Origin of the sequence: Dryocola baronae (assembly GCF_051297175.1) — a bacterium.
Classification (GTDB): domain Bacteria; phylum Pseudomonadota; class Gammaproteobacteria; order Enterobacterales; family Enterobacteriaceae; genus Dryocola.
Genome location: NZ_JBINNY010000001.1, coordinates 1,664,570 through 1,722,240 on the forward strand (window position 1 = coordinate 1,664,570; position 57,671 = coordinate 1,722,240).

At 58.7% G+C, this 57,671-nt stretch carries 48 protein-coding genes and 1 riboswitch (2 of these 49 running past the window's edge); of the genes, 28 read left to right on the forward strand and 20 right to left on the reverse strand.

Annotated features, from left to right (window positions below; translation table 11 throughout):
* Positions 1-372 carry the 5' portion of a glutathione S-transferase family protein gene (locus tag ACSPHG_RS07785; RefSeq protein ID WP_435952915.1) on the reverse strand. It extends 255 nt beyond the left edge of the window, so the window shows 372 of its 627 coding nt (coding positions 1-372); its start codon is at positions 370-372; its stop codon lies beyond the left edge, outside the window.
* Positions 373-622: 250 nt separating this feature from the next.
* On the opposite strand from ACSPHG_RS07785, the gene dacC reads away from it, so the two are divergent.
* Positions 623-1,831 carry a serine-type D-Ala-D-Ala carboxypeptidase gene (gene dacC, locus ACSPHG_RS07790; protein WP_435952916.1) on the forward strand — a complete coding sequence of 403 codons (1,209 nt, stop codon included), beginning with the start codon at positions 623-625 and terminating at the stop codon, positions 1,829-1,831.
* On the opposite strand, the gene deoR is transcribed toward dacC, so the two are convergent.
* From deoR to ACSPHG_RS07805, 3 genes are all read right to left on the reverse strand, one after another.
* Positions 1,832-2,596, reverse strand: a complete 765-nt coding sequence (deoR, locus tag ACSPHG_RS07795; protein WP_435955969.1) for a DNA-binding transcriptional repressor DeoR — start codon at positions 2,594-2,596, stop codon at positions 1,832-1,834. It abuts the gene before it with no gap.
* Between the two features lie 103 nt (positions 2,597-2,699).
* The gene (gene ybjG / locus ACSPHG_RS07800) at positions 2,700-3,308 is read right to left on the reverse strand and encodes an undecaprenyl-diphosphate phosphatase (protein ID WP_435952917.1); all 609 of its coding nucleotides are present in this window, start codon (positions 3,306-3,308) and stop codon (positions 2,700-2,702) included.
* A complete protein-coding gene (locus tag ACSPHG_RS07805; protein ID WP_435952918.1) occupies positions 3,305-4,045 on the reverse strand; it encodes a phosphatase PAP2 family protein in 741 nt (246 codons plus the stop codon). Before ACSPHG_RS07805 ends, ybjG begins: the two co-directional genes overlap by 4 nt.
* A gap of 181 nt (positions 4,046-4,226) precedes the next feature.
* Between ACSPHG_RS07805 and ACSPHG_RS07810 the strand changes: the two genes are divergently transcribed.
* Positions 4,227-5,444: an MFS transporter gene (locus ACSPHG_RS07810; RefSeq protein ID WP_435952919.1), complete on the forward strand. Its 1,218-nt coding sequence runs from the start codon at positions 4,227-4,229 to the stop codon at positions 5,442-5,444.
* Positions 5,445-5,581: 137 nt separating this feature from the next.
* Here ACSPHG_RS07810 and metG read toward each other — a convergent pair whose 3' ends face one another.
* Positions 5,582-7,615: a methionine--tRNA ligase gene (gene metG / locus ACSPHG_RS07815; RefSeq protein WP_435952920.1), complete on the reverse strand. Its 2,034-nt coding sequence runs from the start codon at positions 7,613-7,615 to the stop codon at positions 5,582-5,584.
* A 161-nt stretch (positions 7,616-7,776) separates the two neighbouring features.
* Here metG and apbC point away from each other — a divergent pair, with 161 nt between their 5' ends.
* On the forward strand, positions 7,777-8,889 hold the full coding sequence (apbC, locus tag ACSPHG_RS07820) for an iron-sulfur cluster carrier protein ApbC (protein ID WP_435952921.1): 1,113 nt from the start codon (positions 7,777-7,779) through the stop codon (positions 8,887-8,889).
* Between the two features lie 126 nt (positions 8,890-9,015).
* Here the strand turns inward: apbC and ACSPHG_RS07825 are convergent, their stop codons facing one another.
* Positions 9,016-9,438 carry a GNAT family N-acetyltransferase gene (locus ACSPHG_RS07825; protein ID WP_435952922.1) on the reverse strand — a complete coding sequence of 141 codons (423 nt, stop codon included), beginning with the start codon at positions 9,436-9,438 and terminating at the stop codon, positions 9,016-9,018.
* A gap of 163 nt (positions 9,439-9,601) precedes the next feature.
* Between ACSPHG_RS07825 and ACSPHG_RS07830 the strand changes: the two genes are divergently transcribed.
* Entirely contained in the window at positions 9,602-10,069 is a 468-nt protein-coding gene (locus tag ACSPHG_RS07830) for a YehS family protein (protein WP_435952923.1), read from the forward strand.
* Positions 10,070-10,277: 208 nt separating this feature from the next.
* On the opposite strand, the gene ACSPHG_RS07835 is transcribed toward ACSPHG_RS07830, so the two are convergent.
* Both ACSPHG_RS07835 and ACSPHG_RS07840 read right to left on the reverse strand, forming a co-directional pair.
* Positions 10,278-11,246, reverse strand: a complete 969-nt coding sequence (locus ACSPHG_RS07835) for an XdhC family protein (RefSeq protein WP_435955970.1) — start codon at positions 11,244-11,246, stop codon at positions 10,278-10,280.
* Positions 11,233-11,823 (reverse strand): nucleotidyltransferase family protein, encoded by a 591-nt coding sequence (locus ACSPHG_RS07840; protein ID WP_435952924.1) that lies wholly within the window; start codon positions 11,821-11,823, stop codon positions 11,233-11,235. Before ACSPHG_RS07840 ends, ACSPHG_RS07835 begins: the two co-directional genes overlap by 14 nt.
* 200 nt (positions 11,824-12,023) lie before the next feature.
* Here ACSPHG_RS07840 and ACSPHG_RS07845 point away from each other — a divergent pair, with 200 nt between their 5' ends.
* Genes ACSPHG_RS07845 through ACSPHG_RS07855 form a run of 3 tightly spaced genes read left to right on the forward strand, consistent with a single transcriptional unit; the run spans position 12,024 to position 16,605 of the window.
* Positions 12,024-14,813, forward strand: a complete 2,790-nt coding sequence (locus ACSPHG_RS07845) for a xanthine dehydrogenase family protein molybdopterin-binding subunit (RefSeq protein ID WP_435952925.1) — start codon at positions 12,024-12,026, stop codon at positions 14,811-14,813.
* Positions 14,810-15,364 carry a (2Fe-2S)-binding protein gene (locus tag ACSPHG_RS07850; protein ID WP_435952926.1) on the forward strand — a complete coding sequence of 185 codons (555 nt, stop codon included), beginning with the start codon at positions 14,810-14,812 and terminating at the stop codon, positions 15,362-15,364. The genes ACSPHG_RS07845 and ACSPHG_RS07850 overlap by 4 nt, the downstream gene beginning before the upstream one ends.
* The gene (locus ACSPHG_RS07855; RefSeq protein WP_435952927.1) at positions 15,361-16,605 is read left to right on the forward strand and encodes a c-type cytochrome; all 1,245 of its coding nucleotides are present in this window, start codon (positions 15,361-15,363) and stop codon (positions 16,603-16,605) included. Before ACSPHG_RS07850 ends, ACSPHG_RS07855 begins: the two co-directional genes overlap by 4 nt.
* Before the next feature lie 97 nt (positions 16,606-16,702).
* Here ACSPHG_RS07855 and ACSPHG_RS07860 read toward each other — a convergent pair whose 3' ends face one another.
* Both ACSPHG_RS07860 and ACSPHG_RS07865 read right to left on the reverse strand, forming a co-directional pair.
* On the reverse strand, positions 16,703-17,185 hold the full coding sequence (locus tag ACSPHG_RS07860) for a hypothetical protein (RefSeq protein WP_435952928.1): 483 nt from the start codon (positions 17,183-17,185) through the stop codon (positions 16,703-16,705).
* Between the two features lie 247 nt (positions 17,186-17,432).
* The gene (locus tag ACSPHG_RS07865; protein ID WP_435952929.1) at positions 17,433-19,850 is read right to left on the reverse strand and encodes a DUF3772 domain-containing protein; all 2,418 of its coding nucleotides are present in this window, start codon (positions 19,848-19,850) and stop codon (positions 17,433-17,435) included.
* Positions 19,851-20,398: 548 nt separating this feature from the next.
* Here ACSPHG_RS07865 and ACSPHG_RS07870 point away from each other — a divergent pair.
* Both ACSPHG_RS07870 and ACSPHG_RS07875 read left to right on the forward strand, forming a co-directional pair.
* On the forward strand, positions 20,399-21,352 hold the full coding sequence (locus tag ACSPHG_RS07870) for a LysR substrate-binding domain-containing protein (RefSeq protein ID WP_435952930.1): 954 nt from the start codon (positions 20,399-20,401) through the stop codon (positions 21,350-21,352).
* A gap of 13 nt (positions 21,353-21,365) precedes the next feature.
* Complete coding sequence (locus ACSPHG_RS07875) at positions 21,366-21,650, forward strand: hypothetical protein (RefSeq protein ID WP_435952931.1); 285 nt, start codon at positions 21,366-21,368, stop codon at positions 21,648-21,650.
* 247 nt (positions 21,651-21,897) lie between these two features.
* On the opposite strand, the gene ACSPHG_RS07880 is transcribed toward ACSPHG_RS07875, so the two are convergent.
* Positions 21,898-22,392, reverse strand: coding sequence for a YrhA family protein (locus tag ACSPHG_RS07880; RefSeq protein WP_435952932.1), 495 nt, complete (start codon positions 22,390-22,392; stop codon positions 21,898-21,900).
* Between the two features lie 16 nt (positions 22,393-22,408).
* Positions 22,409-23,554: an HNH endonuclease signature motif containing protein gene (locus ACSPHG_RS07885; protein ID WP_435952933.1), complete on the reverse strand. Its 1,146-nt coding sequence runs from the start codon at positions 23,552-23,554 to the stop codon at positions 22,409-22,411.
* Between the two features lie 156 nt (positions 23,555-23,710).
* Positions 23,711-23,807: riboswitch (TPP riboswitch) on the forward strand.
* 32 nt (positions 23,808-23,839) lie between these two features.
* On the opposite strand from ACSPHG_RS07885, the gene thiM reads away from it, so the two are divergent.
* The 17 genes from thiM to ACSPHG_RS07970 all read left to right on the forward strand — a co-directional run bounded on the left by thiM (position 23,840) and on the right by ACSPHG_RS07970 (position 42,378).
* Complete coding sequence (gene thiM / locus ACSPHG_RS07890) at positions 23,840-24,631, forward strand: hydroxyethylthiazole kinase (RefSeq protein ID WP_435952934.1); 792 nt, start codon at positions 23,840-23,842, stop codon at positions 24,629-24,631.
* 5 nt (positions 24,632-24,636) lie between these two features.
* Positions 24,637-25,437: a bifunctional hydroxymethylpyrimidine kinase/phosphomethylpyrimidine kinase gene (gene thiD / locus ACSPHG_RS07895; RefSeq protein ID WP_435955971.1), complete on the forward strand. Its 801-nt coding sequence runs from the start codon at positions 24,637-24,639 to the stop codon at positions 25,435-25,437.
* A gap of 437 nt (positions 25,438-25,874) precedes the next feature.
* The gene (locus tag ACSPHG_RS07900) at positions 25,875-26,765 is read left to right on the forward strand and encodes a hypothetical protein (protein ID WP_435952935.1); all 891 of its coding nucleotides are present in this window, start codon (positions 25,875-25,877) and stop codon (positions 26,763-26,765) included.
* 264 nt (positions 26,766-27,029) lie between these two features.
* Complete coding sequence (fbaB, locus tag ACSPHG_RS07905; protein ID WP_435952936.1) at positions 27,030-28,082, forward strand: class I fructose-bisphosphate aldolase; 1,053 nt, start codon at positions 27,030-27,032, stop codon at positions 28,080-28,082.
* Between the two features lie 342 nt (positions 28,083-28,424).
* The gene (locus ACSPHG_RS07910) at positions 28,425-29,579 is read left to right on the forward strand and encodes a mandelate racemase family protein (protein ID WP_435952937.1); all 1,155 of its coding nucleotides are present in this window, start codon (positions 28,425-28,427) and stop codon (positions 29,577-29,579) included.
* A 68-nt stretch (positions 29,580-29,647) separates the two neighbouring features.
* On the forward strand, positions 29,648-31,270 hold the full coding sequence (locus tag ACSPHG_RS07915; protein ID WP_435952938.1) for an ABC transporter substrate-binding protein: 1,623 nt from the start codon (positions 29,648-29,650) through the stop codon (positions 31,268-31,270).
* Positions 31,267-32,304 (forward strand): ABC transporter permease, encoded by a 1,038-nt coding sequence (locus tag ACSPHG_RS07920; protein WP_435952939.1) that lies wholly within the window; start codon positions 31,267-31,269, stop codon positions 32,302-32,304. The genes ACSPHG_RS07915 and ACSPHG_RS07920 overlap by 4 nt, the downstream gene beginning before the upstream one ends.
* Entirely contained in the window at positions 32,301-33,206 is a 906-nt protein-coding gene (locus tag ACSPHG_RS07925) for an ABC transporter permease (protein ID WP_435952940.1), read from the forward strand. Before ACSPHG_RS07920 ends, ACSPHG_RS07925 begins: the two co-directional genes overlap by 4 nt.
* Positions 33,178-34,044, forward strand: a complete 867-nt coding sequence (locus ACSPHG_RS07930; protein ID WP_435952941.1) for an ABC transporter ATP-binding protein — start codon at positions 33,178-33,180, stop codon at positions 34,042-34,044. Before ACSPHG_RS07925 ends, ACSPHG_RS07930 begins: the two co-directional genes overlap by 29 nt.
* 16 nt (positions 34,045-34,060) lie before the next feature.
* Positions 34,061-34,834 carry an ABC transporter ATP-binding protein gene (locus ACSPHG_RS07935; RefSeq protein WP_435955972.1) on the forward strand — a complete coding sequence of 258 codons (774 nt, stop codon included), beginning with the start codon at positions 34,061-34,063 and terminating at the stop codon, positions 34,832-34,834.
* A 385-nt stretch (positions 34,835-35,219) separates the two neighbouring features.
* Positions 35,220-35,756: a fimbrial protein gene (locus tag ACSPHG_RS07940; protein WP_435952942.1), complete on the forward strand. Its 537-nt coding sequence runs from the start codon at positions 35,220-35,222 to the stop codon at positions 35,754-35,756.
* Positions 35,757-35,800: 44 nt separating this feature from the next.
* Entirely contained in the window at positions 35,801-36,505 is a 705-nt protein-coding gene (locus ACSPHG_RS07945) for a fimbrial biogenesis chaperone (RefSeq protein ID WP_435952943.1), read from the forward strand.
* A gap of 24 nt (positions 36,506-36,529) precedes the next feature.
* Entirely contained in the window at positions 36,530-39,043 is a 2,514-nt protein-coding gene (locus ACSPHG_RS07950) for a fimbria/pilus outer membrane usher protein (RefSeq protein ID WP_435952944.1), read from the forward strand.
* Positions 39,044-39,061: 18 nt separating this feature from the next.
* Positions 39,062-40,399: a fimbrial protein gene (locus ACSPHG_RS07955; RefSeq protein ID WP_435952945.1), complete on the forward strand. Its 1,338-nt coding sequence runs from the start codon at positions 39,062-39,064 to the stop codon at positions 40,397-40,399.
* Positions 40,371-41,072, forward strand: a complete 702-nt coding sequence (locus ACSPHG_RS07960) for a fimbrial biogenesis chaperone (RefSeq protein WP_435952946.1) — start codon at positions 40,371-40,373, stop codon at positions 41,070-41,072. Before ACSPHG_RS07955 ends, ACSPHG_RS07960 begins: the two co-directional genes overlap by 29 nt.
* Before the next feature lie 54 nt (positions 41,073-41,126).
* A complete protein-coding gene (locus tag ACSPHG_RS07965) occupies positions 41,127-41,921 on the forward strand; it encodes a winged helix-turn-helix domain-containing protein (protein WP_435952947.1) in 795 nt (264 codons plus the stop codon).
* Entirely contained in the window at positions 41,905-42,378 is a 474-nt protein-coding gene (locus ACSPHG_RS07970) for a YqeJ family protein (protein WP_435952948.1), read from the forward strand. Before ACSPHG_RS07965 ends, ACSPHG_RS07970 begins: the two co-directional genes overlap by 17 nt.
* Here the strand turns inward: ACSPHG_RS07970 and yegS are convergent, their stop codons facing one another.
* The 8 genes from yegS to ACSPHG_RS08010 all read right to left on the reverse strand — a co-directional run bounded on the left by yegS (position 42,379) and on the right by ACSPHG_RS08010 (position 56,908).
* Complete coding sequence (gene yegS / locus ACSPHG_RS07975) at positions 42,379-43,278, reverse strand: lipid kinase YegS (RefSeq protein ID WP_435952949.1); 900 nt, start codon at positions 43,276-43,278, stop codon at positions 42,379-42,381. It abuts the gene before it with no gap.
* A 251-nt stretch (positions 43,279-43,529) separates the two neighbouring features.
* Positions 43,530-44,891, reverse strand: coding sequence for a prephenate-dependent tRNA uridine(34) hydroxylase TrhP (gene trhP, locus ACSPHG_RS07980; RefSeq protein WP_435952950.1), 1,362 nt, complete (start codon positions 44,889-44,891; stop codon positions 43,530-43,532).
* A 567-nt stretch (positions 44,892-45,458) separates the two neighbouring features.
* Complete coding sequence (baeR, locus tag ACSPHG_RS07985; RefSeq protein ID WP_435952951.1) at positions 45,459-46,181, reverse strand: envelope stress response regulator BaeR; 723 nt, start codon at positions 46,179-46,181, stop codon at positions 45,459-45,461.
* Entirely contained in the window at positions 46,178-47,575 is a 1,398-nt protein-coding gene (baeS, locus tag ACSPHG_RS07990; protein ID WP_435952952.1) for an envelope stress sensor histidine kinase BaeS, read from the reverse strand. Before baeS ends, baeR begins: the two co-directional genes overlap by 4 nt.
* Entirely contained in the window at positions 47,572-48,987 is a 1,416-nt protein-coding gene (locus ACSPHG_RS07995) for an MFS transporter (protein WP_435952953.1), read from the reverse strand. The genes baeS and ACSPHG_RS07995 overlap by 4 nt, the downstream gene beginning before the upstream one ends.
* Before the next feature lie 477 nt (positions 48,988-49,464).
* Positions 49,465-52,539: a multidrug efflux RND transporter permease subunit MdtC gene (gene mdtC / locus ACSPHG_RS08000; protein WP_435952954.1), complete on the reverse strand. Its 3,075-nt coding sequence runs from the start codon at positions 52,537-52,539 to the stop codon at positions 49,465-49,467.
* Positions 52,536-55,661, reverse strand: coding sequence for an MdtB/MuxB family multidrug efflux RND transporter permease subunit (locus ACSPHG_RS08005; RefSeq protein ID WP_435952955.1), 3,126 nt, complete (start codon positions 55,659-55,661; stop codon positions 52,536-52,538). Before ACSPHG_RS08005 ends, mdtC begins: the two co-directional genes overlap by 4 nt.
* Positions 55,661-56,908, reverse strand: a complete 1,248-nt coding sequence (locus ACSPHG_RS08010) for an MdtA/MuxA family multidrug efflux RND transporter periplasmic adaptor subunit (RefSeq protein ID WP_435952956.1) — start codon at positions 56,906-56,908, stop codon at positions 55,661-55,663. Before ACSPHG_RS08010 ends, ACSPHG_RS08005 begins: the two co-directional genes overlap by 1 nt.
* A 232-nt stretch (positions 56,909-57,140) precedes the next feature.
* On the opposite strand from ACSPHG_RS08010, the gene ACSPHG_RS08015 reads away from it, so the two are divergent.
* Both ACSPHG_RS08015 and ACSPHG_RS08020 read left to right on the forward strand, forming a co-directional pair.
* On the forward strand, positions 57,141-57,503 hold the full coding sequence (locus ACSPHG_RS08015; protein WP_435952957.1) for a type II toxin-antitoxin system RelE/ParE family toxin: 363 nt from the start codon (positions 57,141-57,143) through the stop codon (positions 57,501-57,503).
* Positions 57,490-57,671: the 5' portion of a helix-turn-helix domain-containing protein gene (locus tag ACSPHG_RS08020; RefSeq protein ID WP_435952958.1), read on the forward strand. The gene runs 124 nt beyond the window's last position; 182 of the gene's 306 nt are visible here — the first part of the coding sequence; its start codon is at positions 57,490-57,492; its stop codon lies off the right edge, out of view. Before ACSPHG_RS08015 ends, ACSPHG_RS08020 begins: the two co-directional genes overlap by 14 nt.

A 57,671-nucleotide genomic window follows, 5' to 3' on the forward strand; every position in this document is an offset into this window, starting at 1 on the left:
CTGTTCCGGCGGCGTACGTATCAGGCTTGCAAACACGCCGCGATAGGGCGCCGCAAGCGTGGTCGCCACCCAGTCCATCCATTTTTCACCCTTTGCGCGCGTGGCGGGATCGTCCTGCCAGAGCGAATCCTTGCCGTACTGCGCTGCCAGGTAACGCACGATGGTATTGGATTCCCACAGCGTCAGGCTGGCGGCATCGTCATGCAGGCACGGCACCAGCGCGTTAGGGTTCATCGCCAGATACTCCGCGTCGTGCGTCATGCCAAACTTCCCGCCGGCGGGAATAGAGTTGTACGCCACGCCCAGCTCTTCCAGACACCAAAGCACCTTCTTCACATTCGTTGAATTATCTCTGCCCCAAACGGTGATCATAATTACTCCTGATTGATGGATGAACTTCGCATTCAGCAAATCTATACCCAAGAAAACACCATATCACCTCAACAGGGCAGAAAAAAATAAGCGGGACTGCGGCAAGTGCGCAAAATATCGAATAAACTTAACAAACTTTACCTACACCATATTTCTTTAAGCGGGTTCGCACGCTAGGTTACTTACAACTTGAAATGCTAAGTGACGGCGCGCGTCGTGACTTTTTTTGAATGGATACTTGGGTGGTTTTATGAAGAGTTTACAAATCCCAGCGTCGTTACGAGCCATGCTTGCAGGGACGACATTAATGTTGCTGGCGGTACCTGCGGTTGGCGCCGAACAGACAACGGCCGATGCCCCACAGATTGACGCAAGAGCATGGATATTAATGGATTATGCCAGCGGTAAGGTGCTGGCCGAAGGCAACGCCGACGAGAAGCTCGACCCGGCAAGCCTGACCAAACTTATGACCAGCTACGTGGTGGGCCAGGCGCTAAAAGCCGGTAAAATTCACCTCACGGATATGGTTACCGTCGGTAAAGACGCCTGGGCGACCGGCAACCCGGTGCTGCGCGGCTCCTCGCTGATGTTCTTAAAGCCGGGCGATATGGTATCGGTTGAAGATCTGAACAAAGGCGTGATTATCCAGTCAGGCAACGACGCCAGCATCGCCATCGCCGACTACGTGGCGGGCAGCCAGGATTCATTCGTCAGCCTGATGAATAACTACGCGCAGAAGCTCAACCTCACCAGCACTACCTTCAAAACGGTTCACGGCCTGGACGCGCCGGGGCAGTTCAGCACCGCGCGCGACATGGCGCTGCTGGGCAAGGCGTTGATTCACGACGTGCCCGACGAATACGCCATTCATAAAGAAAAAGAGTTCACCTTCAACAACATCAAGCAGCCGAACCGTAACCGCCTGCTGTGGAGCTCTAACCTGAACGTGGACGGCATGAAAACCGGCACCACGGCGGGCGCGGGCTACAACCTGGTCGCTTCGGCAACGCAGGGCGATATGCGCCTGATTTCCGTGGTGCTGGGCACCAAAACCGACCGCATCCGCTTTAACGAAAGTGAAAAGCTGCTGACCTGGGGCTTCCGCTTCTTTGAAACCGTCACGCCGATTAAGCCAGACGCCACCTTCGTGACGCAGCGCGTGTGGTTTGGTGATGACCGGGAAGTGAAGCTTGGGGCGGGCGAAGGCGGCTCGGTAACCATTCCGCGCGGGCAGCTGAAAAACCTGAAGGCCAGCTTTACGCTGACCGAACCGCAGCTTACCGCGCCGCTGAAAAAGGGCCAGGTTGTCGGCAGCATCGACTTCCAGCTTAACGGAAAATCCATCGAGCAGCGTCCGCTGATGGTGATGGAAGCCGTGGAGGAGGGCGGGTTCTTCAGCCGCATGTGGGACTTCGTAATGATGAAATTCCACGGCTGGTTCGGCAGCTGGTTCTCTTAATTACCAGACCAGTTTGATATCAACCGCCGCGGCGTGTTCGACGAACTCCGCGGCGGGCTTTTCATTGCTGATAATGCTGTCAAAAGACGCCAGCGGCCCCATGCAGGCCGGGCGTACCTTGCCAAACTTGCTATTATCCACCACCAGCACGCACAGCTGCGACATCGAAAGCGCCCAGTGTTTCACCGGCAGCTCGTCCAGATTAAAACAGGTTGCGCCGTGGCGCGTGTGCAGGCCCGCCGCCGAGAAAAAGGCGATATCCGGACAAAGGTTGCTCAGGCACTCCTGAAAATTAATCGGCTTGAAGATGGCGTTGCTGGCGTGGAACTCGCCGCCGCTGAGAATAACGCGGCAGTTGGGCTTGTCCTGTAGCGCCAGAAAGGTGTTCAGGGAATAGCAGACGCCGGTGAACGCCAGCTCGTCGTCCAGCGCTTCAATGATGTACGGCGTGGTGGTGCCGCAGTCGAAAAATACCGTCTGATGCGGGCGAATCATTGCCGCCGCGAGGCGCGCCGCCTGACGCTTTTCCTCTACCTGACGGGTCTTCTGGTCGCTTAACAGATAATGGCTGGCGGACGAGCTGCGCGGTTCAAGCACTACGTAGCCGCCCAGCAGCACTACCGCTCCCGGCTCGCTGTTCAGATCGCGGCGAATGGTCATTTCCGACACGCCCAGCAGAGCGGCGGCATCCTTAAGATGAATTTTATCGCTGCGTTTAAGCGCCTGAATCAGGCGATTGATGCGTTCGTCGCGCCGGGTTTCCATAATATCCATGTTGAGTCGAGACTCGCACCAGTTCCCTCTCCCGGGGGAGAGGGTCAGGGTGAGGGCGGAAATAAGTTAATGCATCTTACCTGCGACAAAAAACTTAGTCACGCACCCATCCCTTGCGAATCAGCGGCGCGAAGCAGAAGCGGTGCGCCTGGTGCAGACGCCGGTAAATCTGCGCCCCCCAGACGTTCCACACCATCTGCGCCAGCAGGCAGGCGCAGAGGCCAACCAGCAGCCCGCCGAGCATATCCATCGGCCAGTGGACGCCAAGGTAAACGCGTGACCAGGCGATGGCACAGGCGACGGCGAACAGCACCAGGCCTGACCACAGGCGGTGCCAGAACAAAAACGCCAGCGCGAAGGTGAAGATAACCGTACCGTGGTCGCTCGGGTAGGAGTCGTCAGGCGCGTGATGCAGGAAGTTGTAGCCGATTCCCTCAACGAACGGGCGGTCGTGCGGGAATGCGTGGCCGATAATCCACGACAGGCACATGCTGATAACCAGCGCGAAGGCGGTTTTGACCACCACCTCGCGCTGGGCGGTCATTTGCTTGCGCCCGCCCCACAGCCAGAGAATGGCTATCAGCAGCGGTACGATGTTAATCAGGTCTTTGGCGATGAAAATAGCCAGCCTGATAGCCCACTCGGGCGAGGCCGGGGTCGCGTTAATCAGCAAAAAGAGCGTCTGATTGAGTTGTTCCATCATAGTGATTTTGGTTCCTTAACAAGCCACGTGGAAACGATGCCGTACCCCACGATTTGCGTAAGCCATACCCACCAACCTGCCCACAGGTTGTGGCTGAAAAAGTGTGCGCCGCGCATCACCTGGCCGTAGCCCATGATAAGCCCGAGGGCGGCACCGGCCGCGAGGCAGCAACAGGCAAGCGTCGGGCGCTCGCGATAAAACAGAAAGAACAGCGCCATCACGGCAAAGCCGCTCGAGGCGTGGCCGCCGGGGAAACAGCCCCCGGGGCCGCTGCCGTCCGGCACCTGGCCAAACAGCGGGTAGGAAATCGCTTTACCGCCGTATTCCATAAGGTCCCACGGACACGAATGGTGGCTGGTGGCTTTGAGCACGCCCACCGTCAATGCGCCCAACCCAAACAGCACCGCTACGGTTATCAGGCGTGGCTGGCGGCGGATCAGGCCATAAATCAGGGCGACAGCGCCGCCCGCGATGACGATATCCTTCAGGATTCGGTGATTCACCAAATCCAGCAGGTGGTTTTTCTGCAGCGGGAAGCTATGGCTTGCGGCGTTATACCAATAGCCGGTAATCAGGCGGTCCAGCCCTTCATCGCGCGACAGCCAGGTAAACACCACGGCAAGCAGGGCCAGCCAGCAGAACTGGTAAAGGTAAAAGCGCGTCGGCAGGCGGTAAAGCAGTTTTGTCTTATTTACCAGATCATTACCTGAGAGGAGGACTTTATCTTGAGCGACCATAGCGACATTTATCAGGAAGAAAGTCGTAGCATACGGAGCCGATCTTAAGGAAACCTTAAACGACGCGCAGGTTGTGCGAGTTCCCTTAACGTCATCCATAATTCACTATCATGCGCCGGGGCAATTTATTACACTGCGCGTGATTTTCTTTTCGTTAAGTCATTATCCTTTCGAGTAACTAATGCAAAATAAAAAACTGGGTCGCCAGGCGCTGCTTTTCCCGCTGTGTCTGGTGCTCTATGAATTTTCTACCTACATCGGCAACGACATGATCCAGCCCGGCATGCTGGAAGTGGTTAAACAGTACAACGCGGGCATCGAATGGGTGCCGACCTCGATGACCGCCTATCTCGCGGGCGGGATGTTTTTACAGTGGCTGCTTGGGCCGCTGTCCGACCGTATTGGCCGCCGTCCGGTGATGCTGACCGGCGTGGTGTGGTTTATCGTTACCTGCCTCGCTACGCTGCTGGCGCAAAACATCGAACAGTTCACCTTCCTGCGCTTCCTGCAGGGCATCAGCCTGTGCTTTATCGGCGCGGTGGGCTACGCGGCGATTCAGGAATCCTTCGAGGAGGCGGTGTGTATCAAAATCACCGCGCTGATGGCGAACGTGGCGCTGATTGCCCCGCTGCTCGGGCCGCTGGTCGGCGCTGCCTGGGTGCATTACGCGCCGTGGGAAACGATGTTTATCCTGTTTGCCGTGCTGGCAGCGTTTTCCTTCTTCGGCCTGCACCGAGCGATGCCGGAAACCGCGACGCGCCTTGGCGAAAAGCTGTCGCTTAAAGATCTCGGCCATGACTACAAGCTGGTGCTGAAAAACGTCCGCTTCGTGGCGGGGTCGCTGGCGATCGGCTTCGTTAGCCTGCCGCTGCTGGCGTGGATCGCGCAGTCGCCGGTCATTATCATCAGCGGCGAGCAGCTCAGTACCTATGAATACGGCCTGCTGCAGGTGCCGATCTTCGGCGCGCTGATCGCCGGTAACCTGGTGCTGGCGCGCTTAACCACGCGTCGCAGCATTCGCTCGCTGATTATTATGGGCGGCTGGTGGATCGTGCCGGGGCTGGTTGTGGCGGCGGTGGCGACGGTTGCTTCATCGCACGCCTATCTTTGGATGACGGCCGGGCTTAGCCTGTACGCCTTCGGGATCGGCCTTGCCAACGCCGGGCTGGTGCGCCTGACGCTGTTTGCAAGCGAGATGAGCAAAGGTACGGTTTCCGCGGCGATGGGCATGCTGCAAATGCTGATCTTTACCGTCGGGATTGAGATCAGCAAGCACGCCTATCTGCACGGCGGCAGCGGGCTGTTCAGCCTGTTTAACCTGCTGGGCGGGGTGCTGTGGCTGGGGCTGATGTTTGTATTCTTGCGCGATAAGCGCGTGGGGAATCAGACGGACGCCTGAGTTTTGTGGATGACGGCCGGTGGATGGCGCTAACGCTTATCCACCCTACAATTCAGAGCCACGTAGATCGGATAAGCGTTAGCGCCATCCGACATTCATGATAAAAAAATACCCCGGCTTGCCGGGGTATTTTGCTCTTACTTAACCGCCATTCCCGGCTGCGCGCCGCTGTCCGGGCTTAACAGGAAGATATCTTTCCCGCCAGGGCCTGCCGCCATCACCATCCCTTCGGAGATGCCAAAGCGCATTTTGCGCGGGGCCAGGTTCGCCACCATCACCGTCAGACGGCCTTCCAGCTTCTGCGGGTCCGGGTAGGCTGAACGGATGCCGGAGAAGACGTTGCGCTTCTCGCCGCCGAGATCCAGCGTCAGGCGCAGCAGCTTGTCAGAACCCTCAACGAATTCCGCTTTCTCAATCAGCGCGATGCGCAGATCGACCTTGGCGAAATCATCAAAGGCGATGGTTTCCGCAATCGGGTCGTCGGCCAGCGGGCCGGTCACCGGTGCGCTTGCCGCCTTCACTTCTTCTTTCGATGCTTCCACCAGCGCGTCAACCTGCTTCATTTCGATGCGGTTATACAGCGCCTTAAAGTTGTTCACCTTATGGTTCAGCAGCGGCGTGTTGATGCTGTCCCAGCTCAGTTCGCAGTTCAGGAAGGCTTCAGCACGTTCGGCAAGCGTTGGCAGCACCGGCTTGAGCCAGGTCATCAGCACGCGGAACATGTTGATGCCCATGGTGCAGATGCTTTGCAGGTCGGCGTCGCGGCCTTCCTGTTTTGCCACCACCCACGGAGCCTGCTCGTCAACGTAGCGGTTTGCCACGTCGGCCAGCGCCATGATTTCGCGTACCGCACGGCCAAACTCACGGCTGTCCCACGCTTCGCCAATGCTTGCCGCCGCGTCGGTGAAGGTTTTGTACAGCGCCGGGTCGGCGATTTCAGCGGACAGCTGGCCGTCGAAGCGCTTGGCGATAAAGCCCGCGTTACGGGAGGCGAGGTTAACCACCTTGTTCACGATGTCGCTGTTCACGCGCTGCACGAAGTCTTCCAGGTTCAGGTCGATATCGTCGATGCGCGAGGAGAGTTTTGCGGTGTAGTAATAGCGCAGGCTGTCGGCGTCAAAGTGGTTCAGCCAGGTGCTGGCCTTAATGAAGGTGCCGCGCGATTTGGACATCTTCGCGCCGTTGACCGTCACGTAGCCGTGAACGAACAGGTTGGTCGGCTTGCGGAAGTTGCTGCCTTCGAGCATCGCCGGCCAGAACAGGCTGTGGAAGTAAACGATATCTTTGCCGATGAAGTGGTACAGCTCGGCGGTGGAATCTTTCTTCCAGTATTCGTCGAAGCTTTCGGTATCGCCGCGCTTGTCGCACAGGTTTTTGAACGAACCCATGTAGCCGATTGGCGCGTCCAGCCAGACGTAGAAGTATTTGCCCGGCGCGTTCGGAATTTCGAAGCCGAAGTACGGCGCGTCGCGGGAGATATCCCACTGCTGCAGGCCGTGTTCGAACCATTCCTGCATTTTGTTCGCCACCTGCTCCTGCAGCGCGCCGGAGCGGGTCCAGGCCTGCAGCATTTCGCTAAAGGACGGCAAATCAAAGAAGAAGTGTTCGGAATCACGCATTTCAGGCGTCGCGCCGGAGACCACGGATTTCGGATCGATAAGCTCGGTTGGGCTGTAGGTTGCGCCGCAAACTTCACAGTTATCGCCGTACTGGTCCGGGGATTTACATTTCGGGCAGGTGCCTTTAACGAAGCGGTCCGGCAGGAACATGCCTTTTTCCGGATCGTAAAGCTGGGAAATCGTGCGGTTTTTAATAAAACCGTTTTCTTTCAGGCGGCCGTAAATCAGCTCCGACAGCTCGCGGTTTTCGTCGCTGTGCGTGGAGTGATAGTTGTCATAGCTGATGTTAAAGCCAGCAAAATCAGTCTGATGCTCCTGGCTCATTTCGCCAATCATCTGCTCAGGGGTAATGCCTAACTGCTGGGCTTTCAGCATGATAGGAGTGCCGTGGGCGTCGTCCGCGCAGATGAAGTTGACCGTGTTGCCGCGCATTCGTTGGTAACGGACCCAGACGTCAGCCTGAATGTGCTCCAGCATGTGACCGAGGTGGATTGAACCGTTAGCGTACGGAAGTGCGCACGTTACCAATATTTTTTTCGCGACATGAGCCATAGTAGGAATTGCATCTTCTATAGAGAAAAGGGCTTTGATGTTAACCGAAAGCCCGCCCTGCGGTAAACCACACAAGGTGCACAAGGAAATTTTATCCGCCCAGGCGGCATCTGGTATGCTTAACAAACTGCAATGTACGATAAAAAACATAAGGAGTCGGGATGAGCTCTCTATCCCAGGCAAGTAAGTCCCCGGAGCAGCTGCGCGCGATGGTCGCCGGGACGCTGGCCAATTTTCAACACCCAACTTTGAAGCACAATCTCACCACGCTTAAAGCCCTGCACCACGTCGCCATGCTGGACGACACGCTGCACGTTGAGCTGCTGATGCCGTTCGTCTGGAAAAGCGGATTCGAAGCGCTGCAGGAACAGTGCAGCTCGGACCTGCTGCGCATTACCGGCGCGAAGGCCGTCGACTGGAAGCTCAGCCAGAACATCGCCACCCTAAAACGCGTCAAAAACCACCCCGGCATTAACGGCGTGAAGAACATTATCGCCGTCAGCTCCGGGAAAGGCGGGGTAGGGAAGTCAAGCACCGCGGTGAACCTGGCGCTGGCGCTGGCCGCCGAAGGGGCGAAGGTCGGTATTCTCGATGCGGATATCTATGGCCCGTCGATCCCAACCATGCTGGGCGCCGAGCACGAACGCCCAACCTCGCCGGACGGCACGCACATGACGCCAATCTCCGCGCATGGCCTCGCCACCAACTCTATCGGCTATCTGGTGACCGACGAAAACGCCATGGTGTGGCGCGGCCCGATGGCCAGCAAGGCGCTGATGCAGATGCTGCAGGAAACCATGTGGCCTGACTTAGATTACCTGGTGCTGGACATGCCGCCGGGCACCGGTGACATCCAGCTGACGCTTGCGCAGAATATCCCGGTCACGGGCGCGGTAGTGGTCACCACGCCGCAGGACATCGCGCTTATCGACGCCCGCAAAGGCATCGTAATGTTCGAAAAGGTCGACGTGCCGGTGCTGGGTATCGTTGAGAACATGAGCATGCACATCTGCAGCAACTGCGGGCACCACGAGCCTATCTTCGGCACCGGCGGCGCGCAGAAGCTGGCGGATCAGTACCACATCGCGCTGCTCGGCCAGATGCCGCTGCACATTTCGCTGCGTGAAGACTTGGATGCCGGAACGCCGACCGTGGTTAGCCGCCCGGACAGCGAGTTTACCGCCATCTACCGCCAGCTCGCCGGGCGCGTGGCGGCACAGCTTTACTGGCAGGGTGAAGTGATTCCTGCGGATATTGCTTTTAGAGCGGTTTGATGGTTGCAAGGGCGACTTTTTGTTTATGCGGGTCGCCCTGACCCTCACCCTCTCCCCCAAGTGGGCATCCTCGGCGTTCTCCTTCTCCTGGGGGAGAGGGCCGGGATGAGGGCGTACCGTGCTGAATCAAACCACAAAATGCATCAAAAAATACTCCCCGTCCGGCCCGTCGCCCCGCGCTTCAATCTTCCAGCCGTGCCGCTGGTAAAACGCCACCGCACGTTCGTTCTTCACCAGGCATTTCAACGCCCCGGTGCTGCTGAACGCCGACTGAACCTTCTCTAACAGCGCCTGCCCGACGCCGCGCCCGGCGTGCTCCGGCGCGACAAACAGGTTGTGCAGGAAGTTATCATTAACCCACACGGACGCAAACCCGAGCCGGTGCCCGTCGTCTTCCGCCACCCAGATTTGTTCGTCTTTGGTTGCCTCATCAAAATCTTCCAGCCGCCAGTCGCTGCCGTCCAGCCACGGCCAGGCCTCGCGTCGGGCATGCAGATACAGGGTTCTTAAAAAGGGACGGTCGCTTTCGGTCCACGGACGAATTAACACAGCATATTCCTTCCAGTTTTAGCAAAATCGCATAGCATTTTAGGCGGGCAGGTCTAAGCGTCAGCGATGTTTTTTCAGTGCCGTCTTCATTACAAATCCTGTGCACGGCCCAAGAACGCTATATACTGCCCGCTTTTCGAAAGTTGAACGAGAGATCGACACCATGATGAATAACGACGTATTACGCAGCGTGCGCTACATGCTGAACCTGAACAACGATGACATGGTGAAAATTTTCGCCCTGACGGATACCGCGGTTACCCCAGAGCAAATCGTCACCTGGACGAAGAAAGAAGACGAAGAGAACTTCAAGCTCTGCCCGGATATCCTGATGGCAAACTTCTTAAACGGTCTGATTTACTTCAAGCGCGGCAAAGACGAAGACCGCCCTGCGCCAAAAATCGAACGTAAGATGACCAACAACATCATCCTGAAAAAGCTGCGTATTGCGTTTGATTTGAAAAGCGACGACGTGCTGGAAATCCTGACCGCGCAAGAGTTCCGCATCTCCATGCCGGAAATCACCGCCATGATGCGCGCGCCGGAAAACAAAAACTTCCGCGAGTGCGGCGACCAGTTCCTGCGCTATTTCCTGCGTGGCCTTACCGCGCGTTTGCAGAAGAAGCCATAGTTTCGCATCGGTGATTGCGGTGGATGGCGCTGCGCTTATCCACCCTACAGACATCCACCGTGGCATGCCCACGCAGTCATATTTTGCGGTGGATGGCGCTGCGCTTATCCACCCTACAAACATTCACCACACCAAACCAACAGTGTCATATTCTCGTAGGTCGGATAAGCGCAGCGCCATCCGACGTCCCGGCCCGGCGATAAAAAATCTATCCCCGCGCCTCGTTTTTTCGCTTAACGATATCCGCCATCACCGCCAGCGCAATCTCCGCTGGCGTTTTGCTGCCTAACGGCAGGCCAATCGGCGCCTGGATTCTTTTTAGCTGCGCGGGGCTTAGCTCCGCGATATTCTCCAGCCGCTCGAGCCGCCGCGCGCTGTTTCTGTGCGACCCCATCACGCCGATATAAAACGCCGGGGTATTCACCGCCTCCATCATCGTCAAATCGTCCATGCGCGGATCGTGGGTGAGGGCGACGATGGCGGTGTTGGCGTGGCACGAGCGCTGCTCGAGATAGTTGGCCGGGAACTGCTTGAGAAGCGTGACCCCTGGCCTGAGCTGCTGGGCGAAATTCTCTAACGCTTCGGGACGGTTCTCGCAAACAACGACCTCAAAGCCCAGCGTATGGGCGAAGTCCGCGCAGTAAAGCGCAACGCTTGAAAGCCCGGCAATCAGCAGGCGCGGCGCGGCGGCGACGTGCAGCGTCACGCTATTACCGCTGATATCGACCTGGGTAATATCCGCAAAATCCGTCACCTCCAGGTGGCGGCACGGCTGCCCGATCTCCAGACGTTTCTGTAGCGCAAAATGCCCGTTCAGCGCTTCGGCCATTTTTTGCAGATAGCGGATGCTCTGTTCGCCCGCGGGAAGGTGTTCCACCAGAATATCCAGCACGCCGCCGCACGGCAGCGCAATGCCCGGCTCGAGGCCGCCTTCGCCGTAGCGCACGATCTGGCTTGCCGCGCGGTATTCGCCGTTGCCAATGCGCGCGATAAAATCATCTTCAACGCAGCCGCCTGAAAGCGAGCCGCAGAAAAGCCGATCGTCCACCGCCGCCATCAGCGCGCCCGGCGAGCGGGGCGATGAACCGTAGGTTTTCAGAACCGTACACAGCCAGACCGGCCGCGTCTCCAGCCAGCTCAACGCCTGGCGAATCACGCTGATATCAAGATGCTGCATAGTCGTCATTACTCTCTGAAAATAGCTGCGACGGGAGGTCGATATCCCGCAGCAACGCTGAATTATCGAAATCGATGAAGCGCACCGGCTGCCCGCGCAGCAGCTCGCGCGCGCCGCTGTCGCCGGTTAACGCGACAAGCTTATCGCGCCAGGCCGATGAAAAGCCGACCGGATGGCCGGGCTGCCCGTCCACGCGCGGGCGCACGATGGAATGCTGCGCAAGGGCATCGGCAATTTGCACGAACGCGCAGGCGGGGACAAAGGGCATATCCGCCAGATGCAGCAGCCAGCCGTTCCACCGGGAGGTTGCCGCCACGCCTGCGGCAAGCGTATCGCCCAGACCCGGGCTTGCCACAGGCGTAAAGCTCACGCCCCGTGCCGCGCAGGCGTGCTGAACCTGCTGGTTTTCCGGGCGCGTCACCACGTGTACCGCTAGGCCCGACGCCAGCGCGTGGCCCAGCGTTTGCTCAAACACGCTGCCGCCCGCAAGCGTGGCGTTGAGCTTGTGCCCGACTCCGCCCGCCCGGGTAAATCGTTCCCCCAGGCCCGCGGCGGCGATAAGAATCCCCGGCTTCATCTCTGCTTCCCCACTTCCCGTTTGCTCACCGACAAGGCATTTTAAAAATTTGATCGTTTAATGTTTTTTTATTGAAAATGAGATGTTAATAGTCCCATGATTTAACTTAAAAGCATATACTTATAATAACTACGGAGATGCTTTGTCCTGGCAGCTTTAGCGGTACAAAAAAGACAATTATAGTTTTATAGGGAAGTTTTATGAGCAAGTTTAACCCATCGCGACGCCGCTTCATCCGGGGTGCCGTGGTAGCAGGGGTGTCGGTTTATCTGGCCCCGCTTTACAGCCGCGCCTACGCCGCACTTTTCGAAGAAAAAATCCTCCTTGCCCCCAACTGGGACGCCGAAAAAAAACGTATACGCTTTCGCATCGACGGGCGCTCGAAGGTCATGGGGCATAAGGTTTTTGCCCGCGATATTCGCGCCGTGGATATGCCGCACTGGCCGCAAAAGCAGGCCCACGCTTTTATTCTGCGCACCACCAAAGCGGATCGCCCGTATAGCGGCATCGATCTCTCCCTGCTGGGCGACGATCTACAGCCCGACCGCGTGGTCACCGCTGAAGATTTAGCGCGCGACGGCCTGGCCTTCCCGGCGTTCTACGGCGACGACATGCTGCTGCCGGCTGGCAAAACCCCGGCCTATCTCGGGCAGGCGGTGGCAATCCTGATTTATCACGACTTTGCGCGGTTCCGCTTTGCTAAAGACAGGCTCAAATTCAAAGACGGCGTGGTGAAATACGGCGCTGAAACCGGCCCGCTCGAGCGCGACCCGTGGGGCACGTTCCGCTTTGTGCGCGTCGGCGGCGCCACCTCGCAGGACGACGACCTCTTCTCCAGCCTGAAAGACATGCCGATCTTCCCGACGGCGATGAAAAAGCACCTGCCGGTCTGGCCGGAAGGCCGCGAAGGCGGCAAGCTGGATCAGGAAGGGATGTACTACGCCGGGCAGATTGCGCAAGAGCTGAAAACCCCGCCGCAGGACTGGCTGGTGCTGTCACGCCGCTACACCACGCAGTCCATCGATACCGCCGCGCTCGAGCCGGATAACGCCAACGGCTGGTTCGACGAGGCGACGCAAACGCTGCATCTGGTGGTGCCGACGCAGTCCCCGCAGGAGGTGGCCGACGAGCTGCCGCGCATGCTGGCAAAACGCACCCAGCCGGTCAAACAGCTGATCCTGCACCCGTGCTACACCGTGGGCTACGGCTCAAAAGACCACTACAACTTCCCTTATTACGGCGCGGTGGCGGCGATGTACGGCGACGGGCACCCGGTGCGCCTCGCCAACGATCGCTACGAGCAGTTCCAAAGCTCGCTCAAACGCCACGCCTTCGACATGAACTACACCATCGCGGTCGATAAGCAGACCGGCATGATGCAGTCCTTCTTCGGCGAAATGACCGCCAACGGCGGCGGGCGCAGCAACTTCACGCCGTCGGTCTCGATGGTGGGGGCAACCGCCGCGCAGTCTATTTACTACTTCCCGAAAAGCGACCTGTCGGCGGTGGGCGTTGCCTCCCGCGCCATCGACGCCGGTTCCGCACGCGGCTACGGTACGCTGCAAAGCATGGCCGCTACCGAAATGATGGTCGATGAAATCGCCGCCGAGCTTGGCATCGACCCGATTGAATTCCGCCTGCGCAACGCGCTGAAGTCCGGCATGAAAAACACCCAGGGCGCGATCCCCGCGGGGGCGATTCGCGTCGATGAAGTGCTGGCGAAAGCGGCGAAGCATGACATCTGGCGCAAGCGCGCCGAGCGCAAAGCGGAGTTCGAAAGCCAAAACCCCGGCAAACGCTACGGCGTGGGCTTCGGCTGCGTGCAGAAAGACTTTGGCACCGGCGCGGAAACCTCTTTTGCCCGCGTGGAATTTAGCGAAGACGGGCGTATTTCGCTCTACCACAGCGGCGCGGAAATGGGCACCGGCATGTCCACGTCGCAGTCCGTACTCTGCGCGCAGTGGCTGGGCAAACCGGCGGACGAGGCGCACTTCTCGGTGACCGACTGGACGGTGCTGCCCGTTGTCACCAGCGGCGATCCGTACATTATGTCCCAGGAAGAACAGGACAAACTCGCCGCCGATCCCGCCTGGACGCCGTCCTACTGCTCGCCTTCCAGCGCCAGCAACTCGGCATATTACTTCTCCCACAGCACGCGTGAAGCGGCTCGCGTGGTGTTCGAACACGGCCTGTGGCCCGCCGCGATGGCCATCTGGACGACGGGTATCGGCGGCGGTCAGGCGGCCCCGCTGGTGGTGCGCATTGAAGACGCGCGCTGGGTTGAGGGCGGCCTGACCGCCGCGGGCATGGAAATTTTAAGCTTCGAGCGGCTGGCGAAAAAGGCCTTTGAGCTGGGCCTGACGACCGGCGCTGCGGTACACGTTTTCAACCGCTGGCAGTGGGCGGAAGCGGACTTCACCCTCGGTAAGCAAAGCAGGCGCCTGCCGGTTGACGGCCTTGCGGTGCGTAACGGCAAGGGCGACTTTACGACGCTCGCCCGCGAACACGTCTACTACCCGCCAACCCAGCGCAACAACGCCTCGGTAACCTACTACAGCGCCGTCGGCACGCTGGTGGAAGTGGCGGTCAGCCTTGCTACCGGCGAGGTCGAGCTGCTCAACCACCATTCGATTATGGAGTGCGGCAATCTGATCGTGCCGGAGCTGGTTTCCGGGCAGCTGCAGGGCGGCCTGGCGATGGGCATCGGCCACGCTTTACACGAGTATCTCCCGTTGTACGAGGACGGGCCAGGTGACGGAACGTGGAACTTCAACCGTTATCACCTGCCGCGCGCCAGCGACGTGGCGGTCTGGAAACAGACCGGCGACGTCCTGCCCGCGCTTTCGGAAACCGACCCGCCAAAAGGCATGGCTGAAGTGGTGATGATCCCGGTGGTTGCCGCCATCGTCAACGCCATAGCCGACGCCACCGGCCACCGTTTCCGCGATTTGCCCGTCCGTGCTGAAAATATTCGTGAGGTATTACCATGAGCATCAAAACCAGGCCGTTAACCCTGACCATCAACGACAAGCAGTACGGCCCCATCGACGTGCCGGAAGGCCTGATGATGATCGATTTCCTGCACGAGTACGTCTACCTGACCGGCTCGCGACTGGGCTGCGGACAGGGCATCTGCCACGCCTGCGTGGCGATTGTCGATAACCCAAGCGGCACCAGCGAAGAGGTTCGCACCTGCATCACCGGGGCGCATTTCTTCAACGGCAAGAAAGTGCGCACCGTGGAAGGCCACGCCAGGGTGGACGAGCAGGGCGAGGTCGTGGAGCTTTCCCCGATCCAGCAGGCGTTTCTCGACCACTACAGCTTCCAGTGCGGCTACTGCACGCCGGGCTTCGTCAACGCCTCGACCATTTTCGTCGAAAAGCTCAAGCGCGAGCCTATCGCCCGTGAAGAGCTGGAAGGCGCAATCGCTGCGGCACTGGAAAACCACATCTGCCGCTGCACCGGCTACGTTCGCTACTATGAAGCGGTGCGCGACGTGGTGCTGAAAACGCCGGGCCTGCTGAAGGAGACGGCGCAATGAACAAAAAGCGAATCGCGCTCATCGTCGTGGTGATTGCGCTGATTATTCTGGCGGTGCTGTACTGGCGCGAATACCGCACGTGGGACGGCCCGGTGCAAAAGGTAACGGCCAGCAAAGAGCAAATCGAACGCGGCAGCTATCTCACCAAAGTGGCAGACTGCGCGGCGTGCCACACGGCGTCCGGCGGCGCTCCGCTGGCGGGCGGCTATCCGCTTGAATCACCCTTCGGCACCATTTACGGCAGCAACCTGACGCCAAGCGCGGACTACGGCATCGGCCGCTGGACGAAGGAGCAGTTCTACACGGCGCTGACGGAAGGCGTCACGCCGAGCGGGCGGCACCTCTATCCGGCGATGCCGTACACCTCGTACAAAGGGATTTCCCGTCAGGATTCGGATGATATCTACGCCTACCTGATGACACGCCCGGCGGTGGACGTGAAAACCCCGGATAACGAAATGGCCTTCCCGTTCAACCAGCGCGTGGCGCTGATCGGCTGGAATATCCTGTTCTATAACAAAGATCCGCTTCCGGCGATTTCCAGCGGGGATTCCGCCGACTGGCATCGCGGGCGCTATCTGGCCGACGTGCTGGGGCACTGCGGCGAATGCCACACGCCGCGCGGCCTGCTGGGGCAAATGCAGCTCGACAAAGCGATGCAGGGCGGCGAGCTGGGGCGCTTTATGGCCCCGGACATCACGCCAAAAGCGCTGGCCGAGCGCGGCTGGAACCCGCAGGACGTGAAGCAGTTCCTCACTACGGGCATTGCGCCGCAGGGCAGCGCGTTTAGCGAAATGCACATGGTGGTGGATCTCAGCACCCGGCACCTGACGCCCGCAGATCGGAAAGCGATGGCGACCTACCTGATGGGCGAAACGCCGCCTCAGGCGGTGGCGGTGAAGTTAGGGCAGGGCAACGATAACGGGCGCATGACCTATGTTGACCAGTGCGCCGGCTGCCACGCCCGGGAAGGCGAGGGCAAGCCGCACGTCGCGGTGTCGATGCTCAACAACGCCACGCTGCGCCAGCCGGACGCCAAAAACCTGATCGTTTCGGTGATGGACGGGCTACCGGCGCAGAACTTCCCGAACGGCGAAAGCATGCAGAGCATGCCGGGCTTCGGCGAGCGGCTGGATGACCAGCAGATCGCCGAGCTGGTGAACTACCTGCGTGTGACCTGGGGCGGATTGCCGGGCGATGTGACCGCCGAGCAGGTGAAGGCTTTGCGGCCGAAGAAGTAGCGGAATGCGGCGGGTGGCGCTTGCGCTTATCCGCTTTACGCGGGAGAAACGTAGGTCGGGTAAGGCGTAGCCGCCACCCGACATTTATCCTTTCTATTTATTCAAACGTCACCGACGAAACGTAATCCGCGCGGTACTGAATCTTCACGCGCTTGCCGTCGCGGGTGTATTCGGTGTACGGATAAACCTCTTTCCAGCCTTCCGCCAGCAGCTTCTTCTCAACGCCGCTGGTGTTCAGCCCCTTCAAATCTGCCTTGGTCAGCGCTTTCTTCTCGCTGGAGTAGGCGGCCGGCTGCAACGCGCCGTGGGCGTGTTTCTTCGCCCATTCGGCGGAAATCAGGCTGTCGCCACGGCTGAAGCTCAGGGTATACCCCGCGCCTTTCCACTCGGCAAAATCAGGGTTGTTGACGGTGCGGGTGGCCTTTTTGCCGTTGATGGTCACTTCGTTGTTCTTGACGACGACCTTCACCGGATCGCCCGCGCCCTGCCAGCTGCCGTTGGACAGATCCAGCGCCATGGCAACCGGGGATAACGCCAGGCTGCCCAGCAGGGCCGCGATAACCGTATTCAATTTGCTCATCATTAACTCTCTTAAGAAATAATTTATTTCACAATATTAACCATAGGCGAATGTGTGAAATGGAACCGTTGCGAGGCGAGATAATGCGACCGGGCAGGGGCGATGATGTTGATTTAAATCAAACCGCTGAATGAGATAAAGCTTAGTTATTCTTTGTGGTTATGCTTTTGTCGGGGAGGGGTTTCTTACGACTTTTTAGCGCTTGCATATGAAAGGCCGCAAACCCGGCGGGCTGCGGCCTTAGCGGTTATTCCTCGGTCAGCGCCTTGTGCGGCTGCTCGAGGATCATGGTTTGCGTCTGGCTCAGGCTGATGCCCGCCTCGCGCAGCATCTTGAGGATTTCATAAAGCAGATCGCTGCGCGTCGCGCTGACCATGCGCGGGCTGTTTACATAGCCGGTCACGCTCAGCACGATCCCCGTCGGCCCCAGCTCCTTAAAGCTCACCGACGGCGCGGGGGCTTCAAGAATGGATTCATGCAGGTTATAGGCCTGGAGAAGAAGATTGCGCACCTGCTCCGGGTCGATGTCCAGCGGGAAGGTCAGCGCGATGGTCGCCACGCCCTGCGCGTTGCCCATGGTGGCGTTGCGCACGTTCTGCGAGATGAGCTGCGAGTTCGGCACGATAACCGTGGATTTGTCGCTAAGCTGGATTTCCGTCGCGCGCACGTTGATGCGGCGAATATCGCCCTCCACGCCGCTGATGCTCACCAGATCGCCCACCTTCACCGGGCGCTCGGTCAGCAGAATCAGGCCGGAGATAAAGTTCTTCACAATTTCCTGCAGGCCAAAACCGATGCCCACCGACAGGGCGCTGACGATCCACGCCAGCTTGTTCCATTCGATGCCGAGCATGGAGAGCGTCAGCATGATGATCAGCACGTAGCCGACGTTGGTAAACAGCGTCACCAGCGAGGCGCGCAGGCCGCGGTCCATCATGGTTTTTGGCAGGAAGTCGTTATCCAGCCAGCGGCGCGTGGAGCGCAGCACGTACCAGCCAATCACCAGGCAAAGCACGGCGTTCAGCGCGTGGGCCGGGATGATGTTCATCCCCTCAAGCCCCTTGCCGCCCCAGATATCGGCGATTTTGCCAAGCAGTTCCAGCGGTGTGGTGGTGCCAAAGGTACCGTTAAGCAGCGCCACGGCGGCCAGCAGCAGCAGGGAAGTCTTGCCCAGCGCGGAGAACAGCGTTGCCGCAAGCGAGAGGTGGCGGTCGTTTACGCTTAGCGTGCTTTTAAGGATTTTGCCGCTGTGCGTGCTCGGCGAAAACACGCTTTCGCACAGGTCAACCACGAAGTGAATCAGCAGGTACAGGCTGCTGACCACCAGGCCAATCCACAGCAGTTCGAAGGTCACGAAACGCGCCAGCGGGATGTAGCCAATCAGCAGCGCAATCAGGATCACGAACGCCGTCAGGCTTATCACCAGATGAATCAGGCCCGCCATCGTCGAACGCGCTTCGGTCTGTTCGCCCTCGGCGCGCATTTTGCGGCGCATCCTGTTCACGCGAACCGGCGCAATAATGCAGTTCAGCGCCACCAGCAGCGCGGACAGCCCGTTGCCGAACAGGGTGGCGGCAATACTGGTGCCAACCAGCGCGTTAAGCTGCTCGATAATCCCGAAGATAAAAATGGAGGTGGCGAGCAGCACCGGGAACGACGCCAGGGTTTTCGCCAGCGGATCGGCAATGCCCGGCAGACGCCACGAAGGGTGGCTGTTCGACAGCAGCGCGATGCCCAGACCGGCAATCACCGCCGAGAAATAGGTCAGTTCGACAAGCTGGCCGGCAAACTCGTTAATCAGCGGCGAGGTGTCGGGCAGCCGCGTGAAGATATAGCAAATAATCTGCATGCTGATGCCGAGCGTAAGCGTGGTGCTCAGCGTCGTAAAGCAGGCGAGGAAGCTGCGGCGAAAGCGGCCCTGCGGCAGCCAGCGCGGCAGGATCCAGTTAATCGGCCTGTCTAACGCTTTACGGCCAAACAGGCCAATGGCGAGCGCCAGCAGCAGGTAAAAACCGCTGCCGAAACGCCACTCTTCATCCCAGGCCTGGTTCCAGCCATCGCTCACCTGGCTGCCAAATTCGTCGAAGCGCGTGGCGTCTTTATCGCTTGGGTTAATCAGCGGCGACCAGAACTTCTCGCCCAGGATGCTGCCGGTATTCAGCGCAATCTGCGTTTTCAGCGCGTCGCGGCGCAGGCCGGATATCTGCGCCGAGAGGTTTTGCGCCCCGACGGCGATGGCTTTGGTTTGTTCAATCTGCGTGGTGAGCAGGGTTTTGCTGCTGTTCAGCTGCTTGCGCTGGCTGACGACCTGCGGGGTTTCGGTCAGCGTACCGGCCGCGGGGGCCGGGCCAAGCACGTCAAGCTGGGCCTGCACTTGGGTTAGCTGCGGGGCGAGGGCGACGGCCAGCTTATCGGCATCGCTCACTAATTTCTGCGCATCGTCATTGAGGCTGGTGAACTGCTTATCGGCCTTCGCGGTGGACACGCGCTGTTTGAGCGAGTCCAGGCGCTTTTGCAGCGCGGGCAGCTCGGCGCTGGCGTTCACTTTCACCGGCTGTTCTGCACCCGTTTGCCCGGGGGCGTCGTCCGCAAGCGTAAGAAAAGGTGTGAACATCAGGCAGGACAGCAGGGCCAGCAGCAGCGGCAGTCTTAACATTTTTTGCATAAAAGGAGATACCCGGGAATTCCAAAAAGTAACAACGCAATCCAACCGGCTAAGGATACCTTTTATTCACGGGAAAAATAGTGCTGTTTGTCTGAAGCATGTGGGGTTATCGGTCAGCTTGGCCTGGCTGAACTCTTGCCCTTCTGAAGGGCCGGGGCCGATGGTGCGTTATGCCGTTGATGTTAACTATCGGGATATTTAATGAGGTTTTTGATTAGCCTAATTTTTTATGCGGCGTTTGGACAGCGCTATTTAACTCAATAACCTTTTAAGCTATTGCTACATAACCCTGGAACCTGATAATTGCCGCATGCAATTTATTGATTATTCAGGATAAAAAATACTAATGGTTTTCTGGTGCTCTATATCTCTCGCATTTTGAAATAAAGTCACGCTGGCTTCGGCTGTCCGTATGCAATGAATATATGTATTCTGGCGTTCTATTTTAGAAAGCCATAAATACCTGAATGAGCGGCTACAATATTAATTGTGCCGTTTAAGTAAATTACTGTAACAAACCTCAATTATGGCCAGACTGGAGTAGTGACATGAAGAGTAAGCCCGTTTCGACCGCTGATTTTGACCTCAGACTGCTCGACACGTTTAACGAGGTTTATAAATACAGCAGCGTATCGAAAGCGGCGAAGGCGCTTCACTGCTCGCCGTCCTTCGTAAGCCAGACGATGCAAAAGCTGCGGGTGTTTTTTTCCGATCCGCTTTTCGTGCGCAACGGTATGAAGCTAAAACCAACCACCATGGCGCGGACAATCCATTTGCAGCTTTCGCAGCAGTACGGCGACGTGCTCTCAACGCTTGAATCGTTGGTCAATGCGACGAGCAAAAACCTGCTGGTGGTGCACTGTTCCTCCTATTTTGCCATCCGCATCGTTCCCCTCATCGTGGAATGGGCGCAAACGCACGCGCCGGAATGTAAAATAGTGCACCGGGATTTTTTATACGAGGAAGAAACCTCGGAAGATCTGCTCCTGCTGCGTGATGTCGATCTGGTGTTTGATATGTTGCCTTCTTTTAACCGCTCGCTGTGCACGGTGCCCGTGGCTAAAGAGGAAATCGTGATGATTTGCCGGGAAGGGCACCCGCGTCTGGGCAGCCACATTAGCGCGGAAGAGGCAAAGCACGAGCAGTTTGCCACTTTGACCACCGGCAGCATGGGGTCGGATTTACAGCTTGAGCAGAACACGGTGGAAAGCCACTTCGGCGAACGTAGCGTGCGCTATACCAGTTTTTCACTGTCCAGCATTACCGCCGTGGTTGCCCGCACCGATATGCTGGGCATTATTCCCGCCTGGCTGTATGAACAAAGCCGGGCTATTTACCCGATCCGCAAGCTCAATATCGACTTTAGCTTCAATGCTATTCCGTTTTACATGATGTACAGCAAAGTCGCCTTGCAGAACGATATTTTTTCGGAGCTCGTCACCTGGCTTGAAAAGGACTTTTCAACGCAGAGCCAATTGGCTAAAAGCAATTTTCAACTTTGAGAAGAGTCGCACTATGAAATTTTTAAATGATAAAAATGAGTACATTACGTGGATGATTGAAGAAGTCTTTATGACAACACGTAAAGAGCTGGAAGAAGAAACGTCATTTTTAGACTGGCAGGAAGATGTCCTGCCGGAAATAGAAAAAAACTGCCCGGAATTTTTCCCCTGCGTGGCATATTTGAAATATCAGCCAGAAAAAATGCTGCGGCGCAGTGATATAAGCTGTATTAGCACCCAGCAGATTCAGGAATGGGCGGCTTTAATTAAATCAGATTCAGCACCGGTTAATCATTGACGATAAAATTTTATTGCCTGCAAACGTCATATCGATCGCGCACCTTTTATCAATACTCAGCGCGATCCTTCCAGTGCCGCTGCAGGTCTTGCTTTACCGTCATCATCTCCTTATTCTTTATTATTTTGGGCTTGGGACTCGGGGTGCCCTTCTTTGTGAAGGCTGAGAAATACCCGTACCACCTGATCTGGAGAATGCCAGCGTAGCCTGTAAAATCATATCAGAAACAATTATTTAACCTTCCATGTTATGCTACAGTATCAAGTATGTCTGATAAGAAATCGGTGAAGTTAGAAAATGATCCAAAGATATTATCTGTTCCTATATTATCTCGAATTTCAAATAAGTTAGTTTTGGTATCATAAGTAAATAAAGAAATGCTATTTTCTCCAATGACTAAGCGTTCTGCCAAATCTGGATCTATATAATCATCATTATTTCTGTAAAATTCGTTTACTATAAATAAATTTTTAATTAATGGTTCTGGTACAGATAAACTGTATAATGTAAGCCCATCGTATTCGAATCCATCCATTTTTTCCAATAATAAAACATAATCAGGTTGGTTTACAAATAATATGCAAAGTTCATTAGCTAGATCTTCCAGAATAGGGGATGTATCAGTTGCTGGCTTTCTTTTGGTTATACTATCAATAAATGTGTCTTTGAGTGGTTCTTGAATGGGGTATTCCCATTTTGTCATTTCATTTTTCAAGTTATCCAGCATGTTATAAATGTTCATTTTTATTTAATCCTGTTTATTTAAGTGGATAAATTGTACCAGAAGGAATAGCCCATGGTGTAACCTTGCTTTCACCAGGTATCATACCTTTAGTTGCCGATCTTTGCATGTTAGTAAATACCTTGTGATATGGTTCTTTTTCGATTAACACTAGATTATCAAAGGTGTTTGTACCACCATCATCTAATGGTAATTTGTGGTGTACATCCCAACCATCTGGAGATTTTCCATTTTTCATCCTCAATAGTTGTGAAGGATTGAATGTGTTTGTTGCTTCAGGGGTGTCAGCTATATCAGTAAGAAATTTTTTCCTGGCGGTGCTATCAAATTCTTTTCTTAGAATTGCCGCATCTGTTGGGTTTCTTTTAACATAGTTAATGTCTTGTATCGTGATTCCGTTAACTATTTTTGATTCACCCCTTAACTTGCCTAAATAGCTATTAATTTCAGCGTAAGCATCTGAGTTTGGCCTTTTAACCATTAAAATAGAAGCCGCTGCAATAGCTGTACCTGCTGTTTTTTCATTTAATACTTGGTCATAACCATGAATAGCCTCACCGCCTAATTGCTCTGCTGTTTTTCTAAAGCCTTCAATGTTGCCATTATAAACACCGCCAGCGGCTAATAAGCGTCCTGCTGCTTTGCTATTAATAGTTTTAGCTGCTTGAGCATGTTGTATAGGCGCATCTGATGGTTGAAACTTCTGTGTCGGTGCTGGTTTTCTTCCCTGATGGCTATCTAAGCATTTTCGGTAAGCATCTCTAACTTCCATTTCAAACCATGAATGCCAGTGATCCATAAAGCAATCGTAGACAAGCTCGCCTTTATCATCAAAATAGAATGGATGCTTAAAGTAATCCCATTGCTCAGATTCATCTATTCCAATAAACCAACCGGTATCTACATTATGTTGTGTATGATCATAAGCACCGTCATACATGCCATTACTCTTACGGTCATACTTAGCTGAAAAGGGATTGATAAAACCGCTTTTCCTCTTTGGCATTTGTTGAAGGCTAAAGTGAGAGTAGTTGGCAGAATCAAGATCGTAGTAAACCCTTGCTCTTTCGAATGCTACCTCTGGCCTTAGTATGTATTGGAAATCTCTGGGGTTAAGTTCTCTTGCAGCATCCCATATCATGATTAATCTGAAATCGTGCATGTGAATCCCTCACAATATAAAGGGTTATGTTAATACCGATCTTTATAACCACCGTAATAAATATTGTGATAAATCGAAAAATATTGCTCCTGGGGCTTAGCCCCGGTTACACTAAATATCTACAAAATGTATATATTTAACTGATTGTTTTGTATGTGAAATGACTCGGGGTGCCCTTCTTTGTGAAGGCTGAGAAATACCCGTACCACCTGATCTGGATAATGCCAGCGTAGGGAAGTCAGATGCCTGTCCGCATCCCTTCTTCACGCCGGACAGGAGACCGCCATGCTGCAACCTGACCTGCTACCCGGCCATCGCGCCGCTGCCGTTTTAACCGTACTACGCCAGTCAACGCCTTTAGTCCACTGCATGACGAACGACGTGGTGCAAAGCTTCACCGCCAACGTCCTGCTCGCCATCGGTGCCGCGCCCGCAATGGTGATTGAGCCTGAAGAGGCCGCGCAGTTTGCCCCCGCCGCCGGCGCGCTGTTGATTAATATCGGCACGCTGACCGCCGAACGCAGCCGCGCCATGCTCGCCGCTATTCATGCCGCAAATGAATCTGCCACGCCCTGGACGCTCGATCCCGTCGCCGTCGGCGGGCTTAGCTTCCGCACGGCTTTCGCCCGTGAAATCCTCTCCCTGCGTCCCGCCGCCGTTCGCGGCAACGCTTCAGAAATCCTCGCGCTGGCGGGCGTCAGCGCCGGTGGGAGAGGGGTCGACAGCACCGACGATGCGCAGAGCGCCTTGCCCGCGGCCCGGCAGCTTGCGCTTCAAACCGGAGCCGTGGTGGCCGTCACCGGCGAGCAGGATTATGTGACCGACGGAGCGGGCGCGTGGGCCGTTGCGGGCGGGGGTAAACTCATGACGCGGGTGGTCGGCACGGGCTGCGCGCTGTCCGCCGTCGTTGCCGCCTGCCTTTCGCTGCCGGGGAACCGGCTGGATAACGTGGCCGCCGCCTGTCAATTTATGAAGCTGGCGGGCGGCCAGGCCATTGCCGCAGGCTCCGGTCCCGGCAGCTTTATCCCGGCGTTCCTCGACGCGCTTTATCATCTGAACGAGGAGGCGCTGGCATGAAGGGCATGAACCGAATCAATGCGCTAACCATCGCGGGCACCGACCCAAGCGGCGGCGCGGGTATCCAGGCGGACTTAAAAACGTTTTCGGCGCTCGGCGCGTACGGCACCAGCGTGATCACCGCTCTGGTGGCGCAAAACACGCGCGGCGTGCAGTCGGTTTACCGCATCGAACCGGATTTTGTCGCGGCGCAGCTCAACTCGGTGCTCGGCGACGTGCGCATCGATACCGTTAAGATCGGTATGCTGGCCGAGGCTGATATCGTGGAGGCGGTTGCCGAACGTCTGGCGTTTTATCAGGTTCACAGCGTTGTTCTGGACACGGTGATGCTGGCGAAAAGCGGCGATCCGCTGCTTGCCCCCTCGGCGGTGGACAGCCTGCGTAAACGCCTGCTGCCGCAGGTGGCGCTGATCACGCCCAACCTGCCGGAAGCCGCCGCGCTGCTCGACGCGCCCCACGCCCGCAATGAAAGAGAAATGAAGGAGCAGGGCGACGCGCTGCTGGGCATGGGCTGTAGCGCGGTGCTGATGAAGGGCGGCCATTTGGACGACGCCGAAAGCCCGGACTGGCTGTTCACCCGCGACGGCGCGGTGCGCTTTACCGCTCCCCGCGTGCAAACCCGGCACACCCACGGTACCGGCTGCACCCTTTCCGCCGCGCTCGCAGCGCTTTACCCCCGCAACGACGGCTGGCCGCAAACGATCGAGGCGGCAAAAAAATGGCTGTCAAAAGCGCTCGAGCAGGCGGACTCGCTTGAGGTGGGCCACGGCATCGGCCCGGTGCATCATTTTCACGAATGGTGGTAGGAAAAACCGTCCCATAACCCGTTATGGGACGGAAAATCATGCCCGCGTGGTAGTGACAATGGTGAAATATTCGGCTGCAAAGCGCGGCTGATAACCAAACTTAAGCAAATTATCAGCACATTCCTCCGAGTCAGCCTTCTGTTTGATATTGTAGTTGTGGTTCAATATTGGTTTAGTGGGGGTGAATGATAAATACAAGTAGTTACTTAGCGAAACCATCCCTGCGCGGCAATATTAAATATATCATCTACAAATATATCTCATAATCTCGCCATCTTGAAAGTATTGATATTTTTCCATGTGCCTGGTTACCCCGGTACGTATTTTTCTCGTGCTTGAGTGTTTGTATTTTAAATCTACCCTTTATCCAGCGCTCGGCGTAAAAATGTCCCGGCGTAGGCATAATAAAAATACTCTCACTTGTCAGGAATAATGAAATGACTATTACTCAGCAACAGCAATCTCTTTCAGCCTTTAATGAGTGGCTGGAAAATGATAAAAAAGTTTCACTGACCGGCCCGGCGCTGAAGGCCCACGCGCTATTTGAAGTTAAGACCTCCGGCGACAGCAGCGTCTCCGGGCAGAATACCATCGCAACCGGCAACGACGCGGCGAAACAGGCGGCGGTAGGGCAGGACCTGGACAAAGCCATCAAGGATCAGAACAAAAATGAAATCGTGGATATCCTTGCCAGAAACCCCGGAAACGCGGTGACCAGTATTCTTGGCCTTGCGCAGAGCCGCACCGACTGGAACCCGCTCGACCCGGACAACGCTAAGAATTCGAAGGGGTTTACCGACTTTGTGGCGTCTATTTTAAAAGTTCCTTTCTTTACCACCACCCAGTCGGAAACGAAAACCGTCCATTACGAAGAGGAGAATTATAATTCTCTGATCGATAAGGTTGTCGATCTTTATGACGGCGTGACGGATCAAAATAAAGAAAAAATTAAGCTCAGCATCTCTAATTTAATCAAGGCCTGCACCAGCCGGGTAAATACGCAAAATACGGATACGCTGTTCGTACAGAATACTCTCCAGGCCGCGAACGGGAATATCGTTGTGCAGCTGCAGCAAACCTATATGTATATGGAGCTGGACCACAACACGGGCAAAGGCGCGCCGAAGGATAAATATAAAACGCAAATCGACGTCAAAGTGCTGGAGCTGACCTTCTCGTCGGCGCTATGGACGCGCGATGCGGCAGAGAAGCTCGCAGATAAATTTGTGCAAAGCTGGGACGACTGGCTAAACGGGACGACGACGCCGGATTCGGCCAAACAGAGCAGGCTGAAATTCTGCTTTGGCAACGGTGCCGCCGCCGCGTAAAAGCGCGGAACGCGCCGCTGAGGCTCCTGTTCTTATCGGTAAACCCGAATCGGCACGCTTGCCGATTCGGGTTTTGTCTTTCCCCCATCACATGAAAATACAGCCGCTGGACGCTTCGCGTTACAACGTTATTGGGCCAAAAGTGCGGGCCGGGTGGCGAAGAGAGCGACTCGGGACCAGGCTTAGGTCTGCCCGTCTTTTGGTGGGCCAGGACTTTTTATTGCTCGGCGGGCAGGGTGCTCGCCGACATAACGGGAGCGAATTATGACCGATATTGCGCAGCTGCTTGGCAAAGACGCCGACGGCCTATTACAGCATCGTTGTATGACTATTCCGGCAGACCAGCTCTACCTGCCCGGCTCGGACTACGTGGACCGCGTGATGGTGGACAACAATCGCCCGCCTGCGGTACTGCGAAATATGCAGACGCTTTATAACACCGGACGTCTGGCGGGCACCGGCTACCTTTCTATTTTACCGGTCGACCAGGGCGTTGAGCACTCCGCCGGGGCGTCGTTCGCCGCCAACCCACTCTATTTCGATCCGAAGAACATCGTGGAGCTGGCGATCGAGGCGGGCTGTAACTGCGTGGCCTCAACCTACGGCGTGCTGGCCTCCGTGTCCCGCCGCTACGCGCACCGCATTCCCTTCCTCGTTAAGCTCAACCACAACGAAACGCTCAGCTACCCGAACACCTTCGACCAGACGCTGTACGCAAGCGTGGAGCAGGCGTTCAATATGGGCGCGGTGGCGGTGGGTGCTACGATTTACTTCGGGTCGCCGGAGTCGCGCCGCCAGATTGAGGAGATCTCCAGCGCCTTTGAGCGCGCGCACGAGCTGGGCCTGGTGACCGTGCTGTGGGCGTACCTGCGTAACCCGGACTTCAAAAAAGACGGCGTGGACTATCACGTCAGCGCCGACCTCACCGGCCAGGCGAACCATCTGGCCGCCACCATCGGCGCGGACATCGTGAAGCAGAAAATGGCCGAGAATAACGGCGGCTTCAAGGCGGTCAACTTCGGCTACACCGACTACCGCGTATACACCAAGCTGACCAGCGACAGCCCGATCGACCTGGTGCGCTACCAGCTGGCGAACTGCTATATGGGCCGCGCGGGGCTGATTAACTCGGGCGGCGCGGCGGGCGGTGAAACCGACCTTACCGACGCGGTGCGCACGGCGGTTATCAACAAACGCGCGGGCGGCATGGGGCTGATCCTCGGCCGTAAGGCGTTTAAGAAATCGATGGCAGACGGGGTGAAACTCATCAACGCGGTTCAGGATGTTTATCTCGACAGCAAGGTGACGATTGCCTGATTTTTGTCGCTAATCATAGGGTGGATGGCGCCTGCGCTTATCCACCCCACAAAACGCTGAAACCGCCGCTCAACCTCTCCCCATTTTTCCACCCCTTCTATGTCACAATTCCATAACATTTTGTGAAAAGCGTCACGCCACCCTGGGCATATGTCCAAAAAATCGCCCGTCGATAGGCACCTTTGAACGAGGAAAAGGTGATTCTTTGCGCATAAAGTTGTCCATGAAACGCTGTTTTATTTTACAGCCCTGAACAATACTCCTTCCGAAGCCGTTCCGTTTTTGCAGTAGAAGTGGCACTGATTTATCCCGAATTCGTCGTCAAAAAGGACACCCACGATTGTGAAAATTGCATCCGTAAATGTGACTGTATTTACCTACCCCACGCGCCGCGTCTCCGACAGCGCCGGGCATTCTCATCCGGGCGCGGAGAGCCTGGCGAAAATGGTCATGCTGACCATCACCACCGACGAGGGCGACAGCGGCTACGCCTTCGCGCCGCCGGAAGTGGGGCGCCCGCACGTGGTAAACGCGTTTTTCAGCAAGGTGCTGGTCGGGCAGGACCCGTTTAACCGCGAGCGCATCTGGCAGGATCTGGTGCACTGGCAGCGCGGCAGCGCGCACCAGCTCACCGAACGCGCGCTGTCGTTTGTCGAACAGGCGCTGTGGGATTTGATTGGCCGCAGGCTGAAAATGCCGGTTTACAAGCTGCTCGGCGGCTACCGCGACAAAGTGCCCGCCTACGGCAGCACCATGTGCGGCGACGAGCTGGAGGGCGGACTGTCCACACCGGACGAATTCGGCCAGTTTGCCGAAAAGCTGGTCGCCCGCGGCTACAGGGCCATCAAGCTGCACACCTGGATGCCGCCGGTCGCCTTTGCGCCGGACCCGAAAATGGACGTCAAGGCCTGCGCGGCGGTGCGTGAAGCGGTGGGGCCGGATATCGACCTGATGCTCGACGGCTACCACTGGTACAGCCGCAGCCAGGCGCTGTACATCGGCAAGGCGCTGGAAAAGCTCAACTTCGCCTGGTTTGAGGAGCCGATGGAAGAGGAGAGCATGGCCTCCTACGTGTGGCTTTCCGACAACTTATCCATCGACGTGCTGGGGCCGGAAAGCCTCGGCGGCAAGCATCACAGCCGCGCCGACTGGGTGAAGGCGGGCGCGTGCGACATCCTGCGCGCCGGGGCAAACGGCGTCGGCGGAATTTCCCCGACCATGAAGGTGGCGGCGCTCGCGGAATCTTTCGGCATGGACTGCGAGGTTCACGGCAACGGCGCGGCGAGCCTTGCGGTGGTGGGCGCAATCCGCAACTGCCGCTGGTACGAACGCGGCCTGCTGCACCCGTTCCTTGAGTACGACGAGCCTGCCGCCTACCTGAACAGCATCGTTGACCCGATGGACGCCGACGGCTTTGTGCATCTGCCCCAGCGGCCGGGCCTCGGCGAAGACATCAACTTTGATTACATAGAAACGCATACCGTCAGCCGCGACTAGCCTCGCGAAAATAATAAGCCCGGCGCAATAGATGCCGGGTAACCCTGACCCTACAAACGGTATCTATCATGAACAGAAACTCCCGAACGGGGGCGTGGCTGCTTGCGCTCCTGTTGCTGGTCGGCGGCACGTCGGCGGTGGCGAAAACGCCGCCCGACAGGCTGATCGTCGGCATGAATATGAACAACCTGCTCACCCTCGACCCGGCGGCGATGACCGGCAACGAAGTGGTGGGGCTGGTGGTGAATCTGTACGATTCGCTGGTCGAGCTTGACCCGGCGCAGCCCACCCACGTGCGGCCTGCGCTGGCGACCGCGTGGGACATCTCCGACGACGGCAGCCGCCTGACCTTCCACCTGCGCGACGGCGTGACGTTCCACTCCGGCAATCCGCTCACCGCCGACGACGTGGTCTGGTCGATGCGCCGCGTGCTGCATCTCAACCTCGCGCAGGCCTCGGTGTGGAAATCCTACGGCTTCAGCAAAAAGAACGTCGACGAGCACGTTAAGGAGCTGGATGCCGCCACCGTCGAAATCACCCTGCCGAAGGCCAACGACCCGCAGCTGGTCATTTATTCGCTGGCGGCGCTCGGCAGCGTGGTGGTGCTGGACAGCAAAACCGTGCAGCAGCACGTGCAAAACGACGACTGGGGCAACCGCTGGCTGACCACCAACGAGGCCGGTTCCGGGCCGTTCAGTCTCGAAGTCTGGCAGGCGAAGGACGTGCTGCGCATGAAGCGCAATCCGCACTACTGGCGCGGCGAGCCGAAGCTTGCCTACGTGGTGTTTCGACACTTCCAGGAGTCGCAGACCCTGCGCCTGATGATTGCCAAAGGCGATCTGGATATCGCCAGCAACATGGCGGTCGCCGACGTGAACGCGCTGCGCGAAGACCCGAACATGACGGTGGACGCGGTAAAAAAAGGCACCATTTACTATGTCGCCATGAGCATGAAGGAGCCGCACTTCGCCAACCCGAAGGTGCGCGAGGCGGTGCGCTACCTGATTGACTATCAGGGGATTAACAAGGCGCTGATGCCGGGCTACGGCGTGCTGCACCAGCGGCCTATTCAGTCAGGCATGCCCGCCACGTTGCCGAACCCCGGCTACGCGCTGGATATCCCGCGCGCCAAAAAGCTGCTGGCGGAAGCGGGCTATCCTGACGGCTTCGACACCACTCTGCGCGTGCTGGCCGACCAGCCGTTCCTCAACATCGCCATTGCCGTGCAGTCCACGCTGATGCAGGCGGGAATCAACGCGAAAATCGTTACCGGCACCGGCAACCAGATTTACGGCGCGATGCGCGAGCGCCGCTTTGACATGCTGGTCGGGCGCGGCGGCAGCGGCGTTGAGCCGCATCCCCACTCCAGCCTGCGCGCGCTGGTCTACAACCCGGACAACAGCGACGCCGCGCGGCTGACCAACTTCCAGGGCTGGCGCACCGGCTTTTACGACAAAACCCTGAATCAGCAGATCGACCGGGCGTTGGTTGAGCGCGACCCGACCAAGCAGCGCGCGGAATATCAGGCGATTCAAACCCGCTACGACGCGCTGATCCCGGCCCTGCTGCCGCTGTCGCAGATGGTGGATTCGGTGGTGGTGCGCAAAGAAGTGCAGAACTACCGGCCGCATCCGTCCGCCACCACCTTCCTGCGCGACGTCTACAAAACGCCCGTGGAGGATAAATCATGAGCATGATTCTGCTTGCGCCACAGGGGCGCGCCCGGCGCTTTACCCGCCGCGTCGGACAGGTGCTGATCACGCTGTTCGGCCTGCTGCTGCTGACGTTTTTTATCGGACGCGTGATGCCCATCGATCCGGTGCTGGCGATCGTTGGCCCGGACGCCGACCAGAGCACCTACCAGCAGGTTTATCACCAGCTCGGCTTTGATCAATCGCTGGCGACGCAGTTCTGGATCTACCTCAGCGGGCTGCTGCACGGCGATCTGGGCAACGCGCTGCTGACCGGCAAGCCGGTAGTGGACGATATTCTGCGCGTCTTCCCGGCGACGCTTGAGCTGGCGACGGTGGCGATCGTCGTCGGCGCGGGCCTCGGCATTCCGCTCGGCGTCTGGGCTGCGGCCCGCCGCAATAGCGTCGTGGACTATGCGGTGCGCATTATCAGCCTTGCGGGCTACTCCACGCCGATCTTCTGGGTGGGCATGATGGGCCTGCTGCTGTTTTACGCCTGGCTCGGCTGGGTGGGCGGCGCGGGGCGCGTGGATTTAGGCCTGGACGGCGTGGTGCCGCACCGCAGCGGGCTGCTGCTGGTCGACGCGCTGCTGGCGGGCAACGGCGCGGTGTTTTTCAACGCGCTCAATCACCTGATCCTGCCCGCCTCGCTGCTCGGCTTTCACTCGCTGGCCTACATCAGCCGCATGACCCGCAGCTTTATGCTGGCGCAGCTGTCGCAGGAATTCATTATTACCGCGCGCGTGAAGGGGCTGACCGAGCGGCAGGTCATCTGGCATCACGCCTTCCGCAATATCCTCGTTCAGCTGCTGACGGTGGTGGCGCTGGCCTACGGCTCGCTGCTGGAAGGGGCGGTGCTGATCGAAACCGTGTTCTCGTGGCCGGGCTTTGGCTCCTATCTCACCGGCAGCCTGCTGCTGGGCGATATGAACGCGGTGATGGGCTGCGTGCTGGTCGTCGGGGTGATTTTCGTGCTGCTCAACCTGCTGTCGGACATGCTTTATCAACTCTTTGACCCGAGGACGAAATCATGACGGTTTCCTTTGGCACGCCGCAGATGACGGCGGCAGATGAACGCTCGCAGCGCGTAAAGCGTGCGGGCCTGCGCGCGCTCGGTTTCATCGGCAGGATGGCGCGAAATCCGCTGACGGCCATCGGCGGCGGCATCGTCTTTTTGCTGCTGCTGGTGGCGATATTCGCGCCGTGGATCGCGCCCTATAGCCCGCTGGTGCAGGATCTCAACCACGCGCTGAACCCGCCGAGCGCCGCGCACTGGTTCGGCACCGACGAGTTTGGCCGCGATATCTTCAGCCGACTGGTGTACGGCTCGCGCATCACGCTCTACATCGTGCTGCTGGTGTCGGTCACCGTCGGGCCGCTGGGCCTGCTGCTCGGCGTCACCGCGGGGTATTTCGGCGGCAGGGTGGACATGGTGCTGATGCGCATTACCGATATCTTCATTTCCTTCCCAAGCCTGGTGCTGGCGCTGGCGTTTGTGGCGGCGCTTGGCCCGGGGCTTGAGCACGTGGTGATAGCGATAACGCTCACCGCCTGGCCGCCGATTGCGCGTCTGGCGCGGGCGGAAACGCTCTCGTTACGCCAGGCCGATTTTATCTCGGCGGTGCGCTTGCAGGGCGCATCCCCGGCGCGCGTGCTGTGGCGTCACATCGTGCCGCTGTGCATGCCGTCGGTGATTATCCGCATCACCATGAACATGGCGGGCATCATTCTGACGGCGGCGGGCCTCGGCTTTCTGGGGCTTGGCGCGCAGCCGCCCGACCCGGAATGGGGGGCGATGATCTCCAGCGGCCGCACCTACATGATGGAGTGCTGGTGGGTAGTAACGATTCCGGGGCTGGCGATTTTAATCAACAGCCTGGCATTCAACTTTTTGGGAGACGGCCTACGTGACATCCTCGATCCGCGCAGCGAATAGCTCGCCGCAGCTGCTTGACGTACGCGACCTCAACGTGACCTTCGTCAACGGCCGGGCGCAAACCCACGCGGTGCGTGGCGTGTCCTTCCAGCTTGGTCGCGAAAAGCTCGCCATCGTGGGCGAGTCCGGTTCCGGCAAATCTACGGTTGGGCGCGCGCTGCTCCAGCTCCACCCGGCAAAGGCGCAAATCACCGCCGAGCGCATGCAGTTTGGCGATGTTGACCTGCTGCGGGCGGGGGACGCGCAGATGCGTGAGGTGCGCGGCAGGCGCATCTCGATGATTATGCAGGACCCGAAATACTCGCTAAATCCGGTGATGTGCGTGGGCGACCAAATCGCCGAAGCCTGGCTGACGCACCATCGCGTGGGGCGTAAAGAGGCGAAGCAAAAGGTGCTGGAGATGCTTGAAGTGGTGCGCATTCGCCAGCCGGAGCGCGTCTATAGCCTCTACCCGCATGAGATTTCCGGCGGACAGGGGCAGCGCATCATGATCGCTATGATGCTTATCACCGACCCGGAAATGGTGATTGCCGACGAGCCGACCTCCGCGCTGGACGTGTCGGTGCGCCTCCAGGTGCTGGCGCTGCTCGACGATCTGGTCAGCTCGCGCGGGCTGGGGCTGATATTTATCAGCCACGACATCAACCTGGTGCGCAGCTTCTGCGACCGTGTACTGGTGATGTACGCCGGGCGAGTGGTTGAATCTATCGCCGCGAAGGATCTCGATAACGCGCAGCACCCGTACACGCGGGGGCTTATCGCCGCGCTGCCGGAGATGGACAAACGCCGGGCGCATCTGCCGGTTCTGCAACGCCAGGCGAGCTGGCTTACCGAATAAGGGGAAAGGCATGACGATGATCGAAGTCAGCGGGCTTGGTTTAACCTTTGGCGAAGGGGCGAAGGCCAGCCAGGTGCTGTTCGACGTGAGTTTTGACGTCCAGCACGGGGAGATTTTTGGCCTGGTAGGCGAGTCCGGTTCGGGAAAAACCACGGTGCTGAAGTGCCTGGCGGGGCTGTTTACCCACTGGCAGGGAAAGCTGGCGATTGACGGCACGCCGCTTGCGCACGGCATCAGCCGCGAGCGGTGCCGCAGGGTGCAGATGGTCTTTCAGGACCCCTACGGCTCGCTGCACCCGCGCCACACCGTCGGCGATATTCTGGAGGAGCCGCTGCAGATTCAGGGCTTCAGCGACCGTGACCGGCGCATCAACGCGATGCTCGATAAGGTCGGCCTGAACCGGGCTTTCCGCAGCCGCTATCCGCACCAGCTCTCAGGCGGCCAGCGTCAGCGCGTGGCCATCGCGAGGGCGCTGGTTCTGGAACCCCAGGTGCTGCTGCTCGATGAACCTACCTCCGCGCTGGACGTGTCGGTGCAGGCGGAAATATTGAATCTTCTGGCGGACTTACAGCAGGAATCAAATCTTACTTATTTAATGGTCACGCACGATTTAGGGGTAATTGCACATTTATGTCATCGCGTTGGCGTTATGCAGCACGGTCGTATTCTGGAAGCAATAACCACCGACGATTTAATAAGTGGAAAGGCACAAAATGTATATACGCAGATGCTGGTTAACGCCAGTCGGCAATATAGCCGAGAAATGGCTCAGCAGGTCGCGAAATTCTAACCCCACGCCTTAAAAAATGAAGCGCCGGGCGATTAACGGCGCTTTTCTTCCATTTAAGATTAAAAATCTCCCGCCGTGCTTTTAAGCTTTGTTAACATCTTATATGTGCTCATCATTCTGATATACATGAAAAATTCATCTTATAGATAAGATCGTTTTCTTAATTAAGAATGATGGTTAACATTAATCAGAAAACAAATCTAGGAATATTCGCACGAGCACATAATATGACCACACCAACCGCTATATTTTTGCGGCTGGGCACAACGGTAAATTTAAAATAGCCAAGCTTGCCCTTATCTGTTTATTTCTGGGTAACAGACATCTCCTGCTATGGGACTGCACATTGCACGATAAGGACCAGCCACACCTAAAGGATGACAATATGAAAGTTTTATTACCTCTGACCATTGGCGCAACGGTATTTATGAGCGCCAGCGCGCTTGCCGATTCTGATAATACCATCACCTTCAAAGGGGAAGTCACCGAGCAAACCTGTTCCGTGGCGGTCAACGGCGCTTCGGCTCGCCCGGTTGTGCTGCTGCCAACGGTTTCCAAAAGCGAGCTGGCGACCGCTACGGATACCGCCGGTCTGACAACCTTCACGCTCGGCGTAAGCGGCTGCACCGTGGACACCGACGATTTGCAGATCAAAACCCTGTTTATCGGCACCAACGTGACCGCCGCCGGGAACCTCGGCAATACGGGGACCGCAACGGGCGTTGAGCTACAGCTGCTGACCGACGAAACCGGCACCTCGGTTATCGATTTGCGTAACCCAACCGCCGTGGCGGGCATCACCGTGAAGGCGGGCCAAACCGTCGGCGAGCACAACTACGCGGTGCAGTACTACACGGCCTCTGGCAGCGCCGGGGCGGGTACGGTGATCGGCGCGGTGCAGTACGCGGTTTCTTATCTTTAAGCGCCTCATGGCGAAGCGCTGACGTAACGGGCAGGAGAAGGGGAATGACATTAAGGAGATGTATGCTGGGCGCGGCGCTGCTGGGTGCCAGCTTTATCAGCGCGGCGAGCGTGGTGATGACCGGCAACCGGGTTGTCTACCCGGCCAACGCCCGGGAAGTCAGCGTGCAGCTCACCAACAAGGACGACTTCCCGAACGTGGTGCAGGCCTGGCTTGACGGCGGGGACGAAGCCTCCACGCCGCAGACCGGACGGGCACCCTTCCTGCTGACGCCGCCGATGTTTCGCATGGCGCCGCACAGCGGGCAAACCCTGCGCCTGCAGTTTACCGGCGCTGATTTGCCGACGGACAGAGAGTCGGTGTTCTGGCTCAACGTTCTGCAAATCCCGCCGATGGCGCAGGGCGGCGAGCAGGCGAACCAGATGGTGGTGATGCTGCGCAGCCGCATGAAAGTGTTCTGGCGTCCGCATGGGCTTGTGGGGTCGCCGGACGCGATGGCGAAAACCACCCGCGCCGTGGCCTCAGGCAACCAGCTGCGCCTCACCAACAACAGCGGTTATTTCGCCTCTATCTCACGGGTCGTGCTGTCGGTTGCCGGTAAACGCACCACCGTGCGCGGCGAGATGATTGCGCCCGGCGGCAGCAAAACCTGGACGCTTGCGGGCAGGCCAACGGGCGACACGCTCGAAATGACGTGGATTAACGATCAGGGGGCCTACCTTAGCGGCACTCTTCCTCTCACGCGGTAGCGGGCAGTTTTGCGGGCAAACACTATGGAAAGACGTCACTGGCTAACTATCGTCGCGCTGGGCGGCTGGGCTATGCCTTTTGCCGCGCTGGCGGAAAGCTACACCTTTGACAGCTCGCTGCTGTTGGGCAGCGATTACGGACAGGGCCTTGCACGCTTTAACCGCGAAACCACGGTGGCGCCGGGAAATTACCTGGTTGATATCTGGCTGAACGGCCGCTATATCGCCCGGGAAGGGGTGAGCTTCCAGAGCGCGGGGGACGACGTCTTGCCCTGCCTGCCGCTGGCCTTCTACGCGCAAAACGGCGTGCTGCCGCTGCAAAAAACCGTCAGCGAGCCGTGTTTAAGCCCCGGCAGCCGGGTGAAAGGCGCGAGCTGGACGTTCGATAGCGCCCTGCTGCGGCTGGATATCGCCATTCCGCAGGCTGAAATGGTACAGGTACCGCGCGACTACGTTGCGCCCGACCAGTGGCAGGCCGGGGAAAGCCTGCTGTTTGCCAACTATAACGGCAGCTATTACTACAGCGAAGCCGGCACCGGCGGGCACAGCGAGTACGGCTGGCTGGGGCTTGGCGCGGGCATTAACTTCGGCCTCTGGCAGCTGCGCCAGCAGTCATCGGCCAGCTACAGCCGCTACGGCAACGCGTCGCGCTACCGCTGGGACAACCTGCAAACCTGGCTACAGCGGCCCGTTGCGGCGCTGCAAAGCACCCTTAGCGCCGGACAAAACTACACCGGCGGCAGCCTGTTCAGCAGCATGGCGTTTACCGGCGTAAAGCTCGAAACCGATCAGCGCATGTGGCCGCAGTCGCGCCGGGGATTCGCGCCGGAAGTGCGCGGCACCGCCGCCAGCGCCGCGCGCGTGGTGGTGAGCCAGAACGGCCGCACGGTTTATCAGACCAACGTGGCGCAGGGGCCGTTCGTCATTAACGATTTGCCCAGCACCGCCTGGCAGGGGGATTTGCAGGTCGACGTCATTGAGGCCGACGGCAGCCGCAGCCAGTTTACCGTGCCGTTTTCATCCCTGCCGCTGTCGCTGCGCCCCGGCGTCTGGCGCTACAACGCCGCCGTTGGGCGGGCGCGCGACTACGATACCGACGATAACGGGTTCGGCGATTTCACCCTCGAGCGCGGCATCGCTAACAGCCTGACCGCCAACGGCGGCCTGCGGGCGGGCAAAGAGTACCAGTCCGCCGTGCTGGGCGGCGTTTGGGCGTCGTCGCTCGGCGCGGTCGGCATGAACGTCACCGGCTCCCACGCGCGGCTGCCGCAGGGCGCGCAGTCGGGCTGGCGGGCGCAGCTTTCCTGGAGCCGTTCGTTTAGCGCCACCGGCACCAACGTGGCGCTGGCGGGCTATCGCTATTCCACCGCCGGATACCGCGACTTCAGCGACGTGCTGGGGGAAAGGCAGGCCGCGCGGAGCAGCGACGTCTGGCGCTCGGACACCCTCCAGCAGCGCAACCAGTTTACGGCCACCGTGAACCAGCAGCTGGGCGACTACGGCTCGATGTGGCTGTCCGGTTCGGTGATGGACTACTACGGATCGCGGGGGCGCAACACCCAGCTTCAGTTTGGCTACGCCAACCAGTGGCGGCAGCTGAGCTATAACCTGGCGGTGAGCCGCCAGCAGGCCGTCTGGCGGCAGAACGTCCGGCGCGACGACGGCCCCCAGCAAAGCGTTAAGTTCGGGCAGGCGGAAAATATCGTCACCCTGACGTTTTCCCTGCCGCTGAGCTTCGGCGAGCGTGAGGACTACCTGTCGCTTTCCGCCAGCCGCAGCAAAAACAGCGGCAATAGCTACCAAACCACGCTCACCGGCTCGCTGGGCGAAAACGACACCGCCAGCTACGCGGTGTCGGCGGGCTACCAGCAGGCAACGGACGAGGCGAGGCAGACCAACTGGAGCGCCTCGCTGCAAAAAAACGCCTCGTTTGGCAGCCTGAACGGCAGCTACTCGCAGGCAGAAAATTATAAACAGTGGTCGGGCGGGATGCGCGGCGCGGCGGTGCTGCACGGCGGGGGAATAACCCTCGGGCCGTGGCTTGGCGATACCTTCGCGCTGGTGGAGGCAAAAGGTGCCGAAGGCGCGCGCGTCAGCAACGGGCAGGGCGCGGTTATTAACAGCCACGGCTATGCGCTGGTGCCGTCGCTTACGCCGTACCGTTTCAACAGCGTCCAGCTGGACACCTTAAACATGGCGACCGATATCGAACTTGAGGATAACCAGCAGCGCGTTGCGCCCTACGCCGGTGCGGCGGTGAAGCTGTCGTTTGCCACGCTTGAAGGCACGGCGGTGCTGATCGACACGGCGGCGGGGAAACGCACGCTGCCGCCGGGTGCGGAGGCGTTCGACGAAAGCAACCGCGTCATCGGCATGGTGGGGCAGGCGGGCCAGGTTTACGCCCGCCTGCCGAACGATGAGGGAAGGCTCCAGGTGCGCTGGGGCGACGGGCGCGCCGACAGCTGCGACATTCACTACCGGCTGCCGAAGCCCGTACCGCGGCAGGCGCTGATCCCGCTCAGCGCCGCGTGCCAATAATCCTAAGGATGTCATGAAATGAAAGCGTTATTTTTCGGACTCATGCTGGCGGCGAGCCTCCCGGCACAGGCCGTCTGCGAATACATTATTTATCCCTACAACGGGGCTAACGCCAGCTTTGGATCGCACCGCCTCAGCTCGGCAAGCGACGGCACGACCAACAACTGGCGCAGCAGCGGCGGGGCAGACGGCTGGAACGGTATGCTGCCCGGCGTCAACCTGTCGATTGACGTCACCACCAACGATCTTTTCCAGCCGCCGGGAACGGTGCTGGGCGCGGGCGGCGGTGTTCCCTTTACCCAGTACGCGCACCGGGGCGGCTGGGACCCGGAAATGGTCTTTTTCCGCTGCACGCCGGACACGGCGGGGCAGCTTTATCAGGCCTTTTCGACCAATGGCGACGACGCCTACGCGGGCTGGTTCGAGGCCAACGACGTGCCCGGCGCCTACCTGACGTTTGCCAAAAACGTCGCGCTGCGCCTGACGCTCGAGGCGACGGGCCAGGTGTTTACCGATTCCTGGCAGCAGGTGGCGATGACCAATCTCGACACCGACAAAGACGGCAACTTTTTGATTAAGGCGAAAAACTTTTCGCCGATCCGCGTGGAGCTGCTGAAAACGGCGGATACGCGCTATTTCATCAACGCGGCGGCGACCTATTCGTTTGCCGGGGTGAACCCTAACGCCTACGTGGTGTTTCGCGGGCCGGGGACGGATTCCAACGGCATTAAAATCGGCCAGCCGCACCGCAACGGCAACTGGGCGGGCTGGTACACCGACTGGCCGTCGGTGATAAGCCTTTACAACACCGGCATCACCGTGCGGCGCGGGGCTGTCTGCCAGGTTACGCACTTTACGCCGGTGGTGCAGATTCCGATTATTACCGCCGCCGAGCTGCGGGCCGGGGGCAGCAGCAGCGCGCCGTTCACCCTCGAATTCGCCTGTGAATCGGGCGTGGCATCGGGCGTGGCGGCGAATAAACAGAACGTTGCGCTCGGGTTTCTTGCCCCGCCGGGCAACGTGCTTGCGGCACAGAAATATGGCCTGGTCAGCGGCAGCGCGGTCACCCATCTGCTCGACGATGCCTACGGTTCGCCGGGCGTGGCGCGCGGCGTGGGCGTGCGCGTGATTCGCAACGGTTCGCCGATGAACTTCCTGACCACCGACGTCGGCGGAACGGGAACGACGGCAGGCTGGGTGCCGGTGCTGGGCGGCGCGCAGGCGTCTACCGGGACGCAAAACGGCGTCGATAGCTATCGGGAAGTGTTTGAGGCGCGGCTGGAGCGTTTTACCGGCGACGAGCTGACGGCGGGAGGTTATCAGGCGCATGCGCAGATACTTATGCGGCTTCAGTAGCCTGCTGCTGCTGGGAGTTCTGCTCGCGCAGCAGGCGCTGGCGGCGGTGAGCCTGAGCGCCACGCGCGTGGTGTTTAACCATGGCGCGACCACCGCCTCGCTGGGGCTGGTCAACGGCGCGGACTATCCGGTGATGGTGCAGGCGTGGATAGACGACGGCGACCCGCAGGGCACGCCGCAAACCGCGCGCTCGCCGTTCGTGGTGCTGCCGCCGATATTCCGCATGGCCCCGCTTGAGCAGCGTTCGCTGCGCCTGCTTACCAGCGCGCAGAACCTGCCGCAGGATCGTGAATCCCTGTTTTGGCTAAACGTGTACGAAATACCGCCCAATTTGCCCACCGCAACGAGGGAGAAAATGCTGCTGGCGTTCCGAACGCAGATTAAAGTGCTGTGGAGACCGCGTGGAATAGGGAAATTGAATGTAAATGTGGGTAATCAACTGCGCTGGGGCGTGCGGGGCAACACGATCGTAGTGAAAAATCCAACGCCTTGGCATATCTCTCTGTCAGAGATAAAAATGGCAGATTATTATGCAGAAGGAATAGTGCTAAAACCCCTGTCTGAACACGCGGTATTTACGATTCCAAATTCAGGCTCAGGCGAAATTACGATAGACTTTGCGATTCTCAACGACGAAGGGAATCAATGGGGCTATACCTCACGGATTAATTAACCGTTCCGACCGCGTGATTGCAAAGCACTAAACAAAGCAGAACATAGGATAACCGTGAATAAACAAATTATGCTCAACGGCAGAGCACTCTTTTTGCCTGAAAAACATAAGATTATATCTCCAGATGGCGGTAAGCCGCCGCTTTCGTTAAGTATTCCCGCTAGCCGATGTCTGTCCTTATTAATCAGCCATCAGGGGGAGGTTATTCAGAGAGAGTATTTCTTTCGTGAAGTGTGGATCAGCAATGGTGCGCAAGTTACGAATAATACTTTTTATCAGAATATCTCTTTGTTACGGCGGGCATTTAAAGAGTTTGGCATTAACGAGGAGTATATCGTTACCGTCCCAAAGGTGGGCGTGAAGCTGGAAAATAACCTGCGCATCGAACTGCGCGAGCCGGAGGAGGTGCCCGCTTACGAACCGCCACCCCCGCCGCCGCCCGCGCCGGTGCAGGGGCAGCCGCCTGTAATCCCCCGGCGTCCCGCCAGGCGTTCGCACGCGGGTTGGGTAGCGATGGCGGCGGCAATAATAACCACCTGCGCCGCGTTTGCCTGGCTGACCTGGTCGCTAAATATGGACAAACGCTTCACCACTTTTAGCTTTCTGGCGGTGAATAACGGCTGTACCTATTATGTTAATACAGATGTTAAAGACTATGAAATTCATCGGCGGTTTATTAATGATTTCAAATTGAAATGCGATAATTTTCGTTACGTTTATTTAACAGCCTACAACAATTTTGCGCGGTTCTCGGTGATTAACTGTTTGCAGCCATTTAGCAGCTGGCGCACCAATACCTGCACGACCCATTATTACTTTACGGAGGCGTTTTATGTACAGGAGAAATAAAGCCCTTTGGTTTTTGTCGGGTATTGTGGCTATTCTCGCCAGTATTATTTCCGTTAAGGCCTATCTGTATTGGCAAAGTTCGCATTTTAGCTGCGACGGTGAGATGTACGTCCATAAAAAGGAAATGAACGCCAATTTGACGGTGAAATATGTTTTCAACGGCAATACCGGGGTTGCCCTGCTGCGCGGGGAGCTGCTGCCTGCGGGTCGGCCGCCGCAGCTGATTAATCAGAACGTATTTTTCAACGTTCAGCGTAAGGATAACGACTATTTTCTGACGTCTAAATCGGTGATGGGCGCGCCGGACGAAAGCCCGGATCCGACGCTGATGAAGATGGCGATACCGCTGTTCTATCAGCAGCCTGACGTGCAGTTTTATCTCAATATCAAGCGGTTATCGGGTAACAGCTGGCTGTTTACCACCAGCCGTACCCCGTCGCTGTTTTGCAGCAGCTGACTAGCCCAGCAGCGGGCAGTTCGGCGGCAGGCGGCAGCTGATAGCGCCCGGACGCACCTCAATGCGGAATTCACGGCCCTTCAGCGGCTCGCCGTCGAGGTTAAACGTCATCTCGTGCGGGGCGTGAATTTCAAACCACGAGGACTGCCCGTCGATCACGTTCGGGCTTTCCTCCGGGCGGGTCAGGGTGGTGAACAGCGCCGGAAGCAGCTCGTCGCCGGTGAAAATCCGCAGGTCGAGCAGCCCGTCGTTAATCAGCGCTTCCGGGCAGAGCTGCTGCCCGCCGCCGGCCTGGCGGCCGTTGCCGATGCCGATCACCAGCGCGTCGCCTTCCCAGCTGAAGTTTTCACCGCGAATTTCGCAGCGGTCGGGCTTCAGCGTGTCGATGCGCAGCAGGCCGTGAATAAAGTAGGAAACGCCGCCCAGCGCCGACTTGAGCTTTTCCGGCGTTTCGGTGGTGATGCGCGTGCCGAAGCCGCCGGTCGCCATGTTCATAAAGAAGGCCGTTTTGTTGACCTCGACCAGATCGATATCAAACGCCCGCCCGACCATCGCCAGCTGCAGCGCTTTATCTAGCTCGACCGGAATGCCGATGCTGGTCGCGAAATCGTTCGCCGTGCCCAGCGGCAAAACGCCCAGCGCCGGTCGGTTTGCCGGGTCGCGCTTCGCCAGCGCCGTGGCGACCTCGTTGATCGTCCCGTCGCCGCCGCCGGCAATCACCGTATCAACGCCGAGCGCGATGGCCTCGTCGAGATAGCGATCCGCGTCGCCGTACTCCCAGGTTACGCGGATATGCAGCGTATAACCTTCCTCGCGCATGACGTCGATTGCGCTGCGCAGTTCAGGGATGTTGGCACCCTTGCCGTTAAGGATCACGAACGTGACCGGAAACTTTTCCATGGTTAACCTCTGAATGGGAAATATTCATAAAGTGTATCGTATGAAGGGGGGATGCGAGTAGGAACTGACTGAATCGCGGGAAAAAAGAAGGCCTGCGCAAGGGAGATTGCGCAGGCCAAGGAGGTGGTTCCTGGTACAACTAGCATTTATGGGTTATGTTTTTCAGCCCGCGAATAATAACCAACTCAAGCCGAGCGGTGTGTGATCGGTTTCTAAGAATCTTCCCAGCACGAAAAAATAACCCAAATTAACTAGTTAGCGTGCGGATTGCGTGTGGTCTGACCGGCAAGATTACGCATCAGCAGCGCATAATCCAGCGACACATCCTGCGGCACAGGCATCCATACGGTGTGGCCGTCGCCGGGCGCTACGTCAATCGGCTGGGCCTTGCCGTTTTCCAGTACTTCCAGCGTGAAGGTGACGTTGCCCTGCGGGGTCATCAGCTCCAGGCTGTCGCCGAGCAGGAACTTGTTCTTCACCGCAACGGCGGCCAGGTCACCACGGCGTTCGCCGGTGAATTCACCTACGAACTGCTGGCGTTCGGAAATCGAGTGGCCGTATTCGTAGTTCTGGTGGCTTTCGTGCGTGTGGCGACGCAGGAAGCCTTCGGTGTAGCCGCGGTGCGCCAGCCCTTCGAGGGTTTGTAGCAGCGTCGGGTCAAATGGCTTGCCCGCTGCCGCATCGTCAATCGCGCGGCGATAGACCTGCGCGGTGCGCGCGCAGTAGTAGTAGGACTTGGTGCGGCCTTCAATTTTCAACGAATGCACGCCCATTTTGGTCAGGCGTTCCACGTGCTCAATGGCGCGCAGGTCTTTGGAGTTCATGATGTAGGTGCCGTGCTCGTCTTCAAAGGCGGTCATGTACTCGCCCGGACGCTTGGCTTCTTCCATCATAAAGACTTTATCAGTCGGTGCGCCGACGCCGAGGGTCGGTTCGATGTTCTGCACCGGAATCGGCTCGTGGACGTGAACGATGTTGCCCACCTCGTCCTCTTTGCCTTCTTCGACCTTGTATTCCCAGCGGCAGGCGTTGGTGCAGGTGCCCTGGTTAGGATCGCGCTTGTTGATGTAGCCAGAAAGCAGGCAGCGGCCGGAGTAGGCCATGCACAGCGCGCCGTGAACGAAGATTTCCAGCTCCATTTCCGGCACCTGCTCGCGGATTTCAGCGATCTCTTCCAGGGAAAGCTCGCGCGAGAGGATGGCGCGGGTCAGGCCCATCTGCTTCCAGAACTTTACGGTCGCCCAGTTGACGGCGTTGGCCTGCACGGACAGGTGGATATCCATTTCCGGGAAGGCTTCACGCACCAGCATGATAAGACCCGGGTCGGACATGATCAGCGCGTCTGGCCCCATGTCGATGACCGGCTTCAGGTCGCGGATAAAGGTTTTCAGCTTGGCGTTGTGCGGGGCAATGTTAACCACGACGTAGAATTTTTTGCCGAGCGCGTGGGCTTCGTTGATGCCCAGCTGCAGGTTTTCGTGGTTGAACTCATTGTTGCGCACGCGCAGGCTGTAGCGCGGCTGGCCCGCGTAGACGGCATCTGCGCCATAGGCGAAGGCGTAACGCATATTTTTCAGCGTTCCCGCCGGGGATAAAAGCTCTGGTTTAAACATGATGTTCTCGTTCTGATTTCAGGTCAGAACCGCTTCACCTGATGAAGCGGCTGGTATTCGGTGGGGTTCCCACAATTTTAGGGCGGGAATTGTAGCGCTTATTAGTTCCAGAAACCAGTTTCGGCGGGGAATGTCGGATGGCGCTTCGCTTATCCGACCTACATTTGAGCCGAAAGGATGGATGGCGCTTCGCTTATCCGACCTGCATTTGAGCCGAAAGGATGGATGGCGCTTTGCTTATCCGACCTGCATTTGAGCCGAAAGGATGGATGGCGCTTCGCTTATCCGACCTACATTTGAGCCGAAAGGATGGATGGCGCTTCGCTTATCCGACCTACATTTGAGCCGAAAGGATGGATGGCGCTTTGCTTATCCGACCTACATTTGAACCGAAGGGATGGATGGCGCTTCGCTTATCCGACCTACATTTGAGCCGTAGGGATGGATGGCGCTTTGCTTATCCGACCTGCATTTGAGCCGAAGGGATGGATGGCGCTTCGCTTATCCGACCTGCATTTGAGCCGTAGGGGGGATAAGCGCAGCGCCATCCACCAAAAAATGCTCAAGCTACGCTATTCGACAAGCGTCCGCTTCCCATCGGTAGCCCACGCCGTACACCGCGCGGATAAACGACTGCTCTTCGTCGAGCGCCTCGAGCTTGCGCCTGAGATTTTTGATGTGGCTGTCGATGGTTCGGTCGGTCACCACGCGATAATCGTCGTACAGGTGGTTGAGCAGCATTTCGCGGGAGAACACTTTACCCGGCTCGTGGGACAGGGTTTTCAGCAGGCGAAACTCGGCGGGGGTCAGGTCCAGCAGCTTTTCCCGCCAGCTTGCCTGGAAGCGGCCCTCGTCGATGATAAGCGGGCTTTCTTCACCATGCGGGATCGGCTCCAGCTGGCGCTTGCAGCGGCGCAGAATGGTTTTGACGCGGGCCACCACCTCGCGCGGGCTGAACGGCTTGCAGATATAGTCGTCCGCGCCGATTTCCAGCCCCAGCAGGCGGTCAATCTCTTCGATTTTGGCGGTCACCATCACGATCGGCACTTCCGAGAAGCGGCGGATTTCGCGGCACAGCGTCAGGCCGTCGGTGCCCGGCAGCATAAGATCGAGCAGGATCAAATTCGGCGGTGTCTGGCGCACGTAGGGCAAAACCTGGTCGCCGTGGCTGATAAGCGTCGGCGCGTAGCCCGCGGCGCGCAGATAATCGATAAGCAGCTGCCCAAGCTTGGGCTCATCTTCAACAATTAAAATGCGCGGTGCATTTTCATCAAGCGGAAAATCGGTCATACATTTCTCATTGAGTCTGATTCCAGCGGTAACTCTACTGTAATGCTAACGCCCCCTAAAGGCGAATGCCCCGCCCGGAGAGTGCCACCATGTGCAGCAACGATGTTCTGGCAAATGGACAGGCCGAGGCCGGAGCCGCCGCTCGCGCGGTTGCGGGAGCCTTCGGTGCGGTAGAAGCGGTCGAACAGCATGTTGAGCTGCTCGTCGCTAACGCCGGGCGTGCTGTCGGCGAAGGTCATGATAAAGCGCTGCTGCGTCACCTCGCCGGAAATCAGCAACTGCCCGCCTTCGTCGGTATAGCGCAGGCTGTTTTCCAGCAGGTTGTTGAACAGCTGCATCAGGCGGTCGCTGTCGCCAAAAATGGTCACGCTGTCGGGCAGCGCGAGGCGGATGGTCAGCCCCCGGGAGTCGAAGCGCTGGCGGAACGCGCCCGCCACCACTTCCAGCAGGGTGATGATATCGAGCGATTTTTTCTGGTAGGCCAGCGCGCCTTCGTCGGACAGGGAAAGCTGGTGCAGATCGTCCACCAGCTTGGTGAGCGTGGCGACCTCCATCTGGAGCGATACCACCGATTCCGGCGTGAACTTGCGCACGCCGTCCTGAATCGCCTCCAGCTCGCCGCGCAGGATCGCCAGCGGGGTGCGTAGCTCGTGGGAAATGTCCGCCATGTAGGCGCGGCGCATATTGTGGTTTTTCTCAAGCGTGCTGGCGAGCTGGTTGAAGTCCTGGCCGAGCTTGCCCAGTTCGTCCTGGCTGGTGGAGTCGACGCGGGCGGTGAAATCCCCCGCCGCCAGCCGGTGCGTGCCTTCCACCAGGCGTTTAACCGGCGCGAGCAGGCCGCGCGCCAGCAGGAAGGTGGCGGCTGCGGCGAGCAGCGTGGAGAGCGCAACGATAATCCAGCTGGTGCGGCGCTGCTGGCGGTCAAAGTTGATATCGGTGTTGCGCGTCAGCCGCTCGACCGGCGAGGCGATGACCCAGCCCGCGTTGCTGCCGTTAACTTTGATCGCGCGACGCATGCCGTCCGTTGGGACCGGGCCGCGCGGGCCGACCAGCACCTTTTGGTCCTGATCCACTACCCAAAACTGCGTGCGCCAGCCGTGCGGCGGCATGTTCGGGTTGCGCCCGTCCTCGTCGTGCTCGAAGGACTTGAGGATCTGGAACATAAAGCGGTCGTTATGGCGTAAGAACTGCCAGTTGCCGTGCAGGGCGTACTGTTCGCCCAGCGCGTCGCCGAGCATTTCCAGCCGCTGTTCGTTGCCGTGCTTGATGTAGTCGATAAAGCCGCGTTCGAAACTCAGCCGTACGCCCCAGTGCATGATCGCCAGCACCAGCAGGCAGGTAGAGAAGATGGCGAGGAATAGCTTGCCGGTGATGCCCGGTCGCCAGAGTTTCATGATTGGCTCCTTTTGCGCCGCGCGATGACGACGTTCTTAGTGGTGTCCTTGGGTACGCGGGTAAAGACCAGCGCGGGCAGGGCGATAACTACCGCCATGCTCAGATAGGTGTAGAGGAAGACGCTGTGAACGACCGGGCTGTCCGGCATGATCTGCTGGTGGCCGTACATGCCCAGCAGCATCCCGGCGACGGTAACGCCGATGCTCATCGAAAGCTGCATCACCATCGACAGCAGGCTGTTGCCGGAGCTTGCCAGATCGTCGGGTAAATCCTTCAGCGTCAGGGTGTTCATCGACGAGAAGCGCACCGAGTTCACCATCCCCTGAATAAACAGCACCACCGGCAGCAGGGTGTACCAGCCGAGCAGGGCGGTGCCCATAAACAGCAGGCTGATGACGGCAAGGCCGAGCGTCGAGGCAACCAGCACGTTGCGGTAGCCGAAGCGGTTGACGACCTGCACCACGATGCGCTTCATGCCCATGCTGCCGAGCACCATGGGGATCATCATCAGGCCCGCGTGGAACGGCGAGAAGCCGAGGCCGATTTGCAGGAATACCGGCGTCATAAACGGCAGCATGCCGCTGCCGACGCGGCCGCAGAAGCTGCCGAACAGGCCGAGGGAGAAGGTTTTGGTGTCAAACAGGCTAAGCCGGAACAGCGCGTTGTCGTTTTTTCGCGCGTGCCAGAGATAAAGCAGAATCGCCAGCACGCCGCCGCCGACCAGCCCGCCCTGGGCAAGCGCGGAAATCCCTAGCCCCTTTTGCCCGTCAAGCGCGATGGTCAGCGCCGCCATGCCGAACGCCAGCAGCACAAAACCCGCCATATCGAAACGGCGGGTTTGCATGGTGTAGTTCGGCATCAGCCACAGCGTGGCAATAGCACCGACGATGCCCACCGGCAGGTTTATCAGGAAGATCCAGTGCCATGAGGCGTATTCGACCAGGATGCCGCCCAGCGCCGGGCCTAGCAGCGGGCCTATCTGGCCGGGAAGCGTGACGAAGGTCATCGCCGCCATGTACTGCTCGCGCGGGACGATTTTCATCACCGTCAGCCTGCCGACCGGCACCATCATCGCGCCGCCGATGCCCTGCACCACGCGGGCCATAATCAGTTCGTCGAGCGTCGAGGCGTGGGCGCAGAACAGCGAGCCGATGGTGAACAGCACGATGGCGGTGAAGAAGATATTGCGTACGCCGATGCGATCGGCCAGCCAGCCGCTCGCGGGGAGCATCACCGCCACGGTCAGCACGTAGGAGACAATGACCGAATGCATATGCAGCGGACTTTCTCCGAGGCTTGCCGCCATCGACGGGAGGGCGGTGTTGACAATGGTGGTGTCCAGCGACTGCATAAAGAAGCCGAAGGCGACAATCCACAGTTGCCAGCGCACGGCGGCGGGCAGGTCGGTCATTTAATATCCTTCATAATTGAAGCTACAGCGGCGTTGCTGCGCTCCCTCACCTGAATCACTTACTTGAGTAAGCTCATCGGGACTCACTCACTTGCGGCCTTGCTGTAACTCCAATTATTTTGGATATTCCAGAGATGCGGCACGATTAATGTTACGACTAAACCTTAAGGCTTGTAGGTCGGGCAAGCGCAGCGCCCCGACGTTTCCGGTGGATGGCGCTGGCGCTTATCCACCCACAAACTTACGCCGTTTCCTCACGGAGCTTAAGGCTTGTAGGTCGGGCAAGCGTAGCGCCCCCGACATTATTTGGTGGATGGCGCTGGCGCTTATCCACCCTACAAACGTATCCACCTACAAACTTACGCCGTTTCCTCACGGGGCTTATGGCTTGTAGGTCGGGCAAGCGTAGCGCCCCCGACATTATTTGGTGGATGGCGCTGGCGCTTATCCACCCTACAAACTTATTCATCCGCAAGCTTACGCCGTTGCTTCACGGTGCCTGCGGCTAAACCTTAAGCGTAAACGGTCAAAGAACAGATACACAACCGGCGTGGTGTACAGCGTCAGCAGCTGGCTGACCACCAGCCCGCCGACGATGGTAATCCCCAGCGGCTGGCGCAATTCGGCGCCGTCGCCGCTGGTCAGCACCAGCGGCAGCGCGCCAAACAGCGCCGCGAGCGTGGTCATCATAATCGGCCGGAAGCGCAGCAGACAGGCCTGAAAGATGGCTTCCTCCGGCGTCAGGCTGCCGTTGCGCTGGGCGTCTATCGCGAAGTCCACCATCATAATGGCGTTCTTTTTGACGATGCCGATTAACAGCATGATGCCGATCAGCGCAATCAGGCTAAACGGCGCGCCGAACAGCTCCAGCGCCAGCAGCGCGCCCACGCCTGCGGAAGGCAGCGTCGAGAGAATCGTCAGCGGGTGAACGTAGCTCTCGTACAAAATCCCCAGCACGATGTAGACCGTGGCGATGGCGGCGATAATCAATATCACCTGGGATTTCATCGTGTCCTGGAACACCTGCGCCGTGCCCGCGTAGCTGCCGCGCACCGTCGACGGCACGCCAAGCGACGTCATAGTGCGGTCGATGGCCTCGCTGGCCTCGCTCAGGGAAACGCCGGTCGGCAGGTTGAAAGATATCGTCGAGGCGGCGGAAAGGCCCTGATGGTTCACCGCAAGCGGCGCGTTTGCAGGCTGCCACTTCGCAAAGTAGGACAGCGGAATCGGCCTGCCTTCAGCGTTGGTGACGAACATTTGGTCAAGCGCGCTGATGTCTTGGGTGTAGCGCGGATCGACCTCCATCACCACCTTATACTGGTTAAGCGGCTGGTAAATGGTCGAAATCTGCCGCTGGCCGAAGGCGTTATTCAGCAGACTGTTGGCATCGCTGACGCTAATCCCCAGCCGGGACATGGTTTCACGGTCGTAGACAAGATCCATTTCCGCGCCGTTGTCCTGCTGGTCTGAGTTAACGTCCGCGAGCTGCGGCAGTTTGGCAAACGCCTGGCGAATTTTCGGCTCCCAGGTGCGCAGGTCGGCCAGGCTATCGGACAGCAGCGTGTACTGGTAGCTGGCGTTGGCCTGCCGCCCGCCGACGCGAATATCCTGTACCGCCATCAGAAACAGGCTCGCCCCCGGCTCTTTTGCCAGCGCCTTACGCAGCCGGTCGATAACCTGCTGCGCGGTTTCCGTGCGTTCGCCAAGCGGCTTCAGGGAGATGAACATCATGCCGCTGTTGACGCGCGAGCCGCCGGTGAAGCCGGTGACGTTATCCACCGCCGGGTCTTCACGGATAATCTTCATAAAGTCCTGCAGCTTGCCGCGCATCGCCTGGAAGGAGATGCTCTGGTCGGCCTGAATGTTGCCCATCAGCCGCCCGGTGTCCTGCTCCGGGAAGAAGGTTTTCGGGATGGCGATATACAGCCAGACGTTCAGCGCAATGGTGGCAATCAGCACCAGGCCCACCAGCTTCGCGTGGCCTAACACCCAGCGCAGCGAGCGGGCGTAGCCTTCCTGCATCGCAACCAGCACGCGGCCAAATCCGCGCCTGCGGTTCGGGCTATGCTGCGGTTTGTTTTTCAGCAGCCAGCCGCACATCATCGGCGTTAGGGTCAGCGACACCACAAGCGAGATGCCGATGGCGACGGACAGCGTGACGGCAAACTCTTTAAACAGGCGGCCCGGCAGGCCGCCCATCAGCAGCAGCGGCAGGAAAACCGCCACCAGCGACAGGCTCATGGAAAGCACGGTGAAGCCGACCTCGCGCACCCCTTGCAGCGCCGCCTGCAGCGGTTTAACGCCCGCCTCAATGTGGCGTGAAATGTTTTCCAGCACCACAATCGCGTCGTCCACCACGAAGCCGGTGGCGATGGTCAGCGCCATCAGCGACAGGTTGTTAAGGCTAAAGCCGCACAGGTACATGGCGATAAAGGTGCCGATCAGCGACACCGGCACCGCGACGGCGGGAATCAGCGTGGCGCGGCCCGAGCGCAGGAACACGAACACCACCAGAATCACCAGCGCGACGGAAATCACCAGCGACTGTTCGACCTCCGCAAGGGACGCGCGAATGGTCGGCGAGCGGTCCTGCGCCACCTGCAAATCAATGGACGCGGGGATGGTTTCCCGCAGCTCCGGCAGCTTTTCGCGGATCCTGTCCACCGTTTCGATGATGTTCGCTTCCTGGGATTTGCGGATCATCAGCAAAATCGCCGGCTTGGCGTTGGTCATCCCGGCGTTGCGCACGTCCTGCACCGAATCGGTGACGTTCGCCACGTCCTTGAGCTGCACCGCGCCGCCGTTGTTGTAATGCACGATGAGCGGCTGATATTCCGCTGCGGTTTTCAGCTCGTCGTTGGTCTGCACCTGCCAGCGGCGCGTGCTGTCGTCGATTGCACCCTGCGGACGGCGCACGTTGGCGCTGTCGATGGCGGTGCGCACCGCGTCAAGCGAAACGCCCTGGTTGAACAGCGCCTGCGGGTTAAGGTCGACGCGTACCGCCGGGAGCGAGCTGCCGCCGACGTCCACGTCGCCCACGCCGTCGATTTGCGCGACGGTTTGCGCAAGCTGGGTGGAGGCGAAATCGTAAAGCTGGCCCTGGGAGAGGGTGTCCGAGGTGAGCGTCAGGATCATGATTGGCGCGTCGGACGGGTTGGCCTTGCGGTAGGTCGGGCGGCTTGGCATGCCGCTTGGCAGCAGGCTTTGCGCGGCGTTAATCGCCGCCTGCACGTCGCGCGCGGCGCCGTTGATATCGCGGTCGAAGTTAAACTCCATGATAATGCGCGTGCTGCCGAGCGAGCTTGACGACGTCATTTCCGTGACGCCCGCAATGCGCCCCAGCGCCCGCTCAAGCGGCGTGGCCACCGATGAGGCCATGGTTTCCGGCGACGCGCCGGGCAGCGAGGCGCTGATCATGATCACCGGGAAATCAACCTGCGGCAGCGGGGCTACCGGCAACAGGCGGAACCCGAGCACGCCGCACAGCGTAATGGCGATGGTCAATAGGATCGTCGCCACCGGGCGGTAGATAAAGAGGGCGAAGAATTTCACTGTACTTCTTCCTCGCGCTTGCCGAAGCGGCCGCGGGCGTAGTGCGACAGGCGGTCAAACAGCAGGTAGATAACCGGCGTGGTGAACAGCGTTAAGACCTGGCTGACCATCAGCCCACCGACCATGCCGATGCCCAGCGGACGGCGCAGCTCGGCGCCCACGCCGGTGGATAACATCAGCGGCAGCGCGCCGAGCAGGGCGGCAAGCGTGGTCATCAGGATCGGGCGGAAGCGCAGCAGGCAGGCCTGGTAAATCGCCTCATACGGCGACATGCCCTGTTCGCGTTCGGCGGCGAGCGCGAAGTCGATCATCATGATGGCGTTTTTCTTCACGATGCCGATGAGCAGAATAATGCCGATGATGGCGATCACGTCCAGCTCCGCCCCGGCGAGCATAAGCGCCAGCAGCGCGCCAACGCCCGCTGTGGGCAGCGTTGAAAGGATGGTAATCGGGTGGATAAAGCTTTCGTACAGCACGCCGAGCACGATGTACATCGCCACCACCGAGGCGATAATCAGCCAGATGGTGCTGCCGAGCGCGGCCTGGAAGGCGAGGGTGCTGCCCTGGAACTGGGTGGTGATGTCCGACGGCAGCGACAGCGCATTTTCCGCAGCGGTAATCGACTGCACCGCCTCGCCCAGCGAGTAGTCGTCCGGGACGTTAAACGAGATGGTGGTCGACGGGAACTGGTCGAGATGGTTCACCGACAGCGGCGCGAAGCGCTGTTCGACTTTGGCAATCGCGCCGAGCGGCACGGTGCCGCCGTCGGTTGAGGCGAGGCGAATATTGTCCAGCGCGCTTAGGCCCGGCGTGGTGCTGGTATCGTGTTCAAGCACTACGCGATACTGGTTTGCCTGGGTGTAAATAGTCGAAATCAGACGCTGGCCGAAGGCGTTATACAGCGCGTTATCCACGTCGGACATGGAGATGCCGAGGCGGCTGGCGCTGGCGCGTTCGACGTTGACATAGGCGACCAGGCCCAGGTCCTGCCAGTCGCTGCTGACGTCTGCCAGCTGCGGCAGGGTTTGCAGCTTGTCCATCAGCTGCGGCACCCAGGTGCTCAGCTCGTCAAGCGAGGTGGCCTGTAGGGTGAACTGATACTGCGTGCGGCTGACGGTGGTATCAATGGTTAAATCCTGAATCGGCTGGAGGTAAAGCTGCACGCCGGGCACGTTCGCCACGTCGGTTTGCAGGCGTTCGATAACGGCCTTAATGCGGTCGTCGCGGTCGCTCAGCGGCTTAAGGTTTATCTGCAGGCGGGCGCTGTTCAGCGCCGGGTTGGTGCCGTCTACGCCTACGAACGACGTCAGGCTTTCTACCGCCGGGTCTTTCAGAATCACGTCGGCGACCTGCCGCTGGCGCTGGGCCATGCTGGCAAATGACACGGACTGCGGCGCCTGAAGCGTGCCCTGAATAATGCCGTTGTCCTGTATCGGGAAGAAGCCTTTGGGAATGAAAATCCACAGCACGACGGTCAGCGCCAGGGTGCCGAACGCGACGCCTAAGGTTAGCCACGGGTGATTAAGCACTTTTTTTAGCATGCGCCCGTAGGCGGCGATAACCCGCTCGAAGAAGCGTTCGCTCGCCCGCGAGAAGCGGTTCTGTTTGCGTAACGACTCGTGGCTTAGCATGCGCGCGCACATCATCGGCGTCAGCGTCAGGGAAACGATGGCGGAAATCAGGATCGCTATGGCGAGCGTGACGGCAAACTCGCGGAACAGGCGGCCCACGATATCGCCCATAAACAGCAGCGGGATCAGCACCGCGATAAGCGACAGGGTCAGTGAGATGATGGTAAAGCCGATTTCGCCCGCGCCCTTAAGCGCCGCGGCCAGCGGCTTTTCGCCCTTTTCGATATAGCGCGAGATGTTTTCGATAACCACGATCGCGTCGTCCACCACGAAGCCGGTGGCGATGGTCAGCGCCATCAGCGTCAGGTTGTTGATCGAAAAATCGAGGAACACCATCACCGCAAAGGTGCCGACCAGCGAGAGCGGTACGGCGACGGCGGGGATAATGGTCGCCGGGACGTTGCGCAGGAAGACGTAAATAATCATCACCACCAGCGCGATGGCGAGCATCAGCTCGAACTGGGTGTCGGTGACCGAGGCGCGAATGTTGGTGGTGCGGTCGCTCAGCAGCTTTACCTCAACCGATTTCGGCAGGCTGGCGGTGAGCGTGGGGAGCATTTGGCGAATGCTGTCGGCGGTGTCGATGATGTTTGCGCCCGGCTGGCGCTGCACGTTCATCACAATCGCCTGCTGCCTGTTGGCCCACGCGCCGAGCCAGGCGTTTTCCGCACCTTGTTCAACCGTTGCCACGTCGCCCAGGCGCACGGGCGCGCCGTCCTTATAGGCGATAATCAGGCGGCGATATTCTTCCGCCGACTGCATCTGGTCGTTGGCGGAAAGCGTGACGGCGCGCTCCGGGCCATCAAGGCTGCCTTTCGCAGAGTTGACGTTGGCGCTGGTGATGGCGGTGCGCACCGTTTCGCTGGTCAGGCCCAGGGCGGCAATGGCCGGGGCGTTAAGCTTGACGCGCACCGCAGGGCGCTGCCCGCCCGCAAGCGTTACCAGCCCGACGCCGGAAACCTGGGAGATTTTCTGCGCCACGCGCGTTTCCACCATATCTTCGACCTGGGTCATCGGGATGGCGGTGGAGGTGACCGCGAGGGTCATAATCGGCGGATCCGCCGGATTCACCTTGCTGTAAACCGGCGGATTAGGCAGGTCGGACGGCAGCAGGTTAGTGGCGGCATTGATTGCCGCCTGCACCTCCTGCTCGGCGACGTCCAGCGGCAGGGTAAGCTGGAACTGTAGCGTGACGACGGAAGCGCCGCCCGCGCTCTGCGAGGACATCTGCTTGAGGCCCGACATCTGCCCGAACTGGCGTTCCAGCGGGGCGGTGATTGCCGAGGTCACGACGTCCGGGCTTGCGCCGGGGTAGAGCGTCACCACCTGAATCGTCGGGTAGTCTACTTCCGGGAGCGCGGATACCGGCAGGAAGCGGTAGCCGATAATCCCCGCCAGCAGGATAGCCAGCATCAGCAGCGTCGTGGCAACCGGGCGGAGAATAAACAGGCGGGACGGCCCGCCGGTGGCGCTGGGAGGCAAGACCTGCATCAGGATTTCGCTCCGCTACGGCGGTGGGCAGGCTTCTCGTCGGCTTTCTCTTCTGGCGCGCTGGCGGCGGCGGTCTGCGCTTCCACCACTTCAACCTTCGCGCCTTCGGTCAGGCGGTCGATGCCGTCGGTAACCACGCGGTCGCCCGCCGAAAGCCCGGCGGTAATCACCACTTTTTGGCTGTCCTGAATGCCGGTGGTTACCAGGTGCTTGCTGACTTTGCTCTCGGCGTTCAGCACCCAGACGAAGCTGCCCTCGTTGCCCATTTGCAGGGCGGCGGTCGGGATGACCACGGCGTTTTGCTGGGTGTCGACCAGCATGCGCGCGTTGACGAACTGGTTGGGGAACAGCGCGTCGTCTTCGTTATTAAAGCGCGCCTTGAGCCTGATGGTGCCGGTGGTGGCATCAATCTGATTATCGAGGCTCAGCAGGCTGCCGGTGCTGAGCTTCTGCTTATTGGTGCGGTCCCACGCCTCGACGCTCAGCGCGTTGCCCGCCTTTTGCGCCTTCACCACGGTGGCGATTTCGCTTTCCGGCAGCGTGAAGATTAAATCTATGGGATGGGTTTGGGTCAGCACCACGATACCGGTGGTGTCGCCGCTGGATATTTGGTTGCCGACGTCGACCTGCTTGAGGCCCACGCGCCCGTCGATAGGCGCGGTGATGCGGCTCCAGTCGAGCTGAAGCTGCGCGCTGGCAACGGACGCCTCGTCCGCTTTGACCGTACCGGCGGATTCGTTAACCAGCGCCTGCTGGGCGTCCATTTCCTGGCGGGAAACGAGGTTGGTTTTCACCAGCTGCTGATAGCGCGCAAGGTCCCGGCGGGCGTTTGCGAGGGTGGCCTGGTCTTTGGCAAGCTGCCCCTGCGCCTGGGCCAGCGCAACCTTGAACTGGCTCGGATCGATTTCGGCCAGCAGATCGCCCGCTTTAACCTGTTGACCTTCCTGGAAATGAATGGCTAACAGCTGGCCGTCAACGCGACTGCGAACCGTGACGGTGTTCGCTGCGGTAATCGTCCCCAACCCGGTGAGATAACGTGGTACGGATTCGCTGGTTGCCGTAGCCGCCTGAACCGGCGCAAGGGCACCGCCGCGCATGCCGTGACGGCCTCCCGCCGGCGGCTGCTGGGCGGATTTCTGCGTTTCCTGACCGCCGGTGGCGCTGCTGCGCCAAAAATAGACGGCGGCCACGGCAACGATAGCGACCCCGGCAATCCACAGCCAGCGGGGAGTGTGCGAACCTTTCATATGTTTACGTCTTCTCTTCCTGAAACGATTTAACGCTAATGATACTAGTGTAGTGACTGCCGGGCGCTGAAAAATGAAGGAAATATGGAAGAACGTATGGATAAATCCGATACCGCGCTTTTCTTCGAGACGCCTCGCAGGACTGACCTCCAACGATGGCTAACGGTAAAATCTGCTCATAAACTATAGCTTATAACTGGAATATAAATTATAGTTTATAAGGAGAGTGGGTATGACATGGACGGTAATCACTACACCACGTTTTGATGAGTGGTATCACGAGCAAAATGAAGCGCTTCAGGATCGCGTCCTACATTCGCTGGGGTGTTTACAATTTCTGGGACCGCTGCTGTCTCGCCCTTATGCCGATTCGGTGAAAGGATCGCGATTCAGCAATATGAAAGAGCTCCGGGTGCAGTACTGCGGTAGGCCTCTGCGTGTTTTTTACGCTTTTGATTTTGCGCGCCAGGCCATCTTGCTCTGTGCCGGAGACAAGTCAAATGATAAGCGCTTCTACGAAACGATGATTGCGGTTGCCGATAGCGAATTTGCTAAATGGTTGGAACTACGAGAGGAACAAAATGAAAAACTATAAAACGCTGGAAGAAATGCTCGCCCAGCTGCCGCCGGAGCGGCAAAAGCGCGTTGCTGAGGGCACCCAGGAGCTGATTCTGGAAAGCTGCCTGCATCTGATTCGTGAAGAGATGGGCTGGTCTCAAAAGCAGCTGGCGCTGGCGATGGGTATCAGCCAGCCAGCCGTTAC

Coding starts and splice junctions, on each gene's coding strand:
- ACSPHG_RS07840 (WP_435952924.1), bottom strand. CDS start 11,823: ATGAAGCCGGGGATTCTTATCGCCGCCGCGGGCCTGGGGGAACGATTT.
- ACSPHG_RS07875 (WP_435952931.1), top strand. CDS start 21,366: ATGAAATTTTTAAATGATAAAAATGAGTACATTACGTGGATGATTGAA.
- ACSPHG_RS07935 (WP_435955972.1), top strand. CDS start 34,061: ATGATCGAAGTCAGCGGGCTTGGTTTAACCTTTGGCGAAGGGGCGAAG.
- ybjG (WP_435952917.1), bottom strand. CDS start 3,308: ATGATGGAACAACTCAATCAGACGCTCTTTTTGCTGATTAACGCGACC.
- baeR (WP_435952951.1), bottom strand. CDS start 46,181: ATGACCGATTTTCCGCTTGATGAAAATGCACCGCGCATTTTAATTGTT.
- dacC (WP_435952916.1), top strand. CDS start 623: ATGAAGAGTTTACAAATCCCAGCGTCGTTACGAGCCATGCTTGCAGGG.
- ACSPHG_RS08010 (WP_435952956.1), bottom strand. CDS start 56,908: ATGAAAGGTTCGCACACTCCCCGCTGGCTGTGGATTGCCGGGGTCGCT.
- ACSPHG_RS07810 (WP_435952919.1), top strand. CDS start 4,227: ATGCAAAATAAAAAACTGGGTCGCCAGGCGCTGCTTTTCCCGCTGTGT.
- ACSPHG_RS07880 (WP_435952932.1), bottom strand. CDS start 22,392: ATGAACATTTATAACATGCTGGATAACTTGAAAAATGAAATGACAAAA.
- ACSPHG_RS07955 (WP_435952945.1), top strand. CDS start 39,062: ATGAAAGCGTTATTTTTCGGACTCATGCTGGCGGCGAGCCTCCCGGCA.
- ACSPHG_RS08015 (WP_435952957.1), top strand. CDS start 57,141: ATGACATGGACGGTAATCACTACACCACGTTTTGATGAGTGGTATCAC.
- fbaB (WP_435952936.1), top strand. CDS start 27,030: ATGACCGATATTGCGCAGCTGCTTGGCAAAGACGCCGACGGCCTATTA.
- ACSPHG_RS07920 (WP_435952939.1), top strand. CDS start 31,267: ATGAGCATGATTCTGCTTGCGCCACAGGGGCGCGCCCGGCGCTTTACC.
- apbC (WP_435952921.1), top strand. CDS start 7,777: ATGAGCTCTCTATCCCAGGCAAGTAAGTCCCCGGAGCAGCTGCGCGCG.
- trhP (WP_435952950.1), bottom strand. CDS start 44,891: ATGTTTAAACCAGAGCTTTTATCCCCGGCGGGAACGCTGAAAAATATG.
- ACSPHG_RS07845 (WP_435952925.1), top strand. CDS start 12,024: ATGAGCAAGTTTAACCCATCGCGACGCCGCTTCATCCGGGGTGCCGTG.
- ACSPHG_RS07850 (WP_435952926.1), top strand. CDS start 14,810: ATGAGCATCAAAACCAGGCCGTTAACCCTGACCATCAACGACAAGCAG.
- ACSPHG_RS07885 (WP_435952933.1), bottom strand. CDS start 23,554: ATGCACGATTTCAGATTAATCATGATATGGGATGCTGCAAGAGAACTT.
- ACSPHG_RS07915 (WP_435952938.1), top strand. CDS start 29,648: ATGAACAGAAACTCCCGAACGGGGGCGTGGCTGCTTGCGCTCCTGTTG.
- ACSPHG_RS07860 (WP_435952928.1), bottom strand. CDS start 17,185: ATGAGCAAATTGAATACGGTTATCGCGGCCCTGCTGGGCAGCCTGGCG.
- ACSPHG_RS07960 (WP_435952946.1), top strand. CDS start 40,371: ATGCGCAGATACTTATGCGGCTTCAGTAGCCTGCTGCTGCTGGGAGTT.
- ACSPHG_RS07970 (WP_435952948.1), top strand. CDS start 41,905: ATGTACAGGAGAAATAAAGCCCTTTGGTTTTTGTCGGGTATTGTGGCT.
- ACSPHG_RS07950 (WP_435952944.1), top strand. CDS start 36,530: ATGGAAAGACGTCACTGGCTAACTATCGTCGCGCTGGGCGGCTGGGCT.
- ACSPHG_RS07940 (WP_435952942.1), top strand. CDS start 35,220: ATGAAAGTTTTATTACCTCTGACCATTGGCGCAACGGTATTTATGAGC.
- ACSPHG_RS07925 (WP_435952940.1), top strand. CDS start 32,301: ATGACGGTTTCCTTTGGCACGCCGCAGATGACGGCGGCAGATGAACGC.
- ACSPHG_RS07865 (WP_435952929.1), bottom strand. CDS start 19,850: ATGCAAAAAATGTTAAGACTGCCGCTGCTGCTGGCCCTGCTGTCCTGC.
- thiM (WP_435952934.1), top strand. CDS start 23,840: ATGCTGCAACCTGACCTGCTACCCGGCCATCGCGCCGCTGCCGTTTTA.
- ACSPHG_RS07835 (WP_435955970.1), bottom strand. CDS start 11,246: ATGCAGCATCTTGATATCAGCGTGATTCGCCAGGCGTTGAGCTGGCTG.
- ACSPHG_RS07855 (WP_435952927.1), top strand. CDS start 15,361: ATGAACAAAAAGCGAATCGCGCTCATCGTCGTGGTGATTGCGCTGATT.
- ACSPHG_RS08005 (WP_435952955.1), bottom strand. CDS start 55,661: ATGCAGGTCTTGCCTCCCAGCGCCACCGGCGGGCCGTCCCGCCTGTTT.
- ACSPHG_RS07805 (WP_435952918.1), bottom strand. CDS start 4,045: ATGGTCGCTCAAGATAAAGTCCTCCTCTCAGGTAATGATCTGGTAAAT.
- ACSPHG_RS07830 (WP_435952923.1), top strand. CDS start 9,602: ATGATGAATAACGACGTATTACGCAGCGTGCGCTACATGCTGAACCTG.
- ACSPHG_RS07945 (WP_435952943.1), top strand. CDS start 35,801: ATGACATTAAGGAGATGTATGCTGGGCGCGGCGCTGCTGGGTGCCAGC.
- thiD (WP_435955971.1), top strand. CDS start 24,637: ATGAACCGAATCAATGCGCTAACCATCGCGGGCACCGACCCAAGCGGC.
- deoR (WP_435955969.1), bottom strand. CDS start 2,596: ATGGAAACCCGGCGCGACGAACGCATCAATCGCCTGATTCAGGCGCTT.
- metG (WP_435952920.1), bottom strand. CDS start 7,615: ATGGCTCATGTCGCGAAAAAAATATTGGTAACGTGCGCACTTCCGTAC.
- yegS (WP_435952949.1), bottom strand. CDS start 43,278: ATGGAAAAGTTTCCGGTCACGTTCGTGATCCTTAACGGCAAGGGTGCC.
- ACSPHG_RS07870 (WP_435952930.1), top strand. CDS start 20,399: ATGAAGAGTAAGCCCGTTTCGACCGCTGATTTTGACCTCAGACTGCTC.
- ACSPHG_RS07995 (WP_435952953.1), bottom strand. CDS start 48,987: ATGACCGACCTGCCCGCCGCCGTGCGCTGGCAACTGTGGATTGTCGCC.
- baeS (WP_435952952.1), bottom strand. CDS start 47,575: ATGAAACTCTGGCGACCGGGCATCACCGGCAAGCTATTCCTCGCCATC.
- ACSPHG_RS07900 (WP_435952935.1), top strand. CDS start 25,875: ATGACTATTACTCAGCAACAGCAATCTCTTTCAGCCTTTAATGAGTGG.